This is a genomic window from Marinovum algicola (assembly GCF_900109145.1).
In the GTDB taxonomy this organism is placed as follows: domain Bacteria; phylum Pseudomonadota; class Alphaproteobacteria; order Rhodobacterales; family Rhodobacteraceae; genus Marinovum; species Marinovum algicola.
This window is the reverse complement of record NZ_FNYY01000015.1, coordinates 56,382-111,447: the sequence shown is the minus strand read 5'-3', so window position 1 is coordinate 111,447 and position 55,066 is coordinate 56,382. Positions and strand designations below refer to the sequence as shown.

56 protein-coding genes (2 of these 56 only partly in view) are annotated in these 55,066 nt (G+C 66.0%); 35 read left to right on the top strand and 21 right to left on the bottom strand.

Translation table 11 applies throughout. From position 1 onward, the window contains the following. Window positions 1-693 carry the 5' portion of a GntR family transcriptional regulator gene (locus BMW90_RS18435; RefSeq protein ID WP_158499073.1) on the bottom strand. Its footprint begins 30 nt before the window's first position, so only the first 693 of its 723 coding nucleotides appear in the window; the start codon lies at window positions 691-693; its stop codon lies beyond the left edge, outside the window. Between the two features lie 188 nt (window positions 694-881). Between BMW90_RS18435 and BMW90_RS18430 the strand changes: the two genes are divergently transcribed. From BMW90_RS18430 to BMW90_RS18385, 10 genes are all read left to right on the top strand, one after another. Continuing rightward, window positions 882-2,462 carry an ABC transporter substrate-binding protein gene (locus BMW90_RS18430; RefSeq protein ID WP_074837891.1) on the top strand — a complete coding sequence of 527 codons (1,581 nt, stop codon included), beginning with the start codon at window positions 882-884 and terminating at the stop codon, window positions 2,460-2,462. A gap of 98 nt (window positions 2,463-2,560) precedes the next feature. Continuing rightward, a complete protein-coding gene (locus BMW90_RS18425) occupies window positions 2,561-3,529 on the top strand; it encodes an ABC transporter permease (protein WP_074837889.1) in 969 nt (322 codons plus the stop codon). A gap of 12 nt (window positions 3,530-3,541) precedes the next feature. Beyond that, on the top strand, window positions 3,542-4,474 hold the full coding sequence (locus tag BMW90_RS18420) for an ABC transporter permease (RefSeq protein ID WP_048535882.1): 933 nt from the start codon (window positions 3,542-3,544) through the stop codon (window positions 4,472-4,474). 11 nt (window positions 4,475-4,485) lie between these two features. Continuing rightward, window positions 4,486-5,478 (top strand): ABC transporter ATP-binding protein, encoded by a 993-nt coding sequence (locus BMW90_RS18415; protein WP_074837887.1) that lies wholly within the window; start codon window positions 4,486-4,488, stop codon window positions 5,476-5,478. Next, window positions 5,475-6,551, top strand: coding sequence for an ABC transporter ATP-binding protein (locus BMW90_RS18410; RefSeq protein ID WP_074837885.1), 1,077 nt, complete (start codon window positions 5,475-5,477; stop codon window positions 6,549-6,551). Before BMW90_RS18415 ends, BMW90_RS18410 begins: the two co-directional genes overlap by 4 nt. Beyond that, window positions 6,551-7,174 (top strand): flavin reductase family protein, encoded by a 624-nt coding sequence (locus BMW90_RS18405; protein ID WP_074837883.1) that lies wholly within the window; start codon window positions 6,551-6,553, stop codon window positions 7,172-7,174. Before BMW90_RS18410 ends, BMW90_RS18405 begins: the two co-directional genes overlap by 1 nt. Then, a complete protein-coding gene (locus tag BMW90_RS18400; RefSeq protein WP_074837881.1) occupies window positions 7,174-8,364 on the top strand; it encodes an amidohydrolase family protein in 1,191 nt (396 codons plus the stop codon). Before BMW90_RS18405 ends, BMW90_RS18400 begins: the two co-directional genes overlap by 1 nt. Continuing rightward, window positions 8,364-9,836 carry an amidohydrolase family protein gene (locus tag BMW90_RS18395; protein WP_074837879.1) on the top strand — a complete coding sequence of 491 codons (1,473 nt, stop codon included), beginning with the start codon at window positions 8,364-8,366 and terminating at the stop codon, window positions 9,834-9,836. The genes BMW90_RS18400 and BMW90_RS18395 overlap by 1 nt, the downstream gene beginning before the upstream one ends. Further along, a complete protein-coding gene (locus tag BMW90_RS18390) occupies window positions 9,833-11,275 on the top strand; it encodes an amidohydrolase family protein (protein ID WP_074837876.1) in 1,443 nt (480 codons plus the stop codon). The genes BMW90_RS18395 and BMW90_RS18390 overlap by 4 nt, the downstream gene beginning before the upstream one ends. After that, window positions 11,272-11,994 (top strand): aspartate/glutamate racemase family protein, encoded by a 723-nt coding sequence (locus BMW90_RS18385; protein WP_074837874.1) that lies wholly within the window; start codon window positions 11,272-11,274, stop codon window positions 11,992-11,994. Before BMW90_RS18390 ends, BMW90_RS18385 begins: the two co-directional genes overlap by 4 nt. 18 nt (window positions 11,995-12,012) lie before the next feature. Here the strand turns inward: BMW90_RS18385 and BMW90_RS18380 are convergent, their stop codons facing one another. From BMW90_RS18380 to BMW90_RS18350, 7 genes are all read right to left on the bottom strand, one after another. Then, window positions 12,013-12,843 (bottom strand): aldo/keto reductase, encoded by an 831-nt coding sequence (locus BMW90_RS18380; RefSeq protein ID WP_074837872.1) that lies wholly within the window; start codon window positions 12,841-12,843, stop codon window positions 12,013-12,015. After that, entirely contained in the window at window positions 12,840-13,502 is a 663-nt protein-coding gene (locus tag BMW90_RS18375; RefSeq protein ID WP_074837870.1) for an HAD family hydrolase, read from the bottom strand. Before BMW90_RS18375 ends, BMW90_RS18380 begins: the two co-directional genes overlap by 4 nt. After that, on the bottom strand, window positions 13,499-14,989 hold the full coding sequence (locus BMW90_RS18370) for a xylulokinase (RefSeq protein WP_074837867.1): 1,491 nt from the start codon (window positions 14,987-14,989) through the stop codon (window positions 13,499-13,501). The genes BMW90_RS18375 and BMW90_RS18370 overlap by 4 nt, the downstream gene beginning before the upstream one ends. After that, window positions 14,989-16,068 (bottom strand): ABC transporter ATP-binding protein, encoded by a 1,080-nt coding sequence (locus BMW90_RS18365; protein ID WP_074837865.1) that lies wholly within the window; start codon window positions 16,066-16,068, stop codon window positions 14,989-14,991. Before BMW90_RS18365 ends, BMW90_RS18370 begins: the two co-directional genes overlap by 1 nt. Before the next feature lie 72 nt (window positions 16,069-16,140). Beyond that, window positions 16,141-17,571 carry an extracellular solute-binding protein gene (locus BMW90_RS18360; protein ID WP_074837863.1) on the bottom strand — a complete coding sequence of 477 codons (1,431 nt, stop codon included), beginning with the start codon at window positions 17,569-17,571 and terminating at the stop codon, window positions 16,141-16,143. A 26-nt stretch (window positions 17,572-17,597) separates the two neighbouring features. After that, complete coding sequence (locus tag BMW90_RS18355) at window positions 17,598-18,614, bottom strand: carbohydrate ABC transporter permease (RefSeq protein ID WP_074837861.1); 1,017 nt, start codon at window positions 18,612-18,614, stop codon at window positions 17,598-17,600. Then, on the bottom strand, window positions 18,614-19,498 hold the full coding sequence (locus tag BMW90_RS18350) for a carbohydrate ABC transporter permease (protein WP_074837859.1): 885 nt from the start codon (window positions 19,496-19,498) through the stop codon (window positions 18,614-18,616). The genes BMW90_RS18355 and BMW90_RS18350 overlap by 1 nt, the downstream gene beginning before the upstream one ends. 316 nt (window positions 19,499-19,814) lie before the next feature. Here BMW90_RS18350 and BMW90_RS18345 point away from each other — a divergent pair, with 316 nt between their 5' ends. From BMW90_RS18345 to BMW90_RS18320, 6 genes are read left to right on the top strand one after another with little or no spacing between them, the layout of a single operon-like run. Further along, on the top strand, window positions 19,815-20,435 hold the full coding sequence (locus BMW90_RS18345) for a glucose-6-phosphate isomerase (RefSeq protein ID WP_074837857.1): 621 nt from the start codon (window positions 19,815-19,817) through the stop codon (window positions 20,433-20,435). A gap of 12 nt (window positions 20,436-20,447) precedes the next feature. Further along, complete coding sequence (locus BMW90_RS18340; protein WP_074837855.1) at window positions 20,448-21,092, top strand: bifunctional 4-hydroxy-2-oxoglutarate aldolase/2-dehydro-3-deoxy-phosphogluconate aldolase; 645 nt, start codon at window positions 20,448-20,450, stop codon at window positions 21,090-21,092. Next, entirely contained in the window at window positions 21,092-22,048 is a 957-nt protein-coding gene (locus BMW90_RS18335; protein ID WP_244526546.1) for a shikimate dehydrogenase family protein, read from the top strand. The genes BMW90_RS18340 and BMW90_RS18335 overlap by 1 nt, the downstream gene beginning before the upstream one ends. Further along, window positions 22,045-22,980 (top strand): NAD(P)-dependent oxidoreductase, encoded by a 936-nt coding sequence (locus BMW90_RS18330; RefSeq protein WP_074837851.1) that lies wholly within the window; start codon window positions 22,045-22,047, stop codon window positions 22,978-22,980. Before BMW90_RS18335 ends, BMW90_RS18330 begins: the two co-directional genes overlap by 4 nt. Then, window positions 22,970-23,788: an MBL fold metallo-hydrolase gene (locus BMW90_RS18325; RefSeq protein WP_074837849.1), complete on the top strand. Its 819-nt coding sequence runs from the start codon at window positions 22,970-22,972 to the stop codon at window positions 23,786-23,788. Before BMW90_RS18330 ends, BMW90_RS18325 begins: the two co-directional genes overlap by 11 nt. Window positions 23,789-23,800: 12 nt before the next feature. Beyond that, window positions 23,801-24,670 (top strand): MurR/RpiR family transcriptional regulator, encoded by an 870-nt coding sequence (locus BMW90_RS18320; protein ID WP_074837847.1) that lies wholly within the window; start codon window positions 23,801-23,803, stop codon window positions 24,668-24,670. A gap of 27 nt (window positions 24,671-24,697) precedes the next feature. Here BMW90_RS18320 and BMW90_RS18315 read toward each other — a convergent pair whose 3' ends face one another. Genes BMW90_RS18315 through BMW90_RS18295 form a run of 6 tightly spaced genes read right to left on the bottom strand, consistent with a single transcriptional unit; the run spans window position 24,698 to window position 30,319 of the window. After that, entirely contained in the window at window positions 24,698-25,522 is an 825-nt protein-coding gene (locus tag BMW90_RS18315; RefSeq protein ID WP_074837844.1) for an IclR family transcriptional regulator domain-containing protein, read from the bottom strand. Window positions 25,523-25,527: 5 nt separating this feature from the next. Continuing rightward, window positions 25,528-27,258 (bottom strand): L-arabinonate dehydratase, encoded by a 1,731-nt coding sequence (gene araD / locus BMW90_RS18310; protein WP_074837841.1) that lies wholly within the window; start codon window positions 27,256-27,258, stop codon window positions 25,528-25,530. A 14-nt stretch (window positions 27,259-27,272) separates the two neighbouring features. Then, the gene (locus BMW90_RS27215) at window positions 27,273-27,407 is read right to left on the bottom strand and encodes a hypothetical protein (protein ID WP_274590859.1); all 135 of its coding nucleotides are present in this window, start codon (window positions 27,405-27,407) and stop codon (window positions 27,273-27,275) included. Next, a complete protein-coding gene (locus BMW90_RS18305) occupies window positions 27,404-28,717 on the bottom strand; it encodes a TRAP transporter large permease (protein ID WP_074837840.1) in 1,314 nt (437 codons plus the stop codon). The genes BMW90_RS27215 and BMW90_RS18305 overlap by 4 nt, the downstream gene beginning before the upstream one ends. Continuing rightward, window positions 28,714-29,235: a TRAP transporter small permease subunit gene (locus BMW90_RS18300; RefSeq protein WP_048535851.1), complete on the bottom strand. Its 522-nt coding sequence runs from the start codon at window positions 29,233-29,235 to the stop codon at window positions 28,714-28,716. Before BMW90_RS18300 ends, BMW90_RS18305 begins: the two co-directional genes overlap by 4 nt. A gap of 58 nt (window positions 29,236-29,293) precedes the next feature. Further along, the gene (locus BMW90_RS18295) at window positions 29,294-30,319 is read right to left on the bottom strand and encodes a TRAP transporter substrate-binding protein (RefSeq protein ID WP_074837838.1); all 1,026 of its coding nucleotides are present in this window, start codon (window positions 30,317-30,319) and stop codon (window positions 29,294-29,296) included. Window positions 30,320-30,681: 362 nt separating this feature from the next. Between BMW90_RS18295 and BMW90_RS18290 the strand changes: the two genes are divergently transcribed. After that, window positions 30,682-31,344 carry an SH3 domain-containing protein gene (locus BMW90_RS18290; protein WP_074837836.1) on the top strand — a complete coding sequence of 221 codons (663 nt, stop codon included), beginning with the start codon at window positions 30,682-30,684 and terminating at the stop codon, window positions 31,342-31,344. 50 nt (window positions 31,345-31,394) lie between these two features. Here the strand turns inward: BMW90_RS18290 and BMW90_RS18285 are convergent, their stop codons facing one another. Together BMW90_RS18285 and BMW90_RS18280 are read right to left on the bottom strand one after the other, a co-directional pair. Continuing rightward, window positions 31,395-32,666 (bottom strand): PQQ-dependent sugar dehydrogenase, encoded by a 1,272-nt coding sequence (locus tag BMW90_RS18285; protein WP_048535847.1) that lies wholly within the window; start codon window positions 32,664-32,666, stop codon window positions 31,395-31,397. 120 nt (window positions 32,667-32,786) lie between these two features. Further along, the gene (locus BMW90_RS18280; protein ID WP_211568948.1) at window positions 32,787-33,167 is read right to left on the bottom strand and encodes a c-type cytochrome; all 381 of its coding nucleotides are present in this window, start codon (window positions 33,165-33,167) and stop codon (window positions 32,787-32,789) included. A 383-nt stretch (window positions 33,168-33,550) separates the two neighbouring features. Here BMW90_RS18280 and BMW90_RS18275 point away from each other — a divergent pair, with 383 nt between their 5' ends. The 15 genes from BMW90_RS18275 (at window position 33,551) to BMW90_RS18205 (ending at window position 46,414) form a co-directional block, all read left to right on the top strand. Next, window positions 33,551-34,687: an ABC transporter substrate-binding protein gene (locus BMW90_RS18275; protein ID WP_074837835.1), complete on the top strand. Its 1,137-nt coding sequence runs from the start codon at window positions 33,551-33,553 to the stop codon at window positions 34,685-34,687. A 50-nt stretch (window positions 34,688-34,737) separates the two neighbouring features. After that, the gene (locus tag BMW90_RS18270; RefSeq protein ID WP_048535843.1) at window positions 34,738-35,655 is read left to right on the top strand and encodes a branched-chain amino acid ABC transporter permease; all 918 of its coding nucleotides are present in this window, start codon (window positions 34,738-34,740) and stop codon (window positions 35,653-35,655) included. 1 nt (window position 35,656) lies between these two features. Beyond that, a complete protein-coding gene (locus BMW90_RS18265; protein ID WP_048535841.1) occupies window positions 35,657-36,640 on the top strand; it encodes a branched-chain amino acid ABC transporter permease in 984 nt (327 codons plus the stop codon). Then, entirely contained in the window at window positions 36,633-37,388 is a 756-nt protein-coding gene (locus tag BMW90_RS18260; RefSeq protein ID WP_074837833.1) for an ABC transporter ATP-binding protein, read from the top strand. The genes BMW90_RS18265 and BMW90_RS18260 overlap by 8 nt, the downstream gene beginning before the upstream one ends. Next, window positions 37,385-38,074, top strand: a complete 690-nt coding sequence (locus tag BMW90_RS18255; RefSeq protein WP_074837831.1) for an ABC transporter ATP-binding protein — start codon at window positions 37,385-37,387, stop codon at window positions 38,072-38,074. Before BMW90_RS18260 ends, BMW90_RS18255 begins: the two co-directional genes overlap by 4 nt. A 117-nt stretch (window positions 38,075-38,191) precedes the next feature. Beyond that, on the top strand, window positions 38,192-39,184 hold the full coding sequence (locus tag BMW90_RS18250) for an aldose epimerase family protein (RefSeq protein WP_074837829.1): 993 nt from the start codon (window positions 38,192-38,194) through the stop codon (window positions 39,182-39,184). Between the two features lie 84 nt (window positions 39,185-39,268). Next, on the top strand, window positions 39,269-40,495 hold the full coding sequence (locus BMW90_RS18245; RefSeq protein WP_074837827.1) for a glutathionylspermidine synthase family protein: 1,227 nt from the start codon (window positions 39,269-39,271) through the stop codon (window positions 40,493-40,495). Window positions 40,496-40,530: 35 nt separating this feature from the next. Next, window positions 40,531-41,112, top strand: a complete 582-nt coding sequence (locus BMW90_RS18240) for a DUF1190 domain-containing protein (protein ID WP_074837825.1) — start codon at window positions 40,531-40,533, stop codon at window positions 41,110-41,112. 66 nt (window positions 41,113-41,178) lie between these two features. Continuing rightward, the gene (locus BMW90_RS18235) at window positions 41,179-42,012 is read left to right on the top strand and encodes a MurR/RpiR family transcriptional regulator (RefSeq protein WP_211568940.1); all 834 of its coding nucleotides are present in this window, start codon (window positions 41,179-41,181) and stop codon (window positions 42,010-42,012) included. A gap of 182 nt (window positions 42,013-42,194) precedes the next feature. Continuing rightward, the gene (locus BMW90_RS18230) at window positions 42,195-43,223 is read left to right on the top strand and encodes a TRAP transporter substrate-binding protein (protein WP_074837823.1); all 1,029 of its coding nucleotides are present in this window, start codon (window positions 42,195-42,197) and stop codon (window positions 43,221-43,223) included. Window positions 43,224-43,250: 27 nt separating this feature from the next. After that, window positions 43,251-43,808, top strand: coding sequence for a TRAP transporter small permease subunit (locus BMW90_RS18225; protein ID WP_074837821.1), 558 nt, complete (start codon window positions 43,251-43,253; stop codon window positions 43,806-43,808). Beyond that, window positions 43,805-45,106, top strand: a complete 1,302-nt coding sequence (locus BMW90_RS18220; RefSeq protein WP_048535827.1) for a TRAP transporter large permease — start codon at window positions 43,805-43,807, stop codon at window positions 45,104-45,106. The genes BMW90_RS18225 and BMW90_RS18220 overlap by 4 nt, the downstream gene beginning before the upstream one ends. A 1-nt stretch (window position 45,107) precedes the next feature. Continuing rightward, the gene (locus BMW90_RS18215) at window positions 45,108-45,806 is read left to right on the top strand and encodes an aspartate/glutamate racemase family protein (protein WP_074837819.1); all 699 of its coding nucleotides are present in this window, start codon (window positions 45,108-45,110) and stop codon (window positions 45,804-45,806) included. A 75-nt stretch (window positions 45,807-45,881) separates the two neighbouring features. Then, a complete protein-coding gene (locus tag BMW90_RS18210) occupies window positions 45,882-46,136 on the top strand; it encodes a type II toxin-antitoxin system CcdA family antitoxin (protein WP_074837817.1) in 255 nt (84 codons plus the stop codon). Further along, window positions 46,124-46,414, top strand: a complete 291-nt coding sequence (locus BMW90_RS18205) for a CcdB family protein (RefSeq protein ID WP_074837815.1) — start codon at window positions 46,124-46,126, stop codon at window positions 46,412-46,414. The genes BMW90_RS18210 and BMW90_RS18205 overlap by 13 nt, the downstream gene beginning before the upstream one ends. Window positions 46,415-46,420: 6 nt before the next feature. Here the strand turns inward: BMW90_RS18205 and BMW90_RS18200 are convergent, their stop codons facing one another. After that, entirely contained in the window at window positions 46,421-47,455 is a 1,035-nt protein-coding gene (locus BMW90_RS18200) for a LacI family DNA-binding transcriptional regulator (protein WP_074837813.1), read from the bottom strand. 94 nt (window positions 47,456-47,549) lie between these two features. Here BMW90_RS18200 and BMW90_RS18195 point away from each other — a divergent pair, with 94 nt between their 5' ends. Beyond that, complete coding sequence (locus tag BMW90_RS18195) at window positions 47,550-48,737, top strand: phytanoyl-CoA dioxygenase family protein (RefSeq protein WP_074837811.1); 1,188 nt, start codon at window positions 47,550-47,552, stop codon at window positions 48,735-48,737. Window positions 48,738-48,793: 56 nt separating this feature from the next. Here BMW90_RS18195 and BMW90_RS18190 read toward each other — a convergent pair whose 3' ends face one another. The 4 genes from BMW90_RS18190 to iolD are packed head-to-tail and all read right to left on the bottom strand — an operon-like array spanning window position 48,794 to window position 53,332. Continuing rightward, window positions 48,794-49,633 carry a class II fructose-bisphosphate aldolase gene (locus BMW90_RS18190; protein ID WP_074837809.1) on the bottom strand — a complete coding sequence of 280 codons (840 nt, stop codon included), beginning with the start codon at window positions 49,631-49,633 and terminating at the stop codon, window positions 48,794-48,796. Continuing rightward, on the bottom strand, window positions 49,630-50,472 hold the full coding sequence (locus BMW90_RS18185; protein ID WP_074837807.1) for a 5-deoxy-glucuronate isomerase: 843 nt from the start codon (window positions 50,470-50,472) through the stop codon (window positions 49,630-49,632). Before BMW90_RS18185 ends, BMW90_RS18190 begins: the two co-directional genes overlap by 4 nt. 11 nt (window positions 50,473-50,483) lie before the next feature. Beyond that, window positions 50,484-51,464, bottom strand: coding sequence for a 5-dehydro-2-deoxygluconokinase (iolC, locus tag BMW90_RS18180; RefSeq protein WP_074837805.1), 981 nt, complete (start codon window positions 51,462-51,464; stop codon window positions 50,484-50,486). Continuing rightward, a complete protein-coding gene (iolD, locus tag BMW90_RS18175) occupies window positions 51,464-53,332 on the bottom strand; it encodes a 3D-(3,5/4)-trihydroxycyclohexane-1,2-dione acylhydrolase (decyclizing) (RefSeq protein ID WP_074837803.1) in 1,869 nt (622 codons plus the stop codon). Before iolD ends, iolC begins: the two co-directional genes overlap by 1 nt. A gap of 123 nt (window positions 53,333-53,455) precedes the next feature. Here iolD and BMW90_RS18170 point away from each other — a divergent pair, with 123 nt between their 5' ends. Beyond that, on the top strand, window positions 53,456-54,559 hold the full coding sequence (locus BMW90_RS18170) for a Gfo/Idh/MocA family protein (RefSeq protein ID WP_074837801.1): 1,104 nt from the start codon (window positions 53,456-53,458) through the stop codon (window positions 54,557-54,559). Window positions 54,560-54,578: 19 nt separating this feature from the next. Next, window positions 54,579-55,066 carry the 5' portion of a TIM barrel protein gene (locus BMW90_RS18165; protein WP_074837799.1) on the top strand. It continues 406 nt past the right edge of the window, so only the first 488 of its 894 coding nucleotides appear in the window; the start codon lies at window positions 54,579-54,581; its stop codon lies off the right edge, out of view.

Here is a 55,066-nt window from a genome sequence, read left to right as displayed (position 1 = left end):
GCTGGCCGGGTCGCCCTGTGGCTTGAGGTCGAGCCGGTCCTCGATGCCGGTCAGGTGCCGGTCGAGCAAATCGGCCGCCGCCTCGCCCTTGCCTTGCAATACCAGTTCCGACAATTGCCGGTGTTCGTCCATCTCGCAATCGCCGTGATGGCCGGTTTCGTAGATCGCGATGATCAGCGATGACCGGGCAATCAGCTCGCGCACGAAGCGGGCCATGATCGGGCTGTCGGCCTGATCGGCCAGAACCTGGTGATAGCGCCCGCAGCGGCGGATCACCCGCGCGGCGTCGCCGGCGGCGCGGGCGGCGTCCTCGGTGTGCAGATGATCGTTCAGCGCACTGTGCATCGCGTCGTCGCGCATGTCGGCGGCGCGGCGGATCAGATGACCCTCGATCACCCTTCTGGCCCGAAACACCTCGCGCGCTTCCTCGACCGAGGGGCGCGCGACAAAGGCGCCGCGATTGGCGACCAATTCGATCACGTGATCCCCCGACAGCCGTGACAGCGCGGTGCGAATCCTTGTGCGCCCGACTCCGAACAGATCGCAGAGCTCGTCCTCTTTCAGATGGGTGCCGGGAAGCAGCTTGTGGTCAACGATGGCGTCGAAGATTCGGGTGTAGATCTGGTTCGGGTCCATTGATTCGCGGGTCTTGGCCGCGGTGCCATTGGGGGCCTTGGTCAATCCCTTGCTCATCATAATCCCTTCCACAGCCAGTTTTTTCAACCGCGCGACATGCCTTCAAAGCGTTTAGCACGGATCGCCGGCAAAATGTATACAATTTTTGAACGGTAGAAAAAAGCTTGATCGCATACGAAGATTGTATACGATCTAGCTAACCCGACGTCAGAATCGGACCCGACACATCAACAAGGAGACTTTGAATGACCCTCACCACTCGCCTGAAAACCGGGATCGCCATTGGCGCGCTGACTACGCTTCTGGCCGGAGCCGCTGGCGCGAACACCCTGCGCATGGCCGATTCCTCCGACATCGCGGCGATGGACCCGCATTCGATGACCGAGAGCAACACCATCGGTTTTCTCAACCACGTCTACGAAGGCCTGGTGCGCTACAATCAGGACCTCGAGGTCGAGCCGGCGCTGGCCACGTCCTGGGAATTCGTCGAACCGACCCGCCTGCGCTTTTCGCTGCGCGAGGGTGTGACCTTTCACAACGGCAATCCCTTCACCGCCGATGACGTCGTCGCCTCGCTGGAGCGCGCCGCGCATGAAAGTTCGCCGGTCAAGAGCAACATCCCCTCGATGGCCTCGGTCGAAAAGGTCGATGACCTGACCGTCGACCTGATCCTCACCGGGCCGGATCCGATCGTGCTCAATTATCTGACCAACATCCACATCCTCGACCGCGAATGGATGGAGGAGAATGACGCCCTGCTGCCCGCCGACATGCGCGGCGGCCGCGAAAACTATGCGGTGGCCAATTCCAACGGCACCGGGCCCTTCATTCTCGAAAGCCGCCAGCCCGACGCCAGCACCGTGCTGACCGTCAACGAAGACTGGTGGGACGAGCCGCAACACAACCTGACCCGGATCGAGTTCAGCCCGATCGGCTCGGATGCCACGCGGATTGCCGCGCTGCTCTCGGGCGAGCTGGATTTCATCATGCCGGCGCCGCTGCAAGACATCGACCGGATCAACCGCTCTGACGGAGCCAAGGCGATCATCGCGCCGGCGCTGCGCACCATCATGCTGGGCATGAACCAGACCGAGAAGCTGCACAACTCCAACCTCACCGATGCCAACCCGTTGCAGGATCGCCGGGTGCGCGAAGCGCTCTGGCGCGCCATCGACATGGAGCTGATCCGCAAGAAGATCATGCGGGACATGTCGCGCAATTCGGCGCTGCTGGTGGCGCCGCCGGTGCCGGGTTATGACGCGGCGCTCGACGTGCTGCCGCCGGCCGATGCCGAAAAGGCCAAGGCGCTGCTGGCCGAGGCCGGCTATGGCGACGGCTTCGAGGTCGGGCTCGATTGTCCCAACAGCCGCTACGTGAACGACGAGGAGATCTGTCAGGCCATCACCTCGATGTGGTCGCGGATCGGGGTCAAGGCCAACCTGTCGTCGCAGACCCCGTCGAAACACTTCGAGAAGGTGCTGGGCGGCGGCTCCGATGTCTACATGGTGGGCTGGGCGACCCTGCCGATGCTCGACACCTATTCGGTGCTCTCGGCGCTGCTGCATACCCCGGGCGAGCGGATGGGGGCCTGGAACCCCGGTCGCTATTCCAACGCCGAACTGGACGCGCTGACTGCCAAGGTCGCGGTGGAGCTGGATACCGACAAGCGCACGGCGATGATGACCGAGGCGCTGAAGATTGCCCGCGACGACGTGGCCATCATCCCGCTGCACCAGCAGCCGCTGGCCTGGGCGGTGCGGGACGGGGTGAACATCCCCGCCGCCGCCGACAACAAGCCGCGGCTCTGGTACGCCACCATCGACTGATCCTCCCCGGAGCGGGCCCGCGTGCATCCTGCGCGTGGGCCTGCGACGATTTCTGACAGTCCCCCGTGACACCCTGATCGCAAAGTGGAGGTTCCACGATGATCGCCTACGTTCTCAGACGGCTGATGCAATCCGTGCTGGTCATGCTCGCCGTCGCCCTTATCGCCTTTTCCATGTTCCGTTTCATCGGCGACCCGGTGAACTCCATGCTGCCCGAAAATGCTTCTGTCGAGGATCGCCAGGTGCTGCGTGAACAGCTCGGCCTCGATCAGCCCGTGACCACGCAATTCGCCAAGTTCGTCACCGGCGCGGTGCAGGGGGAATTCGGCGTTTCCTACCGCAACAAGCGCGCGGTTTCGGAGATGATCGCCGAACGCCTGCCGGCCACGCTCGAACTGGTGCTGGCGGCGGCGGTCTTTGCCCTGCTGCTGGGGGTGCCGATGGGCATCTATGCGGCGCTGCATCCCAAGGGTTTCCTGGCAAATACACTCAACGTCGCCTCGCTGATCGGCATATCGGTGCCGACTTTCGTGACCGGCATCCTGCTGATCCTGATCTTTTCGGTCTGGTTGAACTGGCTGCCCAGCTTCGGACGCGGCCAGACTGTTGACATCGGCTGGTGGTCCACCGGGTTCCTGACCGTGAGCGGGCTCAAGTCGCTGATCCTGCCGGCGGTGATGCTGGGGCTGTTCCAGGTGACGCTGATCATGCGGCTGGTGCGGGCCGAGATGATGGAGGTGCTGCGATCGGATTTCGTGCGCTTCGCCCGCGCCCGTGGCCTGTCGAACCGCGCCGTGCACTTCGGCCATGCGCTCGGCAATACCCTGATGCCGGTGATCACCATCGTCGGGCTGCAACTGGGCTCGATGATCGCCTTCGCCATCATCACCGAGACGGTGTTCCAGTGGCCGGGCATGGGCCTGCTGTTCATCCAGGCGGTGAGCTTTGCCGACATCCCGGTGATGTCCGCTTACCTGGTGCTGGTGGCGCTGGTCTTCGTGGCGATCAACATGATCGTCGATCTTCTCTACTTCGCCATCGATCCGCGCCTCTCGGTGCGGGCGTGAAGGAGGTTCATGATGTCTCTTGAAGCATTCCCCCAATCCCGCCTCGCCGCGATCATCGAAAGCGATTTGTTCTACAAGTTCCGGACCTCGTGGATCACCGTCGGCGCCTTTGTCGTGACGCTGGTGATCGTGCTGGCCGCCGTTCTGGCGCCCTGGATCGCGCCGCATGATCCCTTCGACGTCTCGACGCTGAGCCTGTGGGACAGCGAATTGCCCCCGGTCTGGGCCGAGGGCGGCGATCCCCGCTTCCTGCTGGGCACCGACAACCAGGGCCGCGACGTGTTCTCGGCCATCCTCTACGGCTCGCGGATCTCGCTGGCGGTGGGCTTTGTCTCGGTCGCCTTCGCCATGGTGATCGGCATCGTGATCGGCCTGGTCTCGGGCTATTTCGGCGGCGCCATCGACGCCTTCTTCATGCGGATCGCCGACGTCATGCTGAGCTTTCCCACCATCCTCGTGGCGCTGCTGGTCAGCGGGATCGTCCGCGGCGCGCTGCCACGCGAAATGCACGACAGCGCGGCTCTGATCGTCCTGGTCTTTGCCATCACCGTGACGACCTGGGTGCAATATGCCCGGACCGTGCGTTCATCGACCATGGTCGAACGCTCGCGCGAATACGTCTATGCGGCGCAGCTTGTCGGCCGGAAACCCTTTGCCATCCTGTTCAGCCACATCCTGCCCAACGTCATGGGCCCGGTGCTGGTGATTGCGACCATCAACCTGGCCATGGCGATCCTGATCGAGGCGACGCTCTCTTTCCTCGGGGTCGGCATGCCGCCCACCAACCCCTCGCTCGGCACGCTGATCCGCGTCGGCAACGAATATCTCTTCTCGGGTGTCTGGTGGGTGGTGATCTTCCCCTCGCTGACGTTGGTGGCGCTGGTGTTGGCGGTCAACCTGCTGGGTGACTGGCTGCGCGACGCGCTGAACCCCAAGCTGCGCTGAAAGGAATGACGATGAGTACAACGACCTTCCCCAATGCCCCGCTGCTCAGCGTGCGCGACCTGTCGATCTGCTTTGACACCCGCCACGGGCCGCTGCGCGCGGTCGACGGCATCACCTTCGATCTGGCGCCGGGCGAAATCCTCGGCATGGTGGGCGAAAGCGGCGCCGGCAAATCGCTGACCGGCACCGCCATCACCGGGCTGCTGGAGCGGCCCGGCCGCATCGACCGGGGCGAGATCCTCTTCGAGGGCAAGCGCATCGACACCCTGTCGCCGGATGAGATGCGGCGGCTGCGCGGCCGCCGGATCGGCGCGATCTTTCAGGACCCGCTGACCAGCCTCAACCCGCTGATGACCGTCGGTCAGCAACTGGTGCAGACCATCCGCACCCATCTGCCCAAGAGCAAGGACGCGGCGCGCGCCCGCGCCATCGAATGCCTGGCCGAGGTCGGCATTCCCGCCCCTGAGGCGCGGATCGACCAGTATCCGCACCAGTTCTCGGGCGGGATGCGGCAACGGGTGGTGATCGCGCTGGCGCTCTGTGCCGAGCCGTCGCTGGTGATCGCGGACGAGCCGACCACCGCGCTCGACGTCTCGATCCAGGCGCAGATCCTAGACCTGCTGAAGAAGATGTGCCGCGAACGCGGCGCGGCGGTGATCCTCGTCACGCACGACATGGGGGTGATCGCCGAGACCGCTGACCGCGTGGCGGTGATGTATTCCGGCCGGGTGGTCGAGATCGGATCGGTCGACCGCGTCGTCCGCGACCCGCGCCACCCCTATACCAAGGGTCTGATGCAATCGATCCCGCGCGTCGGCTCGGGCGTCCAGCGACTGACCCAGATCGACGGCGCCATGCCGCGGCTGACCGATCTGCCCTCGGGCTGCGCCTTTCACCCGCGCTGCCCGCGCGCCTTTGACACCTGCCAACAGACCAGACCGGCGGCGCTGCCGGTCGAGGGCGGCCATGTCGCCTGTCATCTCTACCAGGAGGAGCCGGCATGAGCACCGCAACCGAACAAAAGCCGCTGGTCGCGCTCGACGGCCTGTCCAAGACCTTCGACCTCTCGCCGCCGCTGCTGAACCGCTTGATCGAGCGCAAGGGCCGGCGCAGCCTGCGCGCCGTCGACGGGCTCAACATCGACATTCCACGCGGCAAGACCTTTGCCTTGGTGGGCGAATCCGGCTGCGGCAAATCCACCGTCGCCAAGCTGGTGGTCGGGCTGCACGGGGCAAGCGCGGGCAAAATCACCTTTGACGGCACCGATCTGACCAAGCTGGCCGCCGCCGACCGTGGCGCTTTCCGCAAGCGCATCCAGATGATCTTTCAGGACCCCTATGCCAGCCTCAATCCGCGCTGGCGGGTGCGCGACATCATCGCCGAGCCGCTGCGCAGTTTCGGCATCACCTCCTCGAAGGCCGAGGAACGGGCCGAAGTGGGCCGCCTGCTGGAGCTGGTCGGCCTTTCGGCCCGCGATGGCGAGAAGTTCCCGCATGAATTCTCCGGCGGTCAACGCCAGCGGATCTCGATTGCCCGGGCGATCTCGTCCAAACCCGAGTTCCTGGTCTGCGATGAGCCGACTTCGGCGCTCGACGTCTCGGTGCAGAGCCAGGTTCTCAACCTGATGCGCGATTTGCAGGACGAGCTGGGGCTGACCTATCTGTTCATCAGCCATGACCTGGCGGTGGTGGACTTCATGTCCGACTATGTCGGCGTCATGTACCTGGGCCGGCTGGTCGAGGCCGGCCCGGCCGAACGCATCTTTTCGGCGCCGGAACATCCCTACACTCGGCTGCTGATGGACACGGTGCCCGACATCACCATGGGCCGGCGCAACCGCGCGCCGGTGATCGGCGAGGTGCCGAACCCGATCACCCCGCCGCCCGGGTGTTCCTTCAACCCGCGCTGCCCGCTGGCCAATGACCGCTGCCGGGCGCAGGCTCCCGAGGCCCGCAAGCGGGCCGGGGGCAGCATCGTTGCCTGCCACGCGGTCGAGGAGGGGCGCGACACGCCGGAAACGGTGGCGTGCGAAACTGGCGAGGGCGCGCGCATGCAATTGGCGCGGGGGGCCGCCTGATGGAATTCGATTTCGAGGCCCTGCCGCCACAGGACCGTTACCGCCTGCTGTGCAGCTTCGTCGCCCCGCGCCCGATCGCGCTGGTGACGACCTGCGATGCGGAGGGGCGGCCCAACGCCGCGCCGATGAGCTTTTTCAACGTCTTCTCGCAGGATCCGCCGATTGTCATCCTCGGCATCCAGGCCAAGCCCTGCGGCAGCGAAAAGGAGACCTTGCGCAACATCCGCCGGTCGCAAGAGTTCACCGTCAACCTCTGCGACATGGCGATCGCGCAGCAGATGGTGGATTGCGGCATCGGCTTTCCCGATGACGTCGACGAGGTGGAACTCACCGGCCTCAGTCATGCGCCCTCGCTCAAGATCGCGCCGGCGCGGGTGGAGGAGGCGCCGGCGGCGATGGAATGCCGGGTGAGCCAGATCATCGACTACCCGCGCCGCGCCATCGTGCTGGGCGAGGTGGTGCAGATGCATGTGCGCGACGCCTGTCTCGACGCCGCCGGACGTTATGTGCGGCCCGAGGTCTATCAGCCGGTGGCGCGGCTGCATGCCGACAATTACATCGTCTCGGACCGGCAGTTCGAGCTCAAGGCGACCCCGGCGCTGGCCGCGGCGAAAGCGAGCTGATGGATATCCTGCTGAAGAACCTGCGCCCGCTCGGGCAGGAGACCTGCGACATGGAGGTCCGCGCGGGCCGTATCGCCCGCATCGGCAAAGACCTCGCCGCCCCAGACCTGCCGGTCGAGGATTGCGGCGGCGCGCTGGCGCTGCCCGGTCTGGTCGAGGCGCATACCCATCTCGACAAGTCACTCTGGGGCATGGGCTGGCGCGAACATCAGGCCGGACCCTCCCTGCGCGACAAGATCGACAACGAGCGCAAGCTGCGCAAGGAGTGGAACATCGACCCTTACCGCCAGTCGATGCGGCAGGCGCTCTTGTCGCTCGGCCATGGCTCGACGGCGATCCGCTCTCATGTCGACATCGACACCGATTGCGGGCTGGCGGGGATCGAGGGCGTCGCCCGCACCCGTGAGGAACTCGCCGGGCAGATCGACATCGAGATCGTCGCCTTTCCGCAATCCGGGCTGATGTCGCGCCCCGGCACGCTCGAGCTGATGGAGCGCGCGCTGCAAGGCCCGGCCGACGTGGTCGGCGGGCTCGATCCCTGCGGCATCGACGCCGATCCCAAGGGGCAGCTCGACGCGGTCTTTGCGCTGGCCGAGAAATACGGCAAGCCGATCGACATCCACCTGCATGAACCGGGCGAGCTTGGCGCCTTTTCGATGGAGATGATCCTCGACCGCACCCGTGCCCACGGGATGCAGGGGCGGGTAACCATTTCCCACGCCTTCTGCCTCGGCATGCCCGACCGCGACCGCGCCCGTGCGCTGGTGGCCGAACTGGCCGAGGCGCAGGTGCATATCGCCACCGTCGCCACGCCGTCGCGCCCGGTGCCGCTGGCCGAGGATCTGCGGGCCGCCGGGGTGGTGCTCTGCGCCGGCTCCGACGGCATCCGCGATACCTGGGGGCCTTATGGCAATGCCGACATGCTGGAACGCGCCATGCTCTTGGGCCTGCGCAACAACCTGCGCGCCGACCGTGACGTCGAACACGCCTTCTGGTGCTGCTCTGGCGCCGGGGCGCGGGTCATGGGGCTGGCGGGCCATGGCATCACCGAAGGCTGCACCGCCGATCTGGTGCTGGTGGAGGCCGAGACGGTGACCCATGCGGTGGTCTCGCATCCGCCGCGCCGGCTGGTGCTCAAGGCCGGTCGCATCGTCGCGCGCGATGGCAAAGCCGTGCAGGAGGCGCCGTGATGGACCGCACGCTGATGACAGCCGACTGGGTGGTCGGTCACGAAAACGGCCGCCATCTGCTCTTGCCCCGTGGCGAAGTGGTTTACGAGGGCGGCGAGATCGTCTTTGTCGGCCATGATTTCCCCGGCGAGGTGGCGCGGCGCATCGACTGCGGTGCGGCGCTGATCGGCCCGGGGTTCATCGACCTCGATGCGCTTTCGGATCTCGACAGCACCATCCTCGGTCTCGACAACCAGCCGGCCTGGAAAAAGGGCCGCGTCTGGCCCGAGAGCTACATGCAGGCGGGCCCGCGCGAGATGTACTCGCCGGAGGATCTGGTCTGGCAGAAACGCTATGCCTTCACCCGGCTGATCGCCAATGGCATCACCACCGCGCTGCCCATCGCCTCGCTGTTCTATCGCGAATGGGGCGAGACCCGCGAGGAATTTGCCGGCGCGGCCGCGGCAGCCGAAGAGCTGGGCCTGCGCGTCTACCTCGGCCCCGCCTATCGCAGTGGCAATACCTACGTCAAAGGCGCCGGCGAGATCGGCTTTCATTTCGACGAGGCGCGCGGCCTGTCCGGGCTGGAAGAGGCGCTGCGCTTCTGCCGCGATTTCGAGGGGCAGGGCGGCGGGCTGATCCGCACCATGCTGGCGCCCGACCGGATCGAGACCTGCACCGAGACGCTGCTGGCGCGCACCGCCGAGGCTGTGCGCGAGCTGGAGGTGCCGGTGCGGCTGCATTGCTGTCAGTCGGCCTTCGAGTATCAGAGCGTTTTGCGGATGCATGGCCGCAGCCCGGCGGAATGGCTGCGCGATATCGGCTTTCTCTCGCCGCGCGCGATCCTGCCGCATCTGACCTATCTGGCGGGGCGCAACGGCATGACCCATGAGGCGCCCGATCTGGAGATCATCGCCGAAAGCGGCGCGGCGCTGGCGCATTGCCCGTTGGTGATGGCGCGGGGCGGCACGGCGATGGACAATTTCGCCGCCTATCGCGACGCCGGGCTGACCATCGGCATGGGCACCGACACCCATCCGCCCGACATGATCCTCAACATGCAGATCGGGCTGATCACCGCGCGGCTGGCGCGCCGCGCCGCTGGCGCCGTCAGCGCCGCCGATCTCTATGACGCGGCGACCCTGGGCGGCGCCAGGGCGCTGGGCCGCGACGATCTGGGCCGGCTGCGCCCCGGCGCGCGGGCGGATATCACCGTCATCGGGCTCGATGATCCGGCCATGGGGCAGGTGATCGATCCGATCCAGACACTGATGCTCAACGGCTCGGGCCGCGATGTGCGGACGGTGGTGATCGAGGGCCGCACGGTGATGGAGGATGGCGCCATCCCCGGCGTCGACCATGACGCCCTGCGCGCGGGCGCGCAGCAGCGGTTCGACGCGATGAAGGCGCAATACCCCGACCGCACCTTCGGCCATCCGCCGCTGGACGAGATCTTCCCCGCCTCCTACCCGCTGCGAAAGGCGCCGGCATGACCGATATCCTGATCCGCCATGTCACCGCGCTGACCGTCGATGCCGACCGAAGGGTGATTGAGGATGCCGCCATCGCCATCGAGGCCGACCGGATCACCGCCATCGGACCCGACGCCGAATTGGCGCCGCTGGCCGACCGGGCGGGCGAGGTGATCGAGGCGCGGGGCAGGGTGGCCATTCCCGGCCTGATCGACTGTCATTCCCATGCCGGTCACGGGTTGGTGCGGGCCTTGGGGGCCGGCGATGTCTCGACCTGGTTCGACGCCTGCGCGCGGCTTTATACCGGCCCGACCGGGCCCGGCTTCTGGGCCGCCGAAGCGCGGCTCTCGCTGCTCGAGCGGCTGATGGGCGGGGTGACCACCTGTGTCACCCTGCTGGGCGGTGGCGCCGATATCTATCGCACCGACGACCCGGCCTTTGGCGCCGCCCATTGCGCCGCCACCCGCGATGCGGGCCTTCGCACGGTGCTGGCGGTGGGTCCGAACCGGCCGCCGTTTCCGCTGCCCTATCACGGGCCGGACGGCGCGCCCGTCGCGGTCGGTTTCGTGCGACAGCTCGAGGTCAGCGAGGCGCTGATCGCGGCGCATGACGATCTGCTGGATGCCGGCACCGGCGTCTGCCTCGTCATGCCGGTCTATGGCAGCGACGACCGGGGGGAGGTGCCCGAAGCCGAGGTGCGGCGGATGACCGAAGCGGTCTGCGACCTGCGCGCCCGGCATGACGTGCTGCTCACCCAGGACGGCCACCGCGACGGCACCATTGCCTATGCCCGCGCGCTGGGGCTGCTGGGGCCGCATGCCCTCCTGTCGCATTGCGTCGATCTGACCGAAGAGGACATCGAGGCACTGCAAGAGACCGGCACCGCCGTGGCCCATAACCCCAGCGCCATCATGTCGATCTTCGGCCGCTGCCCGGCGCCTGAGATGATCGACCGGGGCATCACCGTGGCGCTCGGCTCCGACGCCGCCGCACCGGACCGGGGCTATGACATGTTCCGCCACATGGCGCAGGCGATGCATTATCACCGCCGCCACTTCCGCGACCCGACGGTCCTGCCGCCGGGCAAGGTGCTGGAGATGGCCACCATCGATGCCGCCCGCGCGCTGGGCCGCGCGGATGATCTCGGCTCGCTGGAGGTCGGCAAGAAAGCCGATGTGGTGCTGATCGACATGGGCAAACCGCATCTGACGCCGCAGGCCATGCCGCTGCATGCGGTGACCCATTTCGCCAATGCCGCCGATGTCGAGACCGTGTTGGTCAACGGCCGCGTCGTGTTGCGCGAGCGCCGGTCGCAAACGCTGGACCCGGAGACGGTGCTGGCAGAGGCAACCGAGGCGGCCGACCGCGCCATCCGCGACGCCGGGCTGACCGGCTTGCGCGACGAACCCGCCCGGCTGTGGCGCTCTGCAAGATCTCCCGAAGAAAGGCCCGCGACATGAGGCTGCTTGTCATCAACCCCAACACCACCCGCGCCATGACCGCCAAGATCGCCACCGCCGCGCGCCGGGTGGCGCGGCCGGGCACCGAGATCATTGCCACCCAGCCCGACATCGGCCCCGAAAGCATCCAGGGTTTCCTTGATGTCGCGCGCAGCCAGCAGGGGCTGCTCGAGGTGGCGCGGCGGCACCCGGATGTCGATGCGGTTGTGGTGGCCTGTTTCGACGACACCGGCGTCGATGCGCTGCGCTGTGTCTTTGACGGGCCGGTGATCGGGATCGGCGAGGCGGGGTTTCACGCCGCGACGATGATCGCCACGCGGTTTGCCGTGGTCACCACCCTGGCGCGGTCGGTGCCGGGGCTCGAGGACAACCTCGACCGCTACGGGCTGGCCCGGCGCTGCGTCGGGGTGCGGGCCACAGACGTGCCGGTGCTCGAGCTCGAGACCCATCCGGCCCGGGCCGAGACACGTATCGCCTCCGAGATCGCTGCGGCGATCTCGGAGGATCGGGCCGATGCCATCGTGCTCGGATGTGCCGGCATGGCAGACCTGAACGACCGGTTGGCGCGGCGCTTCGGCCTGCCGGTGATCGACGGGGTGACCTGTGCAGTGACCCTGGCCGAGGCACTGGTGGCGGCCGGGTTGAAAACCTCGCCGGCGGGCGCCTATGCCGGCGGCACGGAGCGGGAGCGCACGGTGCCCTGCGTGGCCGCGCCCTGAACGGGCGCGGCCGGGGGCTCACTCGGCCTCGAAGCTTTCCGGATCCGGCCCGCACCGCGCGCCGGCCTCCAGCGCGGCGACGGCGGCCATCTCGGCCCCGGTCAGCTCGAAATCCATCACGTCGAGATTGCTGGCCAGATGGTCCCGCTTGGTCGAACGCGGGATCACCGAATGACCCAGCTGGACATGCCAGCGCAGGATCACCTGCGCCGGGCTCTTGCCGCTGCGCGCGGCGGCCTCGCGGATGGCGGGAGCGTCGAAGGACTTGCCATTGCCCAGGGGCGTCCAGGCCTGGGATACGATGCCGCGCGCGTCATTGGCGGCGCGCACCCCGGCGTTCTGGAACCGCGGGTTGATCTCGATCTGATTGACCGCCGGGGTGACGCCGGTCTCGTCGATCAGCCGGTCGAGGTGGTCGGGGTTGAAGTTCGACACCCCGATCGAGCGGACCTTGCCGGCCGCACGGGCGTCGATCAGCGCGCGCCATGTCTCGACATATTGATCACGCGCCGGGCAAGGCCAGTGGATCAGTGCGAGGTCGAGGTAATCGAGCCCGATCCGCCCGAGACTGCCGTCGATGGCGGCGCGGGCGCTGTCATAGCCCTGATCGGCGTTCCACACCTTGGAGGTGACAAAAAGCGCGTCGCGCGACACCAGGGCCTGGCGGATGCCTTCGCCCATGCTGGCTTCGTTGCCATAGATGAAGGCGCCGTCGATCAGCCGCACACCCAGTTCGACGGCGGTGCTGACCACGCCGGGAGTGGTGGCATCGTCGATCTGCCAGACGCCGATGCCCAGTTGCGGCAGGTGGCGGTCGTCGTTGAGGGGGAGTTGGCGGATGTCGGTCATAAGGGGTCCTTCTGGGTCAGAAATGTTTCGATCAGCGGCACCGGCGGCTGGTCGGGGGCGACATAGCGCGCGCCCGGTGGCGGGGAAGGGTCGGGAAACTGCGGATGATAGATCACCTGCATGCCGGCGGCACAGCCGGCGGCGGCGCCGGTCGGGCTGTCTTCGACGACAAGACATTGTTGCGGCGCCACACCCAGGCGCCGGGCGGCAAGCAGATAGCCCTCGGGTGCCGGTTTGCCCTGGGACACGTCGGCGCGGGTGACGATGGTGGTCAGCAGCGTGTCGAGGCCGGTGGTTCGCAGGCAGAACGCCACTTCTTCGGCGGTGGAATTGGACACCAGCGCCATCGGCACGCCGCGCGCCGCCAGCCGCTCGGCCAATGCGGCGGCGGGCAGGCGGGTGATGGCGCGGGCGTGATGTTCGAAGTGGCGATGTTTGAGCCGGGTCCAGTCGGCCAGCGAAAGCGGTGTGCCGGTGGCCTCTTGCAGCGCGGCAAAGACCGTGTCGCCGCTGGCGCCCAGAAGGTCGGCGTGCAGGCTCTCGGGCACGGTCAGGCCGGTCTCGCGCAGGGCGCTGTCAAAGGCCGCCTCATGTGCCGGTTCGCTGTCGATCAGGGTGCCGTCCATGTCCCACAGGATGGCGCGTGTCGGGGTGCTCATGGCAGGTTGTCCAGCTCCGGATAGATGTCATTGGCCGTGTGGTACAGCCGATGAAAGACCGGTGCCATGCGATTGTAGGTGTCGGCCCAGCCCGGATCGGGGGCAATCTCATGGGCGTAGCGCACCATGCGGCGGGCGGCGTGGGCGAGATCGGGCGCATCGCCGGTGGCCGTCGCCATCAGCATTGCCGCGCCCACCACGCCGCATTCCAGCTCTTCGGGCACCAGGTAGGGCACGCCGAACATGCTGGCCTTGATCCTGAGCCAGAGCGCGTTTTTCGCGCCGCCGCTGGCGGCCACGATGCGCTCCGGGCGACCGGCATCGCCCTGCAACCCGTCCAGCCGGAGGCGCATGGCGAGCGCCACCCCTTCGAGCACCGCGCGGTGCAATTCGGGCAGGCCATGGCCGGCGGTCAGGCCAAAGAACTGCGCCCGCGAGCCCGGGTGATGGCGCTCGCCCGAGAGATAGGGCAGGAAAAACAGCTTGTCGGCGCCGGGGTTCGCCGCCTCGGCGTCGGCGGCGATCTCGGCATAGCTGCGGGCATTGCCGTGAAAGGCCCGGCGCGCCCAGCGGACGGCATCGCCGCCCGCATCGAGCAACGTCATCGCGCCCCAGGCGCCGCTGGCCGAGAGCACATTGGAAATTTCGGGGTCGATCACCGGTGCGTCATGCATCAGGGTGATGATCGTCGAGGTGCCGGTGACATCCGAGCCCATGCCAGGCGCGATCACGCCAGAGCCGGTGAGCGCCAGGGGATAATCGCCGGCGCCGACCAGCACCGGGATATCGGCCGAGAGCCCCAGTTCGGCGGCAACCTGCGGCAGGAGCGGGCCGAGGATGTCCTGCGGCGCATGCAGATCGGGCAGAAGCGCGCGGTCGACGCCGGTCAGCGCGCACATCTCGTCCGACCATTTGCGGGTGCGGCAGTCCATCAGGAAGGACAGCGAGGCCTCGGTCACATCCTGCGCGCAGCGGCCGGTAAGGCAGAAGTTGATCCAGTCCTTGGGCATCAGCACGCTGCTGGCGCGGGCCAGCGCCTGCGGATCGTTTTCGGCCAGCCAGGCCAGTTTGAAGGCCGGCCAGGCGGTGGCGGGCAGATTGGCGGTCAGGCGCAGCACCTCGGCCGGATCCGTCCGGGCGGCAAAACCCGCGACCTGCGGCGCGGTGCGCTTGTCGTTCCATAACGGCACGGTATCGCGGGTCAGCGCGCCGGCGTCGTCGATCAGCACCGTGCCATGCATCTGGCCGCAGGTGCAGATTGCGGCGACGCGGCTGGCGGCAGCGTCGACTTCATCCAGCACCGCGCGCACCACCGCGCGGGTGCCCGCCCACCAATCGGCGGGCCGCTGCTCGGACCAGCCGAATTGCGGCACGATCTGCTCGTGCTCGCGGTGGCTCAGTGCCAGGATGCGCCCGTCGCGGCCCACCAGGGCGGCGCGCAAGCCGCCGGTGCCGACGTCAATCGCAAGATAGAGATCGCGGGTCATCAAAGCCTTGTCTCGGTGTCGATGTCGAAGAAATGCGCCTTGCTCATATCGACCTGCACGGTGCAGTCGCGGCCCGGTTCCGCCGGAAAGCGCGGCGCGACTTGGGCCACGACCTTGTCCCCGCCGATGTGGCCCAGCACAAGTGTATGGGCGCCCAGAGGCTCCAGCGTGTCGCAGCGCAGGGTGAGCGCTTCGGGCTGGTCGCCGCCGTCCATATGTTCGGGCCGAATGCCGAGCGTGACACGTTCGCGGGCGCCGGTGCGGGCGAAAGCCTCGGACGATAGCGGCAGGCGCTGACCATCGAGCCAGGCGGCGCCGTCGCGGGTGGCGACCTCGAAGAAATTCATCGCCGGCGAGCCGATGAAATTGGCGACAAAGCGGTTGGCCGGTTCCTCGTAAAGCCGGATCGGCGCATCCACCTGTTCGATCACCCCGGCGCGCATCACCACGACGCGGTCGGCCATGGTCATGGCTTCGACCTGATCATGGGTGACATAGACGGCGGTGGTGCCAAGGCGCTTCTGCAACAGCTTGATTTCGGTGCGCATTTCCACGCGCAGTTTGGCGTCGAGGTTGGACAGCGGTTCGTCGAACAGAAAGACCTGCGGATGGCGCACCAGCGGCCGGCCGATGGCGACCCGCTGGCGCTGCCCGCCCGAGAGATTGCGCGGCTTGCGGTCGAGGTAAGGTTCCAGCCCCAGAAGCTGGGCGGCCTCGTCGACCCGGGCGTCGATCTCGGCTTTCGGGGTGCCATGCACCTTCATGGCGTAGCCGATATTCTCGCGCACGCTCATATGCGGGTAAAGCGCGTAGTTCTGAAACACCATGGCGCAGTCGCGTTCGCCGGGGCGGGCGTGGGTCAGGTCTGCGCCGGCAATATGCACCTGGCCGCTGGTTACGGTTTCCAGCCCGGCGAGCATGCGCAGGGTGGTCGTCTTGCCACAGCCCGAGGGGCCGACAAGGACAATGAATTCGCCTTTGTTGATGGTCAGATCGAGCGGCGGCACGACCTGGGCCGCGCCATAGGACTTGGTGATCTGATCAAAGACGATATGCGGCGTTGCGGCGGTGTCGAGCATGGCTCTCTCCTCGGTCATTCGGGCGCTGATGCGGCCCCGCCCAAAGGGGCGGGACCACGGGGGAGGCAAGGCTCAGTCGAGGCCCATCGCGGCGCGATAGGCAGCGAGCTGGTTGTCGCGGCCGAATTCATCGGTCAGCTTGTTCCACTCGGCGGCAATGGCATCCAGCGCCTCCTGCGGCTCGACCTGGCCGGCAATCGCCTTGGACAGTTCGATCTCCAGCACCTCGGTGTAAGAGAAAAAGCCCGGCAGCCGCAGGTCAAGTGCCACGTTGTCGGCATCCAGCGAGGCGCGCTGCGCGGTCAGGTAGCTCTTGGCTTCTGCCGGGGTGAAGATCGCCGACCAATTGTCGAGATTCTCGTAGTGGCTCAGCCGGTAGGGATTCACCCCGGTGTTGGCGGTGACGATGGCCTGGCCCGAGACCTCGGGGCTGGTGACCTCGGCGACGTAAGACCAGGCCGCCTCGCTGTTGCGGCTGTCGCCCGGGACGGCCAGCTGCCAGCCGCCAAAGGCCAGGAAGGGCGAGGCGACGGGGCTGTCGAAGCTGTCCCAGCTCTCGGTTTCCGAGTTCCAGATTTCAGTCGCACCGGGCAGGACGGCGGTGCGCACATTGCCCGCAATCGCACCTTCGGTCGCCCCCAGAACGCCGCTGTCGGCCCAGTCGATGTTCATCGCAACGGTGCCGCCGGAATAGAGCGGCCGCACGTCGCCCGAGCCATTGTTGAGCGCGCCCGGCGGATTGAACTCCAGCCCGCGCTTGTAATCCTCCAGCGCCTTGAGCCAGCCCGGGTTGTTGATCTGCGCATCCATCGTTTCGGGATCAAAGAACATCGCGCCGGGGGTGTTGGGGTTGTTGGTGTAGCTGGCGGCGTGGCTGAAGAAATACCAGAACTGCTGGCCGCCGCGGCGGTAGGCCTCGGCCGTGCCGAAATCCACCGCGTCCGAGGCGGTGAAGAATTCGGCGATGTCGTAATATTGATCCCAGGTCACCGGCGCGGCGAGGTCATAGCCGTATTGTTCCTTGAACGCCGCCTTGTTGGCTTCGTCTTCGAACAGGTCGGCACGATAGTTCAGCATGTGCATGTCGCCGTCCATCGTCGCCGATTTCACCTCGCCACCCCAGGACATCAGCCGTTCGCGGTAGACCGGGTGAATGTCTTCCCAGGCCGGGCCCTGCTGCATCTCGGCCGGCATGGTCGACAGAAAGGGCGCGAAATCCGGCGCCCAGGCGGGGATAAAGCCGATGACGTCGAAATCGCCGGTCTGCTGGCTCATCGCGGTGAGGAACTTGGGATAGAGCTCGGAGAAGGGAAATTCGACGATCTCGACGGTGCCACAGGTCTTTTCCTGCCAGCTGTCGGCGGCGGTTTTCAACGCCGAGGCGATGAAGGGGCCATTCTGGGTCGAGACGGTCAGCGTCACGCCGGAATAATCGGGGGCGCAGGCCGCGCTGGCCAGCCCGGCAATCGGCACAAGCGCGGTGGCGAGCATCAGGTTTTTCATGTGTATTTTCCTCCCTGGAAACGCCGTCACTTGATAGAGCCGGCAAGAAACCCCGAACGCATCATGCGCCCGAGAAAGATGGCGACCGCGATCATCGGGATGATCGAAATCAGCGCGGCCGCGGAAATTGCCCACCACTCATCGCCGCGCGACGAATTCTGTCCGGCCATGAGGATGGGAAGGGTCTGCCACTTGGATGAGGTCAGCAGCAGGGCAAAGAGAAACTCGTTCCAGATGAAGGCCAGAACGATCATCGATGTGGCCACCAGCCCGGGCTTGGACATCGGCAGCACGATCTGGAAAAAGATCCGCATGCGCCCGATGTTGTCGACCATCGCGGCCTCTTCGACCTCGACCGGGACATTGGCAAAGAAGTCGCGCATCAGCCACACCGCGAACGGCAGGCCAAAGGCGGTATAGGCGGCGACCAGCCCCGGGAAACTGTCGAGCAGCCGCACCCCGGCCTTGTTCATCTCGGCATATAGCAGGAACAGCGCAAAGGCCGAGACGATGGGCGGGAACATCCGCTGCGAGACAAACCAGAAGGTCACATCGTCATTGCCCAGCACCGGCCCGGGCAGGTTACGGCCATTGAGCCAGATCGCCGCCGGCAGGGCGATGAGCATGACAAGACCCAGCGATTGCGGCACCGAGAGGCCTGCGCCCTGGTTGAGCAGGGCAAAACCGCCGATCGAGAGCACGCCAAAGACCAGCCCGGCCAGCAGGCGGATGCGGAACTCGAACCGGACCAGCGCATAGGCCGCCATCGCCCCGAGGAATACCGCCAGCGCGGTCGAGACCAGCGACACCGCGAGCGAGCTGAAGATCGGCCCGGCAAAATCGCCCCGCACCCCGGAAAAGGCATCGCGAAAGGCCTGCCATGTGGGCTGAAAATCGACAAAGGGGATATAGGTGGCGCCGCCGCTCACCGCCGCGGGCGGTTTGAAGGCGGTGACCAGCACCCACCAGAGCGGAAACAGGCAGAAGGCCAGCCAGATCAGCGCGAGGCCGAGGCCAAGGCGGCGAAAGGTTGTACGGTCCATCACTGGTATCTCCGGATCATGCGTTGCGCCGCGGCGAGGTAGAGCGTGCCGAACAGGATCACCACGATCAGGAACAGGAAGCTGAGCGCCGAGGTCATGCCGATGTTGAATTTCTTGAAACCCTCGTTGTAGGCGAAGAGGGTCAGCGTTTCGGTCGAGGTGCCGGGCCCGCCCCCGGTCAGGACAAAGACCGTGTCGATGATCTTGAAGCCTTCGATCACGCGGATGAAGACGACGGCGACCGAGAGTGGCAGGAGCATCGGGAAGGTCAGGTCGCGAAATCGGCGCCAGGCCGAGATATTGTCGACGCGGGCGGCCTCGAACACTTCGGACGGCAGGCCCTGAAGCCCGGCCAGCATCAAGAGCACCACGAAGGGCGTCCATTGCCAGATCTCGACGGTAATCAGCGTGGCGATGGCGAAGCTGGGCGATGTCAGGAACGGCAGATTTTCCAACCCGAAGAGGGTAAAGAACTCGTTCACCGGGCCGAGCACCGGGTGAAACAGCATCCTCGCAATCAGCGCTACGCTGACCGGGGCCAGGAACATCGGCAGCAGGAAGCTGACGCGGTAGAGGCTCGCGCCCGGCACATTGTGATGCAGGGTCAGCGCCAGCGCGAAGCCCAGCACATATTGCAGCGCGACCGAGACAAAGACGATCACCGCCGTCACCTGGATCGAGCCCCAGAAGCGGGCCGAAGCCAGGATCTCGGCGTAATTGTCAAAACCCACGAATTTCGGCGGCACCGGCGGCACGATCCGGATCGTCTGGAACGAGACGACAAGGGCGTAGATCAGCGGAAAAAGCGTGATCGTCAGCACCAGCAGGAAGGCCGGAAAGATGAAGGCGTACTTCACCCTGTCAGGCTGTGGGGTTTGGCTCATGTCAGGTGTCCTCCGTTGCCGGGCAACTTGCCGCAGTCCGGGGTCGAAAGCAACATCAAAAAGTAGCATAACTACAGAAAGCGCAAAGGGAAGGTGAAAATCTCCAACATCTGTAGTGCGGCTCGCATCGGATGCCGAGATGACACATTCCCTCCTATCTAGCTATTATATAGCGTTAAATTCGATAACATTAGGATCAAAACGTCTTTGCTCACAGCGAGGTTCGCGCATCATTTGGTATTTTGACTACAGAAATGCATTGCGGCCTGATCGCCAGTTCTGTAGGTTCACTACCAAATTGGAACGGGAGCCTACCATGCACCAGCCACCGACAGCGCATCGAATCGACCCGGCGACAGGCGCGATGAGCCATGCCACCGGGCGGTACGAGAAACGCCTGCGCGATCTTGCCGGGCTCTATGCCGATGCGCCGGCGTTCGACCGTGCGGCGCAAGAGGCGGGCGGGCGCATCGTCTATGCCGTCAACGAGGTCCGCCCGGCAACGACCCGGGGCGATCTGATCTTTGGCACCACCTTCATGGAGCCGGGGCAGATCGGCGGCGAATACTACATGACCCGCGGCCATATCCACGCCCGCGGCAACCGGCCCGAGACCTATTACGGCGAAAGCGGGCAGGGGGTGATGCTGCTGGAAACCCCCGAAGGCGCGACCGAGATCGTCGAGATCGGGCCCAAGACCCTGGTCTATGTGCCGCCGCTGTGGATTCACCGCTCGGTCAACACCGGCCCCGAGCCGCTGGTGATGAGCTTCTGCTACCCCGGCGACAGCGGCCAGGACTACGAGATTATCGCCCGCGCCGGCGGCATGGCCAAGCGTATCGTCGCCGACGGCGACGGCTGGGCCGCGATCGACAATCCCACCTACCGCCCCCGCGCCGCCGAAGAAATTGCGCGCGTTTATGCCACCACCGACTGACGGACAGACCTCATGAGCATTTTTGACACGCTTTCCACCTACGGCGTCGTGCCGGTCATCGCGATTGACGACGCAGCGGCGGCCCTGCCGCTGGCCGATGCGCTGATCGCCGGCGGCCTACCGGTGGCGGAAATCACCTTTCGCACCGAGGCCGCGCGAGATGTCATCGCGAAAATCGCCGCCGAGCGCCCCGAGATGATTGTCGGCGCCGGCACCGTGTTGACCGAGGCCCAGGCCGACGACGCGCTGGCGGCCGGCGCGCGCTTTGCCCTGTCGCCGGGGATCGATGCCGCCGTCCTGGCCCATGCCGCCAGGATTGGCCTGCCGTTCGCGCCGGGCATCATGGGCCCTTCGGAGCTTCAGATCGCGCTGCGGAATGGCTGCGAGATGGTGAAGTTTTTCCCGGCGATGCCGGCGGGGGGGCCGTCGATGCTGAAAAACATCGCTGCGCCTTACGCCCACACCGGCATCGGATTCAATCCGACCGGTGGCGTCACGCCCGAGAACCTGCCTGACTGGCTGGCACTGCCGCAGGTCCGTGCGGTCGGCGGCACCTGGATTGCCCGGCGCGATGACATCGCGGCCGGCAATTGGTACGTCATCACCGAAAACGCCCGCGCCGCCGTGGCGCGCGTACGCGACATTCGGGGGGCGTGATGCAACTGACCCCCGCCACCCGCCCGACGTTCTATTTCATCGGTGTCACCACCGGCAGTTCCTCGATCATGCGGGTGTTCCCGAAATGGGCCGAGTACCTCGGTCTCGGCGATGTCGAGATCAAGGGCATCGACATGGTGCCGCATGACACGTCCGAAAATTACCGCGCGGTCGTCCAGTTTCTCAAGGCTGACCCGCTGTCGCTCGGCGCGCTGGTCACCACCCACAAGCTCGATCTGTTGGCCGCCTGCCGCGACATGTTCGACGTTATCGATCCCCATGCCGCGCTGATGTCCGAGACCTCCTGCCTGTCGAAACGCGACGGCAAGCTGATCTGCCACGCCAAGGATCCGATCTCTTCCGGGCTGGCGCTGGATGGCTTTCTGCCCGCCGATCACTTTGCCAGGACCGGGGCCGAGGTGCTGTCGATGGGCGCCGGCGGCTCGACCATCGCGCTGACCTGGCATCTGATGCAGGCCGCGCGCGGCGCCAACCGGCCGCGCCGCATCGTGGTGACCAATCGCAGTGCGCCCCGGCTTGATCACATCCGCGAAATCCATGCGCAGATCGGCAGCGACATTCCCTGTGAATATGTCGTCGCCGAGACGCCCGAGGACAATGACCGCGCCATGGCGGGTCTGGCACCCGGATCGCTGGTGATCAACGCCACCGGTCTGGGCAAGGATGCGCCGGGCTCGCCCCTGACCTTTGACGGTCCGTTCCCCCGGGATGGCGTGGCCTGGGAGCTGAACTATCGCGGCGATCTGGTGTTTCTCGATCAGGCCCGGGCGCAACAGGCCGAAAAGGCGGTGCAGATCGAGGATGGCTGGACCTATTTCATCCACGGCTGGACCCAGGTGATCGCCGAGGTCTTCGACATCGAGGTCGCCACCTCCGGCCCGCAATTCGATGCGATCTCGCGCATCGCCGCCGAGGCCACGGGGCGGACGTCATGAGCCGTATCCTGATAACGCCCCGCTCGTTGTCCTCCGGCGGTCACCCGGCGCTGGCCGCGCTGGAAGAGGCCGGATTCGAACTGGTCATGCCGGCGCCCGGCGAAACCCCGTCCGAGGCGGCGCTGCTGGCCGCGGTGCCGGGCTGTGTCGGCTGGCTGGCCGGGGTCGAGCCGGTGTCGGAGGCGGTGATCGAGGCCGCGACCGATCTGCGCGTCATCAGCCGAAACGGATCGGGCATCGACAACCTGCCGCTGGCGGCGCTCGAGCGGCGCGGCATCGCGTTGCGCCGGGCCGAAGGCACCAATGCGCGCGGCGTCGCGGAACTGGCGCTGACGCTGGCGCTTTCGGGGCTGCGCGACATCGTGCCGACCCATGCCGGGCTGCAAGAGGGCCGGTGGCCGCGCCGCACCGGGTCCGAGATCCAGGGCGCGGCGGTGGGGGTCGTCGGCCTCGGCGCGATCGGCGCGAGTTTTGCCGAATTCTGTCTGACGCTCGGAGCCGAGGTGCGCGGATTCGATCCCTTCGCGCCGCAGGACAGGCTGGCACATCCGGCGTTTCTGCGCGGCGATCTGGCCCGGACCCTGGCCGGCGCCGGCGTCGTCAGCCTGCATGCGCCGATGCCTACGGATGGCCGGCCGGTACTCGGCGGTGCGGAACTGGCGCTGCTGGCGCCGGGGGCCGTGGTGGTCAATACCGCGCGGGCCGGGCTGGTCGATGACGCGGCGATGATCGCGGCGCTCGACAGCGGCCGGGTCGGCACCTACGCCACCGATGTGTTCCACCAGGAACCGCCGCAGATGACGGGCCTGTTGCGTCATCCGCGTGTGATCACCACGTCGCATATCGGCGGTTTCACGCGGCAATCGGTGGAGCGGTCGACGCGCTGCGCCGTCGATCATCTGTTGCAGGTGCTTTCCCGCCATGCGGCTTGAATCGGCGCCCGGCTTTCCTGCGACCGGCACGCCCGGGCTGTTCTGGCTCGGGCAGGCCGGGTTCTGGATCGACACCGGCGCGCACCGGCTGTTGATTGATCCCTATCTGTCGGACAGCCTGGCGCGGAAATATGCCGGCACGGCCTATCCGCATCTTCGCATGATGGCCGCGCCGGTATCGGTGGCCGCGTTGCCCCGGCCCGATCTGGTGCTGGTGACCCATGCCCATACCGATCACATGGATCCCGAGACTCTGGGGCCGCTGCGCGAGAGGTTTCCCGATCTGCCGTTCGTGGTGCCGGCCGCCGTCGAAGAGATCGCGCGCGACCGGATCGGGCCGGGGGCAAAGCTGCGCCCGGTGCAGGCCGACGACCGGCTGGTGCCGCTGCCGGGGCTGACGCTCGAGGTGTTCCCGGCGGCGCATGAGGTGCGCGCGCGCGACGACATGGGCCGCGACAGGTTTCTCGGCTACGGCATCGCGGTGCCCGGGGTGCGGCTCTATCACTCCGGCGACAGCGTTCCCTTTGCCGATCTCGATGCCCGGGTTCAGCGCTTTGCCCCGGATATCGCGCTCTTGCCGGTGAATGGCCGGGATGCGGTGCGGCGTGCGGCAAGGATCCCGGGCAATTTCACGCTGGAGGAGGCCCGGCATCTGGCCCGCGAATGCGCCTTTCTCGTACCGCATCACTTCGGTATGTTCGCCTTCAACACATTGGACCCGGGCGCCATCGATGCCGCCGCCGCGCGGTCGACCACCCCGAGGATCATCCGCCCCACCGCAGGCCACCACTTGCGGATCGGGCATTGAAGGACGCTTTTGATGGATCACGCAGCCAACGGTCTGGATGACAATCTGCTGGAGACCGTGCTGCGGCAGAAGGATGAACTGCGCAAATCCGACCGGCGCGTCGCCGAAGTGGTGCTGGCGGCGCCGGGCGAGGTGGTCTCCATGACGCTGGCGCAGCTGGCCAAAGCGGCGGGGGTGAGCGAGCCGACGGTGATCCGGTTTTGTGCCGCCATCGGCTGCGAGGGATTTCGCGATCTGCGGGTCAAGCTGGCGCGCTCGATGGCCTTTGCCCGCACCACATCGCATACCGCGATCACCTCGGAGGATGATCTGGGCGCGGTGATGACCAAGATTTTCGACTACAACCTGTCGAACCTGAACTGGGCGCAGAGCAAGCTGGACCAGGAGGCGGTGCGCGCCGCCGTCGATCTTCTGGCGGGGGCGCGGCGGATCGAGTTCTTCGGGTTTGGCGCCTCGGGCATCGTGGCGCGGGACGCGCAGCAGAAGTTTCCGCTCTTCGGCACGCCCTGCGGCGCGCCGGCGGATGCACATCAGATGTACATGACCGCCGAGATGCTGGGCGACGGCGATGTGGCGGTGGGGGTGTCGAACACCGGCCACACCCGCGAGATCGTCACCGCACTTCAGGTCGCGCAGGAAAACGGCGCCGGCACCATCGGTATCACCGGTCAGCCCAGCCCGATGCTTGATCATTGCGACGTGGCGCTTGTGGTCGAGACGCTGGAAAACACCGATCTGTTCACCCCCACGGTGTCGCGGCTGTCGCATCTGGTGGTGATCGACATCCTGTCGACCGCCGTCAGCCTGCGCCGCGACGAGGCGCATCATCAGCGCATCACCCAAATGAAGGCACGTCTGGCACAGCGGCGCGGATCGCCTTAGCCGATGGCCCGGCCTGGCGCCCGCGTGTCAGGCGTTATGGCGAAGGTAATCGGCATAGGTGGCCGAGATGCGCTCGGCTGCGGCGCGGGTCGGGGCCAGGAATTTCCCGACGAATGCCTTGCCGGACATGCGATTGGCGAATTGCGACACCACCAGCGCCAGGCGGATCGCGCCCTGATGATCGCGCACCGGCAGGCCGATGGAGACAAGACCGTCCTCCAGCTCGCCATCGGTGGTGGCATAGCCGCGCGCGCGGGTGCGGGCGGCGTCTTCCAGCATCGCCTCGGGATCGGTGATGGTTCTGCTCGCCAGCGGCTGCGGCGCGTGGCGGGCGCACCAGGCGCGCAGATCGTCGTCGGTCTTGGTCGCCAGCAAGAGCTTGCCCCCGGCCGAGGCATGGGCCGGCAGCCGGTCCCCGAGCGCCAATTGCGAGGCATAGACCCGGCGCGAGGGGTCGCGGCAGAGAAACATCACCTCCGGCCCGCTGAGCGAGACGATGGAACAGGGGCAATCGATCTCGGCGGCAAGCTGGCGGACCTGTTCGGCCAGCATCGACAGGATCGAATTTCCCGACAGGAAGGCGCGCGAGATGCCCAGGCTCTTGGCCGTCAGCGCGTAATCGCCGGTGCCGGTCTTTTCCAGATAGCCCATTGCCTGAAGCGTCAGGATCAGCCGCCGGGCGGTGGCCCGGCTCGTGCCAAGGTGGGTGGCGGCGCTCTGGAAGCTGACGCGCTGCACCTCGGGGCAGAACATCTCGAGGATCGCCATGCCCTTGGCCAGGGTCAGCGAGTAATCCTTGGGGGCGTCGCGCATGGCGTCTTCGGGAAAGGCGGCGGGCCGGGGCTTTGTCATCGCGCTCAGAAGATCTTGGGTTCCGGCACCGGCGCGCCGGCGGCGGTTTGCAGGAAATCGAAATCGCAGCCCTCGTGCGCCTGGCTGACATGGGCCATGTACATCTTGCCGAAGCCGCGCTGATAGGGGTCTTCCGGCGCGGTCCAGGCGGCGCGGCGCTGCGCCAGCTCTTCGTCGGAGACCTCCATGTGGATGCGCCGGCCGGGGATGTCGACGGTCACCATGTCGCCGGTTTTGAGCAGCGCCAGCGGCCCGCCGACATGCGCCTCGGGTGCGACATGCAGCACGCAGGCGCCGTAGCTGGTGCCGCTCATCCGCGCATCCGACAGCCGCAGCATGTCGCGCACCCCGGCCTTGACCAGCTTGCCGGGGATCGGCAGCATGCCCCATTCCGGCATCCCGGGGCCGCCGACCGGGCCGGCGTTGCGCAGCACCAGAACGCTGTCCTCGGTCACGTCGAGATCGTCACGGTCGATCTGTGCCTTGAGCTCGGCGTAATCGTCGAAGACCAGCGCCGGGCCGGTGTGGTTCTGATATTTCTCGCTACAGGCGGAGGGTTTGATGACACAGCCCTGCGGCGCCAGATTGCCCTTGAGCACCGCCAGCGCGCCCTCGGCATAGATCGGATTGTCGATCGGGCGGATCACATCGTCGTTGAATACCCGGGCCGTGGCGATATCCTCGCCCAGCGGCCGGCCGGTGACCGAAATCATCGCCAGGTCGAGGTGATCCGTCAGCCGGGTCATCAGCGCCGGCAAGCCGCCGGCGTAGAAGAAGTCTTCCATCAGATATTCCTTGCCACTCGGCCGGACGTTGGCGATCACCGGCACCACGCGGCTCAGCCGGTCGAAATCCTCCAGTGTCGCCTCCACCCCGGCGCGGCGAGCGATGGCGATCAGATGGATGATCGCATTGGTCGAACAGCCCATCGCCATGGCCACGGTGATGGCGTTTTCGACCGAGCCTTCGCGCAGGATGTCCGAGGGTTTCAGATCCTCCCAGACCATCTCGCAGATGCGCCTGCCGACCATCTTGCTCATGGCGATGTGGTTGCTGTCGGCGGCGGGGATCGACGAGGCGCCCGGCAGGGTCATACCCAGCGCATCGGCAATCGCCGTCATCGTCGAGGCGGTGCCCATGGTCATGCAATGGCCATAGCTGCGGGCGATGCCGCGTTCGACGCCCTGCCAATCCTCCTCGGTGATCTGCCCGGCGCGCAGTTCGTCCCAGTATTTCCAGCTGTCAGAGCCCGAGCCCAGCGTCTTGCCCTGCCAGTTTCCGCGCAGCATCGGCCCGGCGGGCAGGTAGATCGCCGGCACATCCATGCTGATCGCGCCCATCAGCAGGCCCGGCGTGGTCTTGTCGCAGCCGCCCATCAGCACCACGCCATCGATCGGATGCGAGCGGATCAGCTCTTCGGTCTCCATCGCCAGGAGGTTGCGATAGAGCATGGCCGAAGGTTTGACGAATTGCTCGGCCAGCGAGATCGCGGGCAGCTCGAGCGGAAAGCCCCCGGCCTGGAGGATGCCGGTCTTGACCGACTCGGCGCGCTGGCGGAAATGCGCATGGCAGGGGTTGATGTCGGACCAGGTGTTGATGATCGCGATGATCGGCCGGCCTTCCCAATCCTCCGGGTCATAGCCCATCTGGCGCATCCGCGAGCGGTGGCCGAAGGTGCGCAGGCCGGGGTCGCCGAACCAGCGGTGCGAGCGGAGATCTTCGGGGGTCTTGGTCATGGGGCGTCCATTCTTCAGGAGAGCGAGCCGGACAGGGCGAACATCGCGAAGATGATCGCGCCGGCCAGCAGATAGCCGGCAATGTCCGAGGCGAGGCTGGCGCGGCGGCTCAGCCGGGTTTCGGGGCGGGGGTGATCGTCAGGGCTCATTTTGCCAGAACCTCCGGGAGAAACAGCGCGATTTGCGGAAAGAAGAGCACCAGAAGCAATCCGGCGATCTGCATCAGCACGAAGGGCCAGACCGAGGCAAAGATTTCTTGCAGGGTGACTTCGCGCGGCGCCACGCTTTTCAGGAAGAAACAGGCCGGGCCGAAGGGCGGCGAGAGATAGTAGATCTGGATGTTCATCGCAAAGAGCACCCCGAACCAGATCGGATCATAGCCGAAGCCCACCACCACCGGCGCAAAGATCGGCACGGTGATAAAGACGATGGCAATCCATTCCATGAAGGTCCCGAGCACAAAGACGATGGCCATCATCAACAGGACCACAAGCAGCGGGTGCCAGTCCAGCCCTTCGAGCACGCCTTGCAGGAAACGGCTGCCGCCGATGATGTTGTAGATGCCCACCAGCGAGACCGCGCCGAGCACCAGCCAGACCACCGAACCCACGGTCAGCACCGTCTGGCGAAAGGTGTCGCGGATCATGCCATAGCTCAGCCGTCTGCGCAGCAACGCCACCAGGAGCGCGGCGCAGGCGCCGATGGCGGCCGCCTCCGTCACCGAGGCGATGCCGGAATAGATCGTGCCCATCACGCTGGTGATGACAAAAAGCGGCGCGATCAGCGCCTTGATGGCGGCCCTTTTGCGCGGGCCGCTGGGGCCCTCTTTTGCGGGCAGGGCCGGGGCCAGCGCCGGGTTCATCCGGGCACGGCTGTAGATATAGAGCATGTAGATCGAGGCCAGCAGCAGGCCGGGGCCGGTGCCGCCGAGGAAGAGGTCGGAGATCGAGACATTGGCGGTGACGCCATAGACGATCATCACGATCGACGGCGGGATCAGCGTTGCCAGCGCGCCCGAGGCGCAGATGATGCCGATCGATAGCTTGCGGTCATAGCCCAGGCGGAACATCTGCGGCAGGGCGATCATGCCCAGCATGACGATCTCGCCGCCCATGATGCCGCTCATCGCGGCGAGAAAGACGGCAACCACACAGGTCTGGATACCCAGCGATCCGGGGAACGAACCGCCAAGCTCGGCCATGGCGTCGAACAGGCTCTCGGCGATGCCGGAGCGTTCGAGAATGCCGGCCATGAAGACAAAGAGCGGCACCGCGACCAGCGAATAATTCTCGAGCACATGGTAGACGTTGCTCGACACCAGAAACAGGCCCGGCAGACCGAAATAGATCAGCGAGGTGGCGACGGAGACCAGCAGGGTGGCCACGCCCAGCGGCGTTCCCAGCACCATCAGCGCCAAAAGGGCGATGACGATCAGGGCGGTGACAAGGGCGATGCTCATAGCGCGATATCCTCCGGCTCGGGCGCGGGCGGCGTCTGGCCGGTCAGCACCAGCACGAGATTGGCAAGGGACTGGACCACGCCCAGCAGGGCCGAGGCGCAGAGGATCGGTTTCAGGATTGCCGGCATCGGCGGGTTGAAGGCGCTGCCGGTCCGCTCGATCCGGGTAAAGGCGTCGAGCGCCGGCTCGAAGGTGGCATAGGCCAGGGCGGCAAAGGCCAGGGCCGTCAGCACCAGCGTCACCACATCCAGCACCCGCCGGAGCGCGGGCCCGGCGAGATCGTGCAGGAAGGTGATGGCGATATGGCGGTTTTGCTGGCCGACATATCCCACCGACAGCGCCCAGGCCACGGCGCAGAGGGTCAGCGTGACCTCGAAGGCCCAGTCCGAGGGGGCATTGAAGAAATAGCGCATGATGACTTCGCGCACGGCGACGAGCAGCGAAACGAAGTAGAGCGGGGCGCAGGCATAGCCGATGGCAATGCTGAGCCGCGAGATGAGCAGGCTGGCCGCTTGCATCCGATGTCCTTCCACGGCAAAGGGCCGGAGCAGACGCTCCGGCCCGGCTGGCAATCTATCAGTCGTTCAGCAGGCCGATCAGGCGCAGGTAATCCTTTTGCGCCTCATAGACCATCGCCGCATCCTCGGATTGTTCGGCCGCGCGCTCCCAGGCGATGCGGGCGGCATCGCGGAACGCCTGACGATCCTGCGCCGACCAGTCGACGATTTCAAAACCGTCGCGGCTGGCGAGATCGGCCGCGGTCTGGCGGTCTTCGAGATCGGCGGCGCGGCGGATGTCGTCATAAGCCGCGTTGTACCAGACCTCGAGGATGGTGCGGTGCTGTTCGCTCAATCCGTCCCACTTGGCCTTGTTGATCGAGAAGCTGTGCACCGCCTGCGAGTGGATGCCCGGATAAATCGGCGATTTCGCGATCTTGTGCAGGCCCAGCGCCTCGTTGTTGACCAGCGCGCTGGCATCGGCCGCATCGACCAGCCCGGTTTCCAGCGAGGTGTAGACCTCGCTGAACGGCAGGCTCACTGGTGTGGCGCCGACCTCGCCGAATACCTCGGCGGCCAGGCCTTCGGGGGCGCGGATCTTCTTGCCCTTGATGTCGGCCAGGGTGCGGATCGGATCGGTCGCGACAAGCGCTTCCCGGGCGTAGGGCCCGCAGCCGATGACTTGAAGCTTGGCGCCGAAGTGATTGTCGTAGAGCTGTTGCAGAACCTCGCGGCCCTTGTGGTTGCGACAGAAGGTCTGGCCCTGATCGGGACTGTCATAGGCGGCAATCAGATCGCCAAAGAGCGCAAAGGCGGCATCCTGACCGGCAAAGTAATTGGCGGTGGTCATCTGGCCGTCGATGATCCCGGCGGAGACCGCCTTGGGGGTTTCGCGGTGCGGCACGACGGCGCCGGTGGGCAGAAGTTCGACGGTCAACTCGCCGCCACTCATGGCTTCGAGTTTCGGCACCCAGATGTCTTGCAGCCGCGACATGACGAAATCGCCGGCGTTCTGGGCGGTCTGGATGCGCAGTGTGGTCTCGGCCATGGCCGGCCCGGCCAGAGCAAGCGCAACTGCGCCGGCGGCAAACGTTCGAAAATTCATGGGTTTTTCTCCTCCGAAATATCTGGGCTCAGGTATTGCGGTGGCCGGCGTGCGCGTCAAATAATTCGCATCGTAGTGCGAATATCGCACGCCATGCCGTGGAGGCTGTCCTGTTGTCCGAGGCTGGCCGCTATGTTTCGATGACATGATCCGCCGTCCTTATGGCGTGCCGCGCGTGACCGGAACGTGACAAGGCGCCGACGGGGGATTTGAATCTTCAGGTGGCACCCGGCCTTTAACATAATGCGTGTTTTGCGTTTACACGGGCGGCAGCAATCCGGGTTTGCCCTGGCCGCGTCACTGGCGCACCATGGTGCAGATGCGGCGCGTCAGGTTGCGCGCCCGATGACGAGGAGCGCCTCATGCCGGTCACAGCTTTTTTTCGCGGCCTCGCCGTCGGCGCATTGACCCTGGGCTGCGCCGGCGCCGCGCTTGCGCAGGTGCCGCCGGCCGCGAGCGACGGCGGTCCGCGGCGGTTCGAGATCGTCAGCGGCCCGGTGACAGCCCGGGCTGGGCCTTCGGAAACGGCGGAACCGGTCGGCGTGGTGCAGGGCGGCGCGATATTGGCCAACCTCGGATGCACGCTGGCGGACGGTGCGCCCTGGTGCGAGGTGCGGAAGTTTCGCGGCGGGGCCCGCGTCTTTGTGCCCGGTCGCCACCTGGCACCGGCGGCGGGGCCGGACGGAGCCGTGCCAATGGGCCTCGACAGCTCGCCTCACCGGGCCCGCGCCGGCGATTTCGACGCCAGCGGCGAGATCGCTTGCGCCCAGGAACGCGGTCAGGCGCTGGGACTGTGCCGCGCCGAGGTGGCGCGGGGCACCGGCGGCGACGCGACCGTCGTGGCCACCTTCGCCAACGGCTTCGCGCGGCATCTGTATTTCCTGCACGGAGAGTTCGTGGCCGCCAATGCCACGATGTCGGGGGTTGGCACCGACACCGACTGGCGGCTCGACGGCGGGCAGCATCACCTGCGCGTCGATGACCAGCGCTTTGTTCTGTCCGGGGAATTCGTGTTCGGCAATTGATCGCGGATCGGCTGCGCCAGCCGAAGTTGGCGCAGCCTCGAAGTCATGCCTCAGGGTGTGAGCTTGTGAATCACACCCTCATCGACGGCGGCATAGAGGCTGCCGTCCGGCCCGGTCACCAGAGAGCGGAAGCGCCCGGGCTCCATGCCGTCCGGCAGGGTCATTTCGGTGACATCGACCACTTCGGTGCCGTCCTCGGTCAGCTCGATCACGTCGATCCGCTGGCCGATCGGCGTGCCACCGAAGCCGATGCCCATGATGCCCACGACCAGCGCGCCATTCCAGTCGCCCCAGGCCTCGCCCGTGAGGAAGGCCGCCGAAGAGGTGCCCTGCGACCAGCCGTTGTTGTTCCAGATCGGCGGCATCGCGTCGGGATAGGTCTCGAAGTCGGTCATCGGCATGTAGGCGGCCCGCTCGAAACGGTTCATGCCTTCGGCCTGATTGGGGCTGTAGCCGCAATAATCGTCGGGGCAATCGTCGCGTCCGGCCATGTTCGGTCGCGGATCCCAGCCGGCGTTGCCGCCGTTTTCCAGCACCGTGATCTCGTCGGAATGCCAGGGTCCGTGCTCGGCGGTGATCGGTGTGCCGGTGGCGTTGAAGGCGATGCCCTGAACGTTGCGGTGGCCATAGGTATAGGTCCGCTTGTCAAAGCCCTCGGGCGGCGCGTTTTCCGGGGCGGCATTGCCGTCGGTGTCGATGCGGATCACCTTCGAGCCCATCATCGTCGGGCTTTGCGGGATCTCGCTGTTGTGGTTGTCGCCGGTGGTCAGATACAGGTAACCATCGACCGGGTTGAACCGGACGCGCCCGCCGTTGTGCGCGCCGGGCCCGCCGAACGGGTGATCCGAGGCGGCCATCTTGTAAGGCACGTCATCGACGATGTCGGTGCGTTCGGACACGCCGCTGAAATCCTCGTTGACGACAAAACGCATCAGCCGGTTGGTGTGCGGATCGGACATGTTCGACGTGGCATAGACATAGATCCGGCGGTTTTCGTCAAAGTTCGGATCGAAGGCGACCCCCATCATGCCGGCCTGTCCTTCGCAAAACAGGTCCTCTTCGGCCGAGTTGTAGCCTTCGACACCGCCCATACCGAGCAGCGCATTGACGCTGCCATCGGGCATGCGCACCGACAGCCCCTTGCATTTCTCGGTGAACAGCATGGTGCCATCGCCCAGGAACGCCATGTCCCACGGGTTTTCCAGGCCCTCGATCACCACGGAATGCGTGAGGCTCGAGGTGTTCTGCGCCAGGGCCGGCGTCGCCCCCACGGCGGCGCCCACCGCCACTGCCAGTGCAAATGATTGGTGTAGACTAAGCATTAAACTTCCTCCCTTGTGATATATGACCGCTCGATCGGAAATGTGCGTGCTGAACGTCCTGTCTGATTGTTATCTCCGGTTCGGGTCACTCCTCCCGTGCCGGTCCGCCTTGTGCCGGCGTTATTCGAGCGAGGTGATAAAGGCGACGACGTCGCCAATGTCCTCGTCCGACAGCTTGCGGGCGCGGGGCGCCATCAGCATCGTGTTCGGCCCGATCTTTTCGCCGGACCGGTATCTTTCGAGCATGGTGACGAGGTATTCGGCGGACTGGCCGACAAGCTTGGGATAGCTCGACACGCCCTTGGCGGTCGGGCCATGACAGGCGCGGCATTCCTTCATGTAGAGCTCTTCACCCGCTGCCGGATCGAAGTCGGCCTGATCTGCCGCCGCTTCGCTGGTGGCGCCTTCTGCCTCGGTATCTTCGGCGCTCGACCCCGCCATCGCCTGCGTCGACGCAAGCGTCAGTGTCAGACAGAATAAAAAAATCGAAGATTTGCTCACGTCTTCACCCCCTCCCCGGGTTATACGGTTGCCGGTCTGCTGCGACCGCCATCGATTGACAGAAAGACATGGATCCCCCGTTCCACAAATCAAACCCTAGAGCGGCATTTTCGACGGCGCAAAGGAATTCCATCTATAGGTGTGTTTGCAATCACGTCATGCGGTGCGGCGCGAAAAGCTGCCGTCCTGGCCGGCGTCGCGCCGACATGTCGATGCAGTCATCTTTCGACGCTTTTGACTTGTGTGGCGCTCTGGGACGTATCATCGTTCGGCGAAGGCGCGCCCCGAGCCGGCGGCTTTTCTGCCGGCGGGCCTATGTGCAGGGCGAAAAAAGCGCTAAAGCTTAAGCCGTTACAAAAAGAATTGTCCTGGGAGGGATTACGATGAAACTCAAATCGATCATTCTGGCCGCCACGATGGCGACGGCGGCCACGGGCGTCACGGCCGAAGGCGTCAAGGTGGGCATGATCACCACGCTGTCCGGCGGCGGCGCCGGACTCGGCATCGATGTGCGCGACGGCTTCATGCTTGCGGTGGCGCAGTCGGGCCGCGACGATATCGAAGTTGTGATCGAGGACGACCAGCGCAAGCCGGATGTGGCGGTGCAGCTCTCGGACAAGATGATCCAGTCCGAGAAGGTCGATATCCTGACCGGGATCATCTGGTCGAACCTCGCCATGGCAGTGGTGCCGGGCGCGGTGGCGCAGGGCAAGATCTACCTCTCGCCCAATGCCGGGCCGTCGGCGCTGGCCGGGCAGGCCTGTCACCAGAATTATTTCAACGTCGCCTGGCAGAACGACAACCTGCACGAGGCTGCCGGCGCCTATGCCAATGACGCCGGCCATACCAACAGCTTTATCCTCGCGCCGAACTATCCGGCCGGCAAGGACGCGCTAACCGGCTTCAAACGCTTTTTCGAAGGGGATTTGGCGGGCGAGATCTATACCAAGCTGGGCCAGACCGATTACGCCGCCGAGATCGCGCAGATCCGCGCCAGCGGGGCGGACTCGGTGTTCTTTTTCCTGCCCGGCGGCATGGGGATTTCCTTTCTCAAGCAATATGCCGACAGCGGTGTCGATCTGCCCGTGGTCGGCCCGGCCTTCAGCTTTGATCAGGGCATCCTGCAAGCGGTGGGCGATGCGGCGCTTGGCGTGAAGAACACCAGCCAGTGGAGCAAGGACATCGACAACGCGACCAACAAGGCCTTTGTCGAAAGCTTTCAGGACGAATACGGCCGCCTGCCCTCGCTTTACGCCAGCCAGGGGTTCGACACTGCCAACCTGATGATCTCGGCGATGGAAAAAGCCGATATTTCGGATCAGGAGGCGTTCCGCGCGGCACTGAAAGAGGCCGATTTCTCCAGCACGCGGGGGGATTTTGCCTTTGCCGCCAACAACCATCCGGTGCAGGACATCTATGTGCGCGAAGTGATCAAGGAAGGTGACGTCTACACCAACAAGATCATCGGGGTCGCGCTGGAAGACCGGTCCAACGCCTTCCTCGACGCCTGCAAGATGTAACCCGCCTGCCCCGGCCCCTTTGCGGGCCGGGGCGGTGCAGCGCAACGCTGATGTCGCTTATCCTTCTTGTCGAGCAGACCCTGAACGGGCTGCAATTCGGGGTCATGCTGTTTCTCATGGCGGCCGGGCTGACGCTGGTCTTTGGCGTCATGGGGCTGATCAATCTCGCGCATGGCTCGCTCTACATGATCGGCGCCTTCGCGGCGGCGGCCATGGCGCAGGCCTCGGGCTCTTTCCTTCTGGCGCTGGCGGCGAGCCTGGTCTGCGCCGCCTTTGCCGGGGTGCTGATCGAGGTTCTGGTGATCCGCAGGCTCTATGACCGCGACCACCTCGATCAGGTTCTGGCGACCTTTGCCTTGATCCTGATCTTTTCCGAGGGCACGCGCTGGCTCTTCGGCTCTTTCCCGCTGTTTCTCGACAAGCCTGAGTGGCTGTCGGGCACGGTGATTTTGCCCTTTGGCATCGAATATTCGCTCTATCGGCTAGCCATCATCCTGGTCGGGCTGGCGGTGGCGGCGGGGCTGTTCTGGATGATCGCGCGGACCCGCGTCGGTATCCGCATCCGCGCCGGTGAAAACGACCGCGAGATGATTGCGGCGCTCGGGGTCAATATCTCGCGGCTCTACACCTTCGTCTTCGCGCTCGGGGCGGCGCTGGCCGGATTTGCCGGCGCGCTGGTGGGCACCATCCAGTCGGTGCAGGTGGGCATGGGCGAGCCGGTGCTGATCCTGGCCTTCGTGGTTATCGTGATCGGCGGCATCGGCTCGATCAAGGGTGCCTTCATCGGCGCGCTTCTGGTCGGGCTGACCGAGACGCTGGGCCGGTTTCTGTTGCCCGAGGCCTTTGCGCTGGTGTTCGACCCTGCGACGGCGCGGTCGGTCGGCGCCTCGCTGGCTTCGATGTCGATCTACATCCTGATGGCCGGGGTGCTGATCTTTCGGCCCAAGGGCCTGTTCGGGAGCGCCTGATATGAAACGCGAAATGGTGTTCAACCTGGCGCTCCTGGCGCTGATCCTCGGGGTGGCACTCTGGGCGCAGGCCAGCGACGAACCCTTCCTGATCACGCTCACCACCCGCGCGGTGATCTTTGCCATTGCCGGTGTCGGGCTGAATTTTGCGCTGGGCTTTGGCGGGCTGGTGAGCTTTGGCCATGCGGCGTTTTTTGGGCTGGGCGGCTATGTCATGGGGGTGCTGGCCTATCACGCCCAGACCTACACGCCGCTGTTCGAGGCGCCGCTGCTGATCCAGGGCACCAAGTCGATGCCGGTGATCTGGCTGGTCAGCATCCTCCTGTCCTCGCTCCTGGCCCTGGCGATCGGCGCGCTCAGCCTGCGCACCAGCGGCGTCTATTTCATCATGATCACCCTGGCCTTTGCCCAGATGCTCTATTACTTCGCCATCTCCTGGGCGGCCTATGGCGGCGAGGACGGGCTCTCGATCTATGTGCGCAACGGTTTCCCGGGCCTCAACACGATGGACCCGCTGCAATTCTTTGCCCTGTGTTTTGCTCTTCTGCTGATCGTGTTGCTGCTGGTCAGCCTTGCGGCGCGCTCGGCCTTCGGGCTGGCGCTTGGCGCGGCACGGCAGAACGAGGCGCGGGTGCAGGCGGTGGGCCAGACGCCTTACCGGCTCTATCTCGTGGCCTTCGTGATCTCGGGCGCGATCACCGGGCTGGCCGGGGCGCTCTTTGCCGATCTCAATCGCTTCGTCAGCCCGGTGATGTTTTCCTGGCAGACCTCGGGCGAGATCATGGTCTTTGTCATCCTTGGCGGCGTCGGACGGATCTTTGGCCCGGTTGCCGGCGCGGTTCTGTTCATCCTGCTCGAACATCTGCTGGGCGGGCTGAGCGCCTATTGGCACATCTACCTGGGTGCCATCCTGCTGGGGGTGGTGCTGTTTGCGCGCGGCGGGCTTTACGGGCTGATCGCGGGGCGCGAGGTGGCCCATGACTGAGCCGATCCTCGACATTCGCGGCGTCACCAAGCGGTTTGGTGCGCTGGCCGCAAGCGACGACATCTCGCTCGACCTGCGGCCAGGGGAAATCCACGCGCTGATCGGGCCGAACGGTGCCGGCAAATCGACGCTGATCCAGCAGATCGCAGGCGGGCTGGCGCCCGACAGCGGCCGGGTACTGTTCGACGGCCGGGATGTCACCGCGCTCTCGACCGCCGCCCGGGCGCAGCTCGGCATGGGGCGCACCTTTCAGATCTCGGCCCTGGCGATGGACTACACCGTTCTGCAAAACGCGGTACTCGGCGCGCTTGGCGCGCGCGGCGGCGTGTTTCGCTTCTTTCGTCCGGTGATGCGGGATGCAGCGCTGTTGGCCCGCGCCCGCGCCGCGCTTGACGAGGTTGGCTTGGCCGAGTTCGAAGCCATGCGCACCTCCGAGCTGTCGCATGGCCAGCGCCGCCAGCTCGAGGTGGCGGTGGCGCTGACCCTCGCGCCGCGCATTTTTCTGATGGACGAACCGATGGCGGGGCTCGGCAGCGAGGGATCGCAGCGTCTGACCGGCATTCTCGACCGGCTGCGTCGCCGCGCGCCGATCCTGCTGGTCGAACATGACATGGATGCGGTCTTTGCCCTGGCCGACCGGATCAGCGTGCTGGTCTATGGCCAGATCATCGCCACCGGCAGCGTCGCCGAGATTCGCAGCGACGCCGAGGTGCGCCGCGCCTATCTGGGCGAGGAGGACGAGGCATGAGCCTGTTGCAGCTGTCGCGGATCTCGGCTTTCTACGGCGCCAGCCAGGCGCTGTTCGATATGAACCTGTCGCTGGAAGAAGGCCAGGTGCTGGCGCTGATGGGGCGCAATGGCATGGGCAAGTCGACCACGGTCAAGGTGATCTGCCGCCTGTTGCGCGCCCGCGACGGCGAAGCGCGGTTTGCCGGGCAGGATATCGGCGGGCTGCCGCCGCATCGGGTGGCGCAACTGGGCATCGGGCTGGTGCCGGAGGGGCGGCGCTGTTTCGCCACGCTCACGGTTGCGGAAAACCTGCTGGCCGCCGCGCGGCCCGGCGCCTGGGATTTCGCCGCCGTCGCCGCGCTGTTCCCGCGGCTGGCCGAGCGCCGCGATCAGACCGCGGCCTCGCTCTCGGGCGGCGAGCAGCAGATGCTGGCGATCGGCCGCGCGCTGATGACCAACCCGCGCCTGCTGATCCTCGACGAGGCGACCGAGGGGCTGGCCCCGGTGGTGCGGCAGGAGATCTGGGCCGCCATCGCCCGGCTCAAGGCGGAGACCGGGCTGGCGATCCTGCTGATCGACAAATCGATCCGCGAGCTGGGCGGCGTGGCCGATGCGGCGGTGATCGTGGAAAAGGGGCGCAGCGTCTGGCAGGGCGACTTTGCCGATCTCGATGCGCAGACGACCGAACGCTATCTCGGGGTGTGACGGCCGCAGGCATGAGATATCCGATTGGAAAACCGCGTGCGAAATGCCACTGATAGCGCAATCATCTGCGCCCGCACGCCATTCCCGGCCGGGCAGTCGCCAACCCGGAGCGTTCTCATGCCTGACATCCCCCCGCATCCGTCCACCCCGCGCGACGGCTGGACGCCGCTGAAAACCGCGCATTGCAGCGCGGCGGTCAGCCCGCTGGGCGCCATCCTTCACGATCTGACGTTCACCCTGCCCGACGGCCGCAAGTTCGCGCCGCTGGCCGAGGCGGAATGGAGCGGGCGGGCCCGGCCCGAGGACAGCCCCGACCTGTCGCCGCACCTGGCCGAGCTGGGCGGCGAATGGCCGTGTGTGCCCTTTGGCACCTCGCCCGCCGATCCGCAGCACCACGGATTTTGCAGCAATGCGGTCTGGCGGTTGGACGCGGCCGACGGCGGCAGCGCGCGGCTGTCGATCGATTATCCGGCGGGGCATGATATCGCGCAGGTGGCGCGCAGCGTCCGGCTGAGCCCGGACAGCCCCAGCGTGACCTTCGGGCTGGAGATCACCGCCGCGAGCGACTGTTGCCTGCCGCTGGGCCTGCACCCGATCTTTCGCCTGCCTGAAGGCGGCGCCGGCGTGACGCTGGACTGGACCGGCGGGCAGCAGGCGACCACCCTGCCAAAGGCGCTGGCGCCGCCGACGCTGACTCCCGTGCCCGGCGCGCAGGTCACGAAGGGCGGCCCGGTCGCCTGTCTCGACGGGACGGAATTTCGCTTTCCGGCGGAGTTTCCCCGGCAGCGCGAGGCGCTGGTGCAGATCTGGGACTGCGAGGGCGAGGTCGCCCTGCGCTATGCCGGGGAAGCGGCGGGTGTCAGATTGACCTGGGCGGCCGAGGATCTGCCGCATTGCCTGCTCTGGCTGGCCAATCCCGGGGGCGAGATCCCGGGGCTGGGTCAATTCACCGGGCTGGGGGTCGAGCCGGTCTCGAGCCTGTTCGACCGGGGCATCGCACCGTTCGACGACAGTGTTGCGGACCGGGCGGCGGGTGTTGCGCTGCGGGCGGGCAAGATCTGGCGCACGCGGTATGAAATCAGCGCCTTCCCCCTGAGCCCATCGGTCTGACTATCGCGCGGATCGGCGGCGGGAGCCTCTGGTTGCCCGCCGCAAAACCGTCTACACCGGCCCGGACCACCGGAGAGCCGTCACATGCAAAAGATCACACTGCCCGAACGGCCGCATTGGCGGGCGCATGCCGAAGAGGTCGGCTTCAGCTTTGCCGACATGCACGGCGAGCCCTATTGGGACGAAACCTCGGCCTATGCATTTTCGCTCGAACAGATCGAGACCGATCTCGAAGATCCGGCCACCGAACTGCATGCCATGTGCCGCGAGGCCGTGGCGGAGATCATCGGCAGCGAGGCGCTGATGGAGCGGCTGGCGATCCCCGAGGCGCATCGCGATCTGGTGGCCGAGAGCTGGCGCAACGGCGACCCCGAGATCTATGGCCGGTTCGATTTCGCCTATGACGGCACCGGGCCGGCCAAGCTCTTGGAATACAACGCCGATACGCCGACCTCGCTGTATGAGAGCGCGGCCTTTCAGTGGCAATGGCTCGAAGATCAGCTCGCGGCCGGTGTGCTGGCCGAGGGCAGCGACCAGTTCAATGGCATCCACGAGGCGCTTGTCGCGCGGTTTGCCGAGGTCTTCGCGCCGGACAGCGATCTGCATTTTACCGCCGTCGCCGGCAACCCGGAAGATTACGGCACGGTCGAGGCCATGGGCTGGGCCGCGCGGGAGGCCGGGATGGGGGCGCATTATTGTGATCTCGACAAGATCGCGCTGAGCGACGACGGCCAGTTTCTCGACGATCAGAACCGGCGGATCGCGGTACTGTTCAAGCTCTACCCCTGGGAAGACCTGCTGCGCGACGATTATGCCAAGCAGATCGCCGGCTCGGGCTGCCTGTTTCTGGAGCCCGCCTGGAAGGCGCTGTTGTCGAACAAGGGGCTGCTGCCGGTGCTCTGGCAGATGTTCGAAGGTCATCCGAACCTGTTGCCGGCGTTTTTCGAGACCGATGTCGCCGGGGCCCTGGCCGGGCGTGGCGCCGCGCCCGCCGATGTCGCCGAAGCCTTTGGCCGGGCCGAGGCACAGCTGGCGGCGGGGCATGTAAGCAAGCCGATCCTGTCGCGCGAAGGCGCCTCAGTGGCGATCGTCGAGGCCGGCGCCGTCACCGAACAGTCGCAGAACACCGACTATGCCGAACACCCCCGTATCCTTCAGGCCTATGCGCCGCTGCCGGAGTTCGATGGCTTCCGCCCGGTGATCGGCGCCTGGATCATAGGCCAGAGCTGCGCCGGCATCGGGCTGCGCGAGGACCGTTCGCGCATCACCCAGGATTTGTCGCGGTTCAAACCGCATTATATCAAGGCCTGAACCACCAACCGCCTCCTGGCAGAAAGCTGATTGTCATGACCAAACGTTCGAAACGGGTTGCCATCGCGATTGTCGGCGCGGCCGCCTTTACCCTGGCCGGCTGCGAAGAGGAAAAGGTCGATGCCGCCGCCTTTCCCGATCTGCAAAGCTGTCGCGACGCGGCCGGGCTGAACAGCGCGTTCACCGCGCAGCAGTGCGAAACCGCCTTTGCCGAGGCCGAGGCCCTGCACGTGGAGGCCGCGCCGCGTTACGACAGTCTTGCGGTCTGCGAAGAGCAGCATGGCGAGGGCGCCTGCGGCTCCGAGGCCGCGGCGGCCCAGGGCGGATCCGGCAGCATCTTCATGCCGTTGCTGGCGGGCTATCTGATCGGCAACATGCTGGGCGGCCGCTCCGGCATGGCGGCGTCGCAGCCGCTTTACAAGACCTCCGATGGCCGCTTTACCAATGCCGCCCGGTCGAGCACCTTTTCCACCAACAAGGGCGCGGCGAAGCTGAACACATCGCAGTTCACCCGCCCGGCCTCGACCGTCGGCAAGACGCCGATGACCCGCGCCACCGCCGCCTCCCGCGGCGGCTTCGGCAAGGCGGGCGCCGGTCGCACCGGCTTTGGCGGCTGACACAGAAGGCTTGGCAAACGGCGCCGCAGCCCGTATCCATGAAAATGTGTTTTCATGGAGGCCGCGATGCCCGACCAGTCCTTTCTTGCCCGTGTGCGCCGCAAACTTCCCGAGTTGCACCCGGCGGAGCGTCGGCTGGGCGAGCTGGTCTGCGATTTCCCCGGTGAACTGGCCAGCTACTCGGCCTCGGAGTTGGCGGCGCTGGCCGGGGTGTCGAACGCGACGGTGACGCGCTTTGTCCGGCGGCTGGGCTACAAATCCTACGAAGATGCCCGGCGCGACGCCCGCGACGAGGCCAGCAGCGGATCGCGGCTTTATCTGCAACATGCCGGTCAGGCCGATATGGCCGATCCCGAGAGCTATCTGGACAGCGATATCCGCAATCTGCGCGACACCATCGGCGATGTCTCGCGCGATGATATCGATCGGCTGGCCGAGGCGCTGCTGGCTGCGCGCAAGGTCTGGTGTGTGGGCTATCGCGCCTCGAATTCTCTGGCGACATACCTGCAATGGCAGTTGCTTCAGGCGATTGACGATGCGGTTCCGGTGCCCGGCGGTGGCCAGACCATGGGCGAACATGTGGCGCGGATGACCGAGCGCGATGTGGTGGTCCTGTTCGGGCTGCGCCGCCGGATCGCCGGTTTCGACGAACTGCTGGCGGCGATTGCCGCGACCGGGGCCGAGATCGCGCTGATCACCGACGAAGGGGTGGCGGCCAACCGCGGCGCAGGCTGGCATTTCCGCTGCGCAACCCGGTCGTCGGGGCCGCTGTTCAGCCATGTGAGCGTCATGGCGCTGATCAATCTGATCACCAACAGGACCATCGAGCTGGCGGCTGATTCGGGCCGCCAAAGGTTGCAATCGATCGAAAACTACAACGACCTGTTGCGCGAACTCTGAGCCCGAGGGCGGTTTTTCCGCCTGGGCCCGGGCCCGGGAAATTGCCCGAATTCCGCGCGTTGCGGCCCCGAATGAAGAAAATAACGTTTCTTTCGCGAAAAGTTCTTTGTGAAATGATGAAAATGAGTTTTCATGACAGTGTAACGACACCGCGACTCATGCCCACGTGAAAGGACATTGCCATGCGTTCACTCTTTGCCACCACCGCCCTGATCTGTCTCGCCCAGGCCGCCGCAGCCGAGCCCGTCTCGCTGCGCGTTCTGGGCCAGCCGGTCGGATCCGGCCTGATCCAGCAACAGAAGGAACAGCCCTTCTTCGAGAATTTCGCCGAAACCTCGGGCATCGATGCCACGGTGGAATATCTGCCGGTCGATGTCGCCGGCATTCCCGACAATGACGGCATGCGGGTGATCCGCACCGGTCTGTTCGACATCGTTTCCTTCCGTGGCCCGCAGGTCAGCCGCGACGAACCCACCATGCTGGGCCTCGATCTCGTTGGCCAGAACCCGGATTACGCCAGCGGCAAGGCGCATACCGAGGCCTTCCTGCCGGTGGTGGACGCCGCGGTTCAGCAGCGCTTCAATTCCAAGCTGCTGGGTGTCTGGCCGGCCGGCCCGCAGGTGATCTTCTGCAAGCCGGAAATCGGCGGCCTTGCCGATCTCGAAGGTCTGAAGGTGCGGGTCGGCGATCAATCCGCCGCCGCCTTTGTCGGCCAGTTCGGCGCCACCGGCATCCCGCTGCCCTTTGGCGAGGTCCAGCAGTCGCTGGCGCGCGGGGTTGTCGATTGCGCGATCACCGGGCCGTCTTCGGCCAATTCCGCCGGCTGGCCCGAGGTCACCACCACCGTGCTGCCGATCGCGCTGCAACTGGCGGTGAACGGATATGCCATCAACCTCGACAGCTGGAACGCGCTGGACGGCGAACAGCAGGACAAGCTGCAAGGCGCCATCGACACGCTGGTAAGCGACGTCTGGGCCTATTCCGAAGAGCTTTATGTCGATGCGATGAACTGCAACACCGGGCAGGCCCCCTGCGAACATGGCACCGAGTATTCGCTGAAAAGCGTGCCGGTGTCCGACGCCGATCTCAAGGCCGTCTCGGATGCGCTGGTCGGCTCGTCGCTGCCGGCCTGGACCAAGCAATGCAATGCCGTGAACGAAAGCTGCGAGGCTGACTGGATGGCTTCGGTCGGCGCCAAGCTGGGCCTGTAAGGCAACGTCAGAGGGAGGGATTTACCGATGAAGACCTATTCGCGAATATGTGCGATTGTCTTCGGTCTGATGATGACGGCGCTCTGCGTCGTCATCGCGGCCGAGACCATATTGCGCAAACTTCTCAATCATTCGCTGGCCGGGGTGGACGAGCTTTCGGGCTATGCCATCGCCATCGGGGCTCCCCTCTGCTTTGCCGTCACGGCGGTCGAGCGCAGCCATATCCGGATCAACCTGCTGCACATGCGGATGCCGGAACGGGCGCAGGCGGTTCTGAACCTTCTGTCGGCGGTGTCGCTTGCGGCGCTGGCGATCTTTCTGGCGGTCTTTACCGTCCGCACGGTGCAGGAGACCCAGATGTTCGGCTCGGTGGCGCAGACGCCCTGGATGACGCCGCTGATCTGGCCGCAGATGTTCTGGATGATCGGCATGGGGGTCTTCACTCTCGCGACCATCCTGCTGGCCCTGCGCGCCCTGGCGCTGGCCGGGCGCGGCAATGGCGCGGCGCTGACCCGCGATTTCGCGCCGGAAACCGTCGAGGACGAACTGGAAGCCGAACTTTCCGATCTGGAGGCACGGGCATGAGCATTACCGTCATTTTCACCGGCTTCATGGTCATGTTGCTGTTGATGTTCCTGTCGATGCCGGTGGCGGTCTCGATCCTGACCGTGGGCGGCGTCGGCGGCTATATGGCCTATGGCATGCCGCTGGTCGAAACCATGGGCGGCGTCGTCTGGGGCACGCTCAACAACCCGGTGATGACCGCGATCCCGCTGTTCATGCTGTTGGGCGAGCTGTTGCTGCGCGGGGGCATCGCCGACCGCATGTTCGAGACGCTGGCGGTCTGGCTCGGGCGCCTGCCCGGCGGTCTGCTGCACACCAATATCGGCACCTGCGCGCTGTTTTCGGCGACCTCGGGCTCTTCGGTCGCCACCGCCGCGACGGTCGGCACCATCGCCCTGCCGGCGCTTGGCGAACGCGATTATCCGGTACGCCCGGCGCTTGGCACATTGGCCGCCGGCGGCACGCTCGGCATTCTGATCCCGCCGTCGGTCAACCTGCTGGTCTATGGCTCGCTGGCCAATGTCTCGGTCGGGCAGCTTTTCATTGCCGGCATCCTGCCCGGCGTGCTGCTGACCCTGCTGTTCTCGGCCTATGTCGCCTTCAGCTATCCGGATGCGGGCCGCAATTCCGCCGCGCCGGAGGTCTCGAAGGAGGAGAAACGCCGCCTCCTGCGCCATCTCGTGCCGCCGGCGGTGATCTTCGGCATCGTCATGGGCTCGATCTACGGCGGGCTTGCGACACCCACCGAAAGCGCCGCGCTCGGCGTGATCGCGGCCTTCTACTTCGTCTGGAAAGGCGGCCGGCTGAGCTGGGATCTCTTGGAGAATTGTTTCATCCAGTCGGCCCGCACCTCGGGCATGGTGATCCTGGTGATTGTCTGCGCGCTGCTGCTGAACGTGACCCTGTCGATGACCGGCGGCACCCAGGCGGTGACCCGCTGGGTGACCGGGCTGGGCCTGTCGCAGACCACGCTTCTGCTGCTCTTGGTGGTATTCTACGTCATCCTCGGCATGTTCATGGACGCCATGTCGATGCTGGTGCTGACCGTGCCGATCGCGGTGCCGATGGTTACCGCTCTCGGGGTCGATCCGGTGTGGTTCGGGGTCTTCGTGGTGGTGATGTGCGAGATCGGTCTGATCACGCCCCCTGTCGGCATGAACCTCTTTGTGGTCCAGGGCGTGCGCAAGGGCGGCGGCGATTTCAACGACGTGATCCGCGGCGCGACGCCCTTCGTGATCATCATGATCGTCTTTGCCGCGCTGCTGGTGGCGGTGCCGCAGATCGCGCTCTTCCTGCCCGATATGGCTGCGGGGCGCTGAGATGGACACCGCAGTTTCACCCCGCGCCACAGAGCAGACCGCTCTGCGCCGCATCCTCGTCGTCAACCCCAACGGCAATCCCGAGGTCACGCGCCTTGTCTCCGATGCCGCCACCGGGGTGCTCGACCGGGCCACATCGGCCCGGGTCTTGCACCCCGAAGGCAGCCCGCGCTCGATCGAGACCCGGGCCGACCGGGCGGTGGCCGAACCCCTGGCCATCGACCTCTTGTCGCGGCATCCCGGCTATGACGCCTATGTCATGGCCTGTTTCGACGATATCGCGGTCAGCGGCGGGCGGCGGTTTCTGGAGGCGCCGATCGTCTGCGCGGCCGAGGCGGCAATTTCCGTGGCCCGGCTGTTCGCGCCGCGCATCGCCATCGTCACCACGGTCGACACCATGGTGCCGGGGATCCGCGCGCTGGTGGCGGCCCTGGGCGCCGGCGATATCTGCACGGTGCGCGCCGCCGGGATCGGCGTCGCCTCGGCGGCGGCGGGCGGGGCGGAGATTTCCCGCAAGCTCGACGCGACGATCCAGGACGCCCGCAACTTCGACGGCGCCGGGGCAATCATCCTCGGCTCCGGCGGGCTGACCGGCCGCGCCAGAGCCCTGTCTGCCCGGCATGGCATCCCGGTGATCGACAGTATCGAGGCAGCCCTGACCATGGCCGAGGTGGCGGCGCGGCTGAGGACCGGCCAATAGGCCGCGCCTTGCCACAGGGCTTGAAGCGGATGCCGGCGCGGTATACATTAGCGGTATATTTGCGGAGCCCTATTCATGACCCCTGCCCCCCGACGCAAGACCTCTCTCACGCTTGATGCCGCGGCGCTGGCCGATGCCCGAGAGCTTGGCATCAATGTCTCGGCGGTGGCCGATCAGGCGCTGCGCCATGCCGTGGCCGAGGCCCGGCACCGGCACTGGCTGAAGGACAATGCCGAGGCCTTTGCGGCACAGGCGGATTGGCACGAACGCCATGGCCATCCGCTGGCCGAGATCATCGCTGCGCCCGGCGGGGCGACATGGAGCCGCTGAGCCGCTTCGACATCGCAGAATACAGCGGCGTTCTGATGGTGGTGGTGGAAAGCGATCTTCTGCCGCCCGATCCTGCCGTCGTGGTGATCCCGCTGCTGCCCGAGTACCCTGCGGTCCGGCATCTCAATCCCGAGATCCGATTTGACGGTCGCGCGCTTGTGCTGGCCACTCGGCTGATTGCTGCGGTGCGCCGCGCCGATCTGCGCCGCCGGGGGCAGGTCGCCGATCAGGGCGATGCCATCACGCGGGCCATCGATGTGCTGATGAGCGGCGTGTAACCGGGCTCAGGCTTCGGATCGCGCCGGCCCGGCCATCATCGGCGGCAACATGACCCGCAGCGGCGTGCCGTTTTCCGGCATCGGCACCGCACCTTGGCTGTGCACCGACAGAAAGACCTGCAAGGCGTGGCGGATGTCGTCGGTCAGCTCGTGATAAAGCACCGCATCCAGCGCCTCATCCGCCAGAAGCGCGCGGTTTTCCGGGTCGAGATCATGGCCGATCATCGCCGGTCGCGGCAGCCCGTGCCGGGCAAAGGCCTGCACCAGCGCCCGATTGCTGCCGCCGATCGAATAAAGCCCGGCGGGCGGGCTCTGGTGTGAGCGCTCGGCGACCTGCGTGGCGAAATCCGCCCCCGCCTTGCCCTGCACCAGCAGGGTGATCGCCGCATCGGGCCGGTCGCGGGCCATGGCGGCACGGAAGCCCTCGGCGCGCTCGGCCTCGCCGCGAAAGGCATCGTTGCGCTGGGTGACCAGGATATGCGGCGCCGTCTGCCCGGCGATCAGCCGGCACATCAGCCAGGCCGCGGTTTCGCCGGTCAGCCGGTTGTCGAGCCCGGCATAGCCGGCGCGCGCGGAGCCGGGCATGTCGGTGGCGAGGGTCACCACCGGCACTGCGCTTGCGGCCAGCCGCGCCACCGCCGCGCGGATCGGCGCGGTATCCGGGGCCATGAGGATGACGCCATCGCTTTTCAGCCGGCCTGCCCGCTCCAGCCCGGCGACAAGCGCCTCGGTCGGGAATCGCGCGCGCAGATCGCTGCGGGCGCGAAAGATCGCGGTCTGGATCAGGGGAAGCTCCTGGCGCAGCGCGCTCTGCAATGCGTCGAGAAAGGCCTGCGGCGCCTCGACCAACAGATCGATCATCAGCTTGCGCCCCGACATCGCCAATTGCGCCTCCTGCGCCTCGAGCTCGCGGATGGCGGCATGCACGCGGTTGGCGGTCTGGCGACGCACCCCGGGGCGGCGGTTGATCACCCGGTCGATGGTGGCCGTGCTGAGCCCGGCCTGATGCGCGATTTCCTTGATCGAGAAGCGGTGTGACATGGGCCTGATGTATTTTTGATGGATTTGCCCGGCGACCGGGTGCGACTGGCTGCCTAGTCTCGATGTCGGACGTGCAACCACGGGAGGACAACAGATGCTCGACCAACAGACCGGCCGGCCCACGGTATGGCTTGATGACCGCGATTGCGACCTCGAGGCCTTCAAGCGCCACACGGCGCAGCGGACCCCGGCTGAAGACTACCCCCATGCCACCGAAATCGCGAGCAACATCCCGGTTTATGACGGCGATGCCATGCGGCAGGCGATGGCCGAGCCGGCGCAGGCGCGGCTGGTGATGGCGGAATGGAACCGGGCTTTTCTCTCCGGTCCCGGCATCATCGCCATTCGCAAGGGGTATGCCGACACCGGGCTCGTCGACGCCGTTACCGAAGAGCTGAATGCGATCATCGCCGAGGAAGAGGCCGGAAGTACCGGAAAAGGCGACCATTTCGCCACCGCCGGCGCCAACAGCCGGGTCTGGAACGCGCATGAAAAGCTCTGCATGAAGGCGCCGGCGCTCTTTGCCCGCTACAATGCCAACGAACTGACCCGCGCGGTCAGCGAAAGCTGGCTCGGAACAGGCTATCAGATCACCTTTCAGGCCAACGTCGTCCGCCCCGGCGGCAAGGCGCAGACCGCGCACCGCGACTATCACATGGGGTTTCAGGACGTCGAAACGCTCAAGCGCACTCCGGCCACGCAACATGCGCTGTCGGCGGCGCTGACCTTGCAGGGCGCTGTGGCGCACAGCGACATGCCGATCGAGAGCGGGCCGACCAAGCTTCTGCCCTATTCGCAGAGCTACCTGCCCGGCTATATCGCGGTGCTGTTGCCGCAGTTCCGCGCGTTCTTCGAGGAGGCGCATGTGAAGCTTCCGCTGGCGAAGGGAGACATGCTGTTCTTCAACCCGGCGACCTTCCATGCCGCGGGCGACAACAAGACCGCCGATATCCATCGCTTTGCCAATCTGATGCAGGTCGGCTCGGCCTATGGCCGTTCGATCGAGATCGTCGATCGCAGCCGCATCACCCTGGCGGTCTATGACGACCTCAAGGCCTTGCTTGCCGCCGGCACCTTGACCGCGCGCGAGGCCGACACCGTGGTGGCGGCCACTGCCGAGGGCTATCCCTTTCCGGCCAATCTCGACATCGATTCGCCGCTGTCGGGCATGGCCCCGCCGAGCCAGCAGGACGTACTGCGCCAGGCGCTGGCCGAGGGTTGGGCCGTTGCGCGCCTGCGCCGCGAGATCGCGGACCAGAACGGCCGCAAGCGGTCGCACTGAACCCCGGCGGTAGGGCTGCCTGAGTTCGGTGACACGCGCCTGCTCCTGGGCGCGTGTCACCCCGGTGATTCCGCCTTGAACGCCCGCAGCACCTGACGGGTGGCGGCAACAACCGGGTCGTGGGTGTCTTTCAGGATCTCCACCCGGTCGAACCGGTTCGGGTCTTTCTCGACCGCCGCGCGCAGCGCTGCGCCAAAGGCCATGCGCAGCTCGGTTCCGATGTTGAACTTGCAGATTTGCGAACCCCGCGCCAGCCGCCGGCGCTGCGCGATCGGCACGCCCGAGCCGCCGTGGATCACCAGCGGCACATCGGTCACCGCCTCGATGGCACGGATGCGCGCCTCGTCGAGCCCGGCGCCGGCGTCCTGTTGCAGATGCACATTGCCGACCGAGATCGCCATCGCATCGACGGAGGTCTCGCGGGCGAATTTGGCCGCCTCCGCCGGGTCGGTCCCGGCCGAGGTCTCGCCGCCGTCATAGCCGACAAAGCCGATCTCGCCTTCGCAGGATACGCCCGCCGCATGCGCCATTTCGGCAATGGCCGCGGTTTCGGCGATGTTCTGGGCCAGCGGCTTGCGCGAACCGTCGAACATCACCGAGGTAAAGCCGCAGTCGATCGCCATCCGGCAGTCTTCGGCGGTGTAGCCATGATCGAGATGCGCCACCACCGGCACTGTGGCGGCCTCGGCCAGTTGCCGGAACATCGCGCCCAGCACCGGCAGCGGCGTATGCGCGCGACAGCCCGGCCCGGCTTGCAGGATCACCGGGCATTGCTCGGCCTCGGCGGCGGCGACAAAGGCGCGCATGTCCTCCCAGCCGAGACAGACGAGGCCCGCCACCGCATGGCCCTGCCGGAGCGCCGGTTGCAGTACCTCCGAAAGCGCGACCAGCGTCATTTGAACTTGGCCACCATGTCCATGATGCCCGGAATGGTGTGCAGCTGCTCAGCATGGGTCGGCTGGAAATACTGCTTGAGCGAACGCTGCGAGAGCCCGCCGAGGATGGTGAAATAATACATCTGATACCCCGGCAGCGCGCAGCAGGGATGATATCCATTGTCGATCAGGATCGTCGAGCGGTCCATGATGTGATAGGCGTCGCCCGGCTCGTTGTCGTCGCGTTGCAGCATCTGAAGCCCCGAGCCGTAGTTCGGCTTGAAGCGGAAATTATAGGTTTCGTCATGCCGCGATTCCTCGGGCAGACGGTCGGTGTCATGCTTGTGCGAGGGAAAGCCCGACCAGCCGCCCGCGCCCACGGTAAAGAGTTCCGACACCAGCAGGCGGCCGACCTTGTCATGCTGGTTGGCGCCCAGGATATGCTTGATCTTGCGGTGGGTCTTGGTGTCGTCCGAGCCGTATTGCACAAGGTCGAGATCGGGCACCCGCACGTCGAACGGCTCGAGCACGCGGTCGTATTTGGCGCCGGCGATGAAGGTTTCGGTGGCATCGGAAATGCAGGTCATGCGCACCTTGGCCCCGACCGGCACATAGACGCCTTCGGGATCGCCATCCCAGACGTCTTCGCCGCGATGGCCCAGCTCGGAAAAACCCGCGCCATCGATATCGACGTCCACGGTGCCGGTGGCGGGGACGATACAGGTCTCGTAGCCGGGCACCGAATATTCGAAGGTCTCGCCACGCCTCAGCTTTACGATGTTAAAATAGTTCAGTGGCACGAGGTCGTGATCGACATCGACGATGGGTTTGTTCTGGTTGTCATGCGGCGCGATATGCATGGCGATTCCTTTCAGACGTCAGTGGGGCCATTGCGCTCTGCCAGAAAGGCATCGAGCGCGGCGGTTGTGGGCATGGCGGGGGCGCAGCCGGGCTGGCTGACCACGATTGAGGCGCAGGCCGAGCCGCGCAGCACCGCCTCTTTCAGCGGGCGGTCCTCGGCGATGGCGGCCAGCAGGCCGGCCATGAAGCTGTCGCCGGCGCCATTGGGTTTGACGGCGGTGACCGGATAGATGCCGGTGCGGATTTCCTCGCCACCGGCAAAGGTGATCGCGCCCGCCTGGCCCATCTTGTAGATCACCAGCTTGCCCTTGGCGGCCAGTTCGCGGGCCTTGGCCAGCCCCTTGTCGAGGCCACCGGCCATGAAGCCGAATTCCTCGTCATTGCCGACGATCAGGTCGCTTTCCTCGCCGGCGCGGGTCAGCACCTCCGAGGCGACCTCGGCCGAGGGCCAGCTGTAGGGGCGGTAATCGATGTCGAAGATCACCGGCAGCCCAGCCTTTCGGGCATTTTCGAAGGCGCGGAAGGTCGAGCCGCGCGACGGCTCGGCGGCAAAGACCGTGCCGGCGGTGATCAGCGCGCCGAAACGGCTGTAGTCGACCCGGTCGACGTCCGCTTCCGTCACCTGGAAATCCACCGCGTTGTTGCGATAGATCACCAGTTGGAAATCCTCGATGCAGCTTTCGTAGACGGCCAGAGATATGCGGTATTCGCCACCCAGCACCTTGAGGTATTGCGTATCGACGCCGTAATGCTGCAACCGCTTGGTACAGAACCGCCCGGCCGCATCGTCAGAAACCGAGGTGACCAGCGCCGATTGCATGCCGAGCTTGCACAACCCGGCGCAGATATTGGCCGAAGATCCGCCCAGATCGGCGCGGAAGGTTTCGGCCTCGTCGGCGCGGGTGCCCGGCGGATCGGCGAACATGTCCATGCCCGCCCGGCCGAAGACCGCGAAATTACCCTTGCAGATGCCGTCGATCAGGCCGGTCATCACACCCCCCTCCGCTGGCGTTCGCGGGTGGCTTCCCAATCTTCATGCGCCTGACGCACCTTCGCATCCTCGGAGACATGCGGCGTGCCGACCTCCCACCAGGCATGGCCTTCGGTGGTCCAGCCGTCGTAGGCATCGACATCCATCACGATCACATAGCTCTTGTCGGAGGCCTTGGCGCGCTGGAAGGCCGCGCCAAGCTCGGCCGGATTGGCGACCTTTTCCGCCATCGCCCCCATCGAGGCCGCGTGCGCCACGAAATCCACGCCAAACGGCTCGGGGATTGTCGGGCAATCCGACAGCAGGTTATTGAAGCTTTCGTTGCCGGTGTTGTTCTGCAACTTGTTGATGACGGCGAAACCGCCGTTGTCCAGCAGCAGGACGATCAGTTTCTTGCGGCTGAGCACCGAAGAATAGAGATCGGAATTCAGCATCATGTAAGAGCCGTCGCCGCAAAAGGTGATGGTGTCCTGCTCGGGCGCCTGCTGCATCTGGGCGATGCGCGCCCCCCAGGCGCCGGCGATCTCGTAACCCATGCAGGAAAAGCCGAACTCGACATCCACCGTGCCGGTCTCGAGCGTGCGCCAGTTGGCGGCGACTTCGGCCGGCAGCCCGCCCGCGGCGGCGACCACACGGTCGCGCGGATCGCAAAGCTCGTTCACCACGCCGATCGCCTGGGCATAGGAATTCGGCCGGTTGCCGGGTCTGACGTTCTCGGCGACGTAGTCATCCCATTTGGCACGCTCTTCCCGGGCAAAGCCCTGCCAATCCTCGGGCGTGGTATAGTCCAGCGCGTCGCTCAGCGCGGTCAGCGAAAGTTTCGCATCCCCCACCACCGGCAGCGACATATGTTTGCCGGCGTCGTGGCGCGCGGCGTTGATGGCGACGATTTTCGCCTCCTTGTCGAAAGCGGTCCACGAGCCGGTGGTGAAATCCTGCAACCTGGTGCCGACAGCCAGGATCACATCGGCCCGTTCCGCCACCGCATTGGCGCTTTCCGAGCCGGTCACGCCGATGGGCCCGATGTTGAGCGGATGTGTTGCCAGCATGTTGGCGCGGCCGGCAATGGTTTCGACCACCGGGATCTGATGCGCCTCGGCAAAGCCGGTCAGCTCCTGGACCGCGCGGGAATATTGCACCCCGCCGCCGGCGATGATCATCGGCCGTTCGGCCGCCTTCAGCGCCGCCACCGCATCGGCAATCTCGGCCTGATCCGGTGACTGGCGGCGGATGCGGTGCACCTTCCTGGCAAAGAAGGCTTCCGGATAATCATAGGTCCAGCCCTGCACGTCCTGCGGCAGCCCGAGGAAGGCCGGGCCACAATCGGCCGGGTCGAGCATCGTCGCGATGGCGGCGGGCAGCGATTGGATCACCTGCGCCGGGTGGCTGATTCTGTCCCAGTAGCGGCTGACCGGCTTGAAGGCATCGTTCACGCCGAATGTCGGGTCGTTGTAGTTCTCCATCTGCTGCAACACCGGATCGGGCAGCCGGGTGATGAAGGTATCGCCGCAGAGCATCAGCATCGGCAGGCGGTTGGCATGGGCCAGCCCGGCGGCTGTCAGCAGGTTGGCGGTGCCTGGCCCGGCGGACGCGGTGCAGAACATGAAGCGCTGGCGCAGCCAGGCTTTGGCATAGCCGGCCGCGGCAAAGCCCATGCTGGTCTCGTTCTGACCGCGATAGAGCGGCAGTTCGTCATGCACCCGGTTCAGCGCCTCGCCGAGACAGGTCACATTGCCATGGCCGAAGATGCCGAATCCGCCGCCGCAGAGCCGCTGCTCCCGGCCGTCGATCTCGATATACTGATTGGTCAGCCAGCGAATGATCGCCTGGGCCGTGGTCAGCCGAACGGTGCCGTCTGTCGTTTTCATTTGCGCGAACCCTCCCTGGGAAATTTCGATCTCTGGCGAAATCGGACTTGCGAGATGTCTAGAGTCACGATACCTGTTTTGCAACCGGTTGCAAAACGAAAATGGACAGAGGGAGGAAAAACGATGGCTGAGATCGGCATCGGCATTCTGGGGGGCGGTTACATGGGCAAGGCGCATGCGGTCGCCATGTCTTCTGTCGGGGCGATTTTCGACACCGCGCTCAAGCCGCGTCTGGAAATGGTCTGCGCCACCACCCCGCAAAGCGCGGAACGTTATCGTGCCGCCTATGGTTTCGCGCGCGGCACCGATGACTGGCGCGTGCTGGTCAATGACCCCGCGGTCGAGGCCGTGGTCATCGCCACCCCGCAGGAAACCCACCGCGAAATTGCCGAGGCGGCGTTCAAGCTGGGCAAGCCGGTGTTCTGCGAAAAGCCGCTGGGTGCCTCGCTCGACGAAAGCGCCGCGATGGTTGCCGCCGCCGAGGCCGCAGGCGTGGTCAACATGGTCGGGTTCAACTACATCCGTACCCCGGCCAGCCAATTCGCGCGGCAATTGATCGCCGACGGTGTGATCGGAGAGATCACCTGGTTTCGCGGGGAACATACCGAGGATTTCTATGCCGATCCCGAGGCCCCGGCCACCTGGCGCACGACCGGCATGGCCAATGGCACGATGGGCGATCTCGCGCCGCATATGATCAATGGCGCGCTGGCGCTGATTGGGCCGATCGCGCGCCTGATCGGCACGCATGAGACGGTCCACCGCGCTCGCCCCGGCGGCGAAGTGACCAACGATGATCATGCCCAGTTGATGTGCCGCTTCGAGAACGGCGCCATGGGGCAGATGTATTTCAGCCGGGTCTCCACCGGCCGCAAGATGGGCTATGCCTACGAGATTTCGGGTACCAAGGGCGCGATCCGCTTTGACCAGGAGGATCAGAATGCGCTCTGGCTCTATCGCATGGAGGGGCCGGAGGCGACGCGAGGGTTCACCAAGATCCTCACCGGCCCGGCGCATCCCGATTACCAGCCATTCTGCCAAGGCCCCGGCCATGGCACCGGCTACCAAGATCAGATCATCATCGAGGCCAAGGATTTCCTGACCGCGATCCACGCCGGCAAGGCACTCTGGCCGACGTTCCGCGACGGGCATGAGGTCAACCGGGTGATCGCCGCCACGCTGGCCTCGGCCGATGCCGAGGCCTGGACAGACATCAACGATTACTGAGATTCAGAGGTCAGATCACATGACAATCAGAATTGGCAATGCGCCCTGCTCCTGGGGCGTCGAATTCGCCGGCGACCCGCGCAACCCGGCGTGGCGCGAGGTGCTGCGGCAGAACGCCGAGGCCGGCTACTCGGGGATCGAGCTGGGGCCGGTGGGCTATATGCCGGAAGACCCGGCAATCCTCGGCGAGGCGCTGGCCGAACACGGGCTGGAGCTGATCGGCGGCGTGGTGTTCCGCCCCTATCACGACCCGGCCGCCTGGGACGACGTGCTCGACGCCACCCACCGCACCGCCCGCGCGCTCCAGGCGCATGGCGCGCGGCATATCGTGCTGATCGATTCGATCTCGTCGCGCCGGGCCCCCACCGCCGGCCGCGCCGGCGAGGCCGAACAGATGGACAAGGCCGAATGGCAGGCCTTTCGTGACCGGATCGCGGAAAGCGCCCGGATCGGCAGCGAGGAATACGGCCTGACGGTGGGCATCCACGCCCACGCCGCCGGCTTCAT

Bases quoted from the DNA above. Each gene is read 5' to 3' on its own strand.
- BMW90_RS18430 (WP_074837891.1), top strand. From the start codon at position 882: ATGACCCTCACCACTCGCCTGAAAACCGGGATCGCCATTGGCGCGCTG.
- BMW90_RS18425 (WP_074837889.1), top strand. From the start codon at position 2,561: ATGATCGCCTACGTTCTCAGACGGCTGATGCAATCCGTGCTGGTCATG.
- BMW90_RS18420 (WP_048535882.1), top strand. From the start codon at position 3,542: ATGTCTCTTGAAGCATTCCCCCAATCCCGCCTCGCCGCGATCATCGAA.
- BMW90_RS18415 (WP_074837887.1), top strand. From the start codon at position 4,486: ATGAGTACAACGACCTTCCCCAATGCCCCGCTGCTCAGCGTGCGCGAC.
- BMW90_RS18410 (WP_074837885.1), top strand. From the start codon at position 5,475: ATGAGCACCGCAACCGAACAAAAGCCGCTGGTCGCGCTCGACGGCCTG.
- BMW90_RS18405 (WP_074837883.1), top strand. From the start codon at position 6,551: ATGGAATTCGATTTCGAGGCCCTGCCGCCACAGGACCGTTACCGCCTG.
- BMW90_RS18400 (WP_074837881.1), top strand. From the start codon at position 7,174: ATGGATATCCTGCTGAAGAACCTGCGCCCGCTCGGGCAGGAGACCTGC.
- BMW90_RS18395 (WP_074837879.1), top strand. From the start codon at position 8,364: ATGGACCGCACGCTGATGACAGCCGACTGGGTGGTCGGTCACGAAAAC.
- BMW90_RS18390 (WP_074837876.1), top strand. From the start codon at position 9,833: ATGACCGATATCCTGATCCGCCATGTCACCGCGCTGACCGTCGATGCC.
- BMW90_RS18385 (WP_074837874.1), top strand. From the start codon at position 11,272: ATGAGGCTGCTTGTCATCAACCCCAACACCACCCGCGCCATGACCGCC.
- BMW90_RS18380 (WP_074837872.1), bottom strand. From the start codon at position 12,843: ATGACCGACATCCGCCAACTCCCCCTCAACGACGACCGCCACCTGCCG.
- BMW90_RS18375 (WP_074837870.1), bottom strand. From the start codon at position 13,502: ATGAGCACCCCGACACGCGCCATCCTGTGGGACATGGACGGCACCCTG.
- BMW90_RS18370 (WP_074837867.1), bottom strand. From the start codon at position 14,989: ATGACCCGCGATCTCTATCTTGCGATTGACGTCGGCACCGGCGGCTTG.
- BMW90_RS18365 (WP_074837865.1), bottom strand. From the start codon at position 16,068: ATGCTCGACACCGCCGCAACGCCGCATATCGTCTTTGATCAGATCACC.
- BMW90_RS18360 (WP_074837863.1), bottom strand. From the start codon at position 17,571: ATGAAAAACCTGATGCTCGCCACCGCGCTTGTGCCGATTGCCGGGCTG.
- BMW90_RS18355 (WP_074837861.1), bottom strand. From the start codon at position 18,614: ATGGACCGTACAACCTTTCGCCGCCTTGGCCTCGGCCTCGCGCTGATC.
- BMW90_RS18350 (WP_074837859.1), bottom strand. From the start codon at position 19,498: ATGAGCCAAACCCCACAGCCTGACAGGGTGAAGTACGCCTTCATCTTT.
- BMW90_RS18345 (WP_074837857.1), top strand. From the start codon at position 19,815: ATGCACCAGCCACCGACAGCGCATCGAATCGACCCGGCGACAGGCGCG.
- BMW90_RS18340 (WP_074837855.1), top strand. From the start codon at position 20,448: ATGAGCATTTTTGACACGCTTTCCACCTACGGCGTCGTGCCGGTCATC.
- BMW90_RS18335 (WP_244526546.1), top strand. From the start codon at position 21,092: ATGCAACTGACCCCCGCCACCCGCCCGACGTTCTATTTCATCGGTGTC.
- BMW90_RS18330 (WP_074837851.1), top strand. From the start codon at position 22,045: ATGAGCCGTATCCTGATAACGCCCCGCTCGTTGTCCTCCGGCGGTCAC.
- BMW90_RS18325 (WP_074837849.1), top strand. From the start codon at position 22,970: ATGCGGCTTGAATCGGCGCCCGGCTTTCCTGCGACCGGCACGCCCGGG.
- BMW90_RS18320 (WP_074837847.1), top strand. From the start codon at position 23,801: ATGGATCACGCAGCCAACGGTCTGGATGACAATCTGCTGGAGACCGTG.
- BMW90_RS18315 (WP_074837844.1), bottom strand. From the start codon at position 25,522: ATGACAAAGCCCCGGCCCGCCGCCTTTCCCGAAGACGCCATGCGCGAC.
- araD (WP_074837841.1), bottom strand. From the start codon at position 27,258: ATGACCAAGACCCCCGAAGATCTCCGCTCGCACCGCTGGTTCGGCGAC.
- BMW90_RS27215 (WP_274590859.1), bottom strand. From the start codon at position 27,407: ATGAGCCCTGACGATCACCCCCGCCCCGAAACCCGGCTGAGCCGCCGC.
- BMW90_RS18305 (WP_074837840.1), bottom strand. From the start codon at position 28,717: ATGAGCATCGCCCTTGTCACCGCCCTGATCGTCATCGCCCTTTTGGCG.
- BMW90_RS18300 (WP_048535851.1), bottom strand. From the start codon at position 29,235: ATGCAAGCGGCCAGCCTGCTCATCTCGCGGCTCAGCATTGCCATCGGC.
- BMW90_RS18295 (WP_074837838.1), bottom strand. From the start codon at position 30,319: ATGAATTTTCGAACGTTTGCCGCCGGCGCAGTTGCGCTTGCTCTGGCC.
- BMW90_RS18290 (WP_074837836.1), top strand. From the start codon at position 30,682: ATGCCGGTCACAGCTTTTTTTCGCGGCCTCGCCGTCGGCGCATTGACC.
- BMW90_RS18285 (WP_048535847.1), bottom strand. From the start codon at position 32,666: ATGCTTAGTCTACACCAATCATTTGCACTGGCAGTGGCGGTGGGCGCC.
- BMW90_RS18275 (WP_074837835.1), top strand. From the start codon at position 33,551: ATGAAACTCAAATCGATCATTCTGGCCGCCACGATGGCGACGGCGGCC.
- BMW90_RS18270 (WP_048535843.1), top strand. From the start codon at position 34,738: ATGTCGCTTATCCTTCTTGTCGAGCAGACCCTGAACGGGCTGCAATTC.
- BMW90_RS18265 (WP_048535841.1), top strand. From the start codon at position 35,657: ATGAAACGCGAAATGGTGTTCAACCTGGCGCTCCTGGCGCTGATCCTC.
- BMW90_RS18260 (WP_074837833.1), top strand. From the start codon at position 36,633: ATGACTGAGCCGATCCTCGACATTCGCGGCGTCACCAAGCGGTTTGGT.
- BMW90_RS18255 (WP_074837831.1), top strand. From the start codon at position 37,385: ATGAGCCTGTTGCAGCTGTCGCGGATCTCGGCTTTCTACGGCGCCAGC.
- BMW90_RS18250 (WP_074837829.1), top strand. From the start codon at position 38,192: ATGCCTGACATCCCCCCGCATCCGTCCACCCCGCGCGACGGCTGGACG.
- BMW90_RS18245 (WP_074837827.1), top strand. From the start codon at position 39,269: ATGCAAAAGATCACACTGCCCGAACGGCCGCATTGGCGGGCGCATGCC.
- BMW90_RS18240 (WP_074837825.1), top strand. From the start codon at position 40,531: ATGACCAAACGTTCGAAACGGGTTGCCATCGCGATTGTCGGCGCGGCC.
- BMW90_RS18235 (WP_211568940.1), top strand. From the start codon at position 41,179: ATGCCCGACCAGTCCTTTCTTGCCCGTGTGCGCCGCAAACTTCCCGAG.
- BMW90_RS18230 (WP_074837823.1), top strand. From the start codon at position 42,195: ATGCGTTCACTCTTTGCCACCACCGCCCTGATCTGTCTCGCCCAGGCC.
- BMW90_RS18225 (WP_074837821.1), top strand. From the start codon at position 43,251: ATGAAGACCTATTCGCGAATATGTGCGATTGTCTTCGGTCTGATGATG.
- BMW90_RS18220 (WP_048535827.1), top strand. From the start codon at position 43,805: ATGAGCATTACCGTCATTTTCACCGGCTTCATGGTCATGTTGCTGTTG.
- BMW90_RS18215 (WP_074837819.1), top strand. From the start codon at position 45,108: ATGGACACCGCAGTTTCACCCCGCGCCACAGAGCAGACCGCTCTGCGC.
- BMW90_RS18210 (WP_074837817.1), top strand. From the start codon at position 45,882: ATGACCCCTGCCCCCCGACGCAAGACCTCTCTCACGCTTGATGCCGCG.
- BMW90_RS18205 (WP_074837815.1), top strand. From the start codon at position 46,124: ATGGAGCCGCTGAGCCGCTTCGACATCGCAGAATACAGCGGCGTTCTG.
- BMW90_RS18200 (WP_074837813.1), bottom strand. From the start codon at position 47,455: ATGTCACACCGCTTCTCGATCAAGGAAATCGCGCATCAGGCCGGGCTC.
- BMW90_RS18195 (WP_074837811.1), top strand. From the start codon at position 47,550: ATGCTCGACCAACAGACCGGCCGGCCCACGGTATGGCTTGATGACCGC.
- BMW90_RS18190 (WP_074837809.1), bottom strand. From the start codon at position 49,633: ATGACGCTGGTCGCGCTTTCGGAGGTACTGCAACCGGCGCTCCGGCAG.
- BMW90_RS18185 (WP_074837807.1), bottom strand. From the start codon at position 50,472: ATGCATATCGCGCCGCATGACAACCAGAACAAACCCATCGTCGATGTC.
- iolC (WP_074837805.1), bottom strand. From the start codon at position 51,464: ATGACCGGCCTGATCGACGGCATCTGCAAGGGTAATTTCGCGGTCTTC.
- iolD (WP_074837803.1), bottom strand. From the start codon at position 53,332: ATGAAAACGACAGACGGCACCGTTCGGCTGACCACGGCCCAGGCGATC.
- BMW90_RS18170 (WP_074837801.1), top strand. From the start codon at position 53,456: ATGGCTGAGATCGGCATCGGCATTCTGGGGGGCGGTTACATGGGCAAG.